This window comes from Propioniciclava sp. MC1683 (assembly GCF_014164675.1).
GTDB lineage: Bacteria > Actinomycetota > Actinomycetes > Propionibacteriales > Propionibacteriaceae > Propioniciclava.
This window is the reverse complement of sequence record NZ_JACJFX010000020.1, coordinates 1-54,541: the sequence shown is the minus strand read 5'-3', so window position 1 is coordinate 54,541 and position 54,541 is coordinate 1. Positions and strand designations below refer to the sequence as shown.

Annotated in this window: 64 protein-coding genes (1 of these 64 cut by a window edge); 27 read left to right on the top strand and 37 right to left on the bottom strand. The window is 72.3% G+C overall.

Going from position 1 to position 54,541, the window contains the following annotated elements; translation table 11 throughout:
- From H5397_RS12100 to H5397_RS12055, 10 genes are all read right to left on the bottom strand, one after another.
- Positions 1–1,269, bottom strand: the 5' portion of a protein-coding gene (locus H5397_RS12100; protein ID WP_220492232.1) for a cytochrome c biogenesis protein ResB. It extends 249 nt beyond the left edge of the window; 1,269 of the gene's 1,518 nt are visible here — the first part of the coding sequence; the start codon lies at positions 1,267–1,269; its stop codon lies off the left edge, out of view.
- The gene (locus H5397_RS12095) at positions 1,269–1,988 is read right to left on the bottom strand and encodes a cytochrome c biogenesis CcdA family protein (protein WP_220492242.1); all 720 of its coding nucleotides are present in this window, start codon (positions 1,986–1,988) and stop codon (positions 1,269–1,271) included. The genes H5397_RS12100 and H5397_RS12095 overlap by 1 nt, the downstream gene beginning before the upstream one ends.
- Before the next feature lie 47 nt (positions 1,989–2,035).
- A complete protein-coding gene (locus H5397_RS12090) occupies positions 2,036–2,602 on the bottom strand; it encodes a TlpA disulfide reductase family protein (protein WP_220492241.1) in 567 nt (188 codons plus the stop codon).
- Between the two features lie 11 nt (positions 2,603–2,613).
- Positions 2,614–3,264 carry a histidine phosphatase family protein gene (locus H5397_RS12085; protein WP_182817715.1) on the bottom strand — a complete coding sequence of 217 codons (651 nt, stop codon included), beginning with the start codon at positions 3,262–3,264 and terminating at the stop codon, positions 2,614–2,616.
- 18 nt (positions 3,265–3,282) lie between these two features.
- Entirely contained in the window at positions 3,283–3,507 is a 225-nt protein-coding gene (locus tag H5397_RS12080; protein WP_309224358.1) for a glutaredoxin family protein, read from the bottom strand.
- 34 nt (positions 3,508–3,541) lie between these two features.
- Positions 3,542–3,643 carry a 30S ribosomal protein bS22 gene (locus H5397_RS12075; protein WP_002550589.1) on the bottom strand — a complete coding sequence of 34 codons (102 nt, stop codon included), beginning with the start codon at positions 3,641–3,643 and terminating at the stop codon, positions 3,542–3,544.
- A gap of 124 nt (positions 3,644–3,767) precedes the next feature.
- A complete protein-coding gene (gene proC, locus H5397_RS12070) occupies positions 3,768–4,571 on the bottom strand; it encodes a pyrroline-5-carboxylate reductase (RefSeq protein ID WP_182817713.1) in 804 nt (267 codons plus the stop codon).
- A complete protein-coding gene (locus H5397_RS12065) occupies positions 4,568–5,602 on the bottom strand; it encodes an aspartate-semialdehyde dehydrogenase (protein ID WP_182817728.1) in 1,035 nt (344 codons plus the stop codon). Before H5397_RS12065 ends, proC begins: the two co-directional genes overlap by 4 nt.
- Before the next feature lie 52 nt (positions 5,603–5,654).
- Positions 5,655–6,416, bottom strand: coding sequence for a CPBP family intramembrane glutamic endopeptidase (locus H5397_RS12060; RefSeq protein WP_309224357.1), 762 nt, complete (start codon positions 6,414–6,416; stop codon positions 5,655–5,657).
- On the bottom strand, positions 6,413–7,246 hold the full coding sequence (locus H5397_RS12055) for a sugar phosphate isomerase/epimerase (RefSeq protein ID WP_309224356.1): 834 nt from the start codon (positions 7,244–7,246) through the stop codon (positions 6,413–6,415). The genes H5397_RS12060 and H5397_RS12055 overlap by 4 nt, the downstream gene beginning before the upstream one ends.
- A 142-nt stretch (positions 7,247–7,388) precedes the next feature.
- Here H5397_RS12055 and H5397_RS12050 point away from each other — a divergent pair, with 142 nt between their 5' ends.
- The 5 genes from H5397_RS12050 to H5397_RS12030 all read left to right on the top strand — a co-directional run bounded on the left by H5397_RS12050 (position 7,389) and on the right by H5397_RS12030 (position 11,832).
- Entirely contained in the window at positions 7,389–8,027 is a 639-nt protein-coding gene (locus H5397_RS12050) for a VOC family protein (protein WP_182817710.1), read from the top strand.
- A 67-nt stretch (positions 8,028–8,094) separates the two neighbouring features.
- A complete protein-coding gene (gene radA, locus H5397_RS12045; protein ID WP_182817709.1) occupies positions 8,095–9,525 on the top strand; it encodes a DNA repair protein RadA in 1,431 nt (476 codons plus the stop codon).
- Between the two features lie 30 nt (positions 9,526–9,555).
- A complete protein-coding gene (disA, locus tag H5397_RS12040; protein ID WP_182817708.1) occupies positions 9,556–10,596 on the top strand; it encodes a DNA integrity scanning diadenylate cyclase DisA in 1,041 nt (346 codons plus the stop codon).
- A gap of 144 nt (positions 10,597–10,740) precedes the next feature.
- Positions 10,741–11,448: an A/G-specific adenine glycosylase gene (locus H5397_RS12035; protein ID WP_309224355.1), complete on the top strand. Its 708-nt coding sequence runs from the start codon at positions 10,741–10,743 to the stop codon at positions 11,446–11,448.
- 15 nt (positions 11,449–11,463) lie between these two features.
- Positions 11,464–11,832 (top strand): DUF4190 domain-containing protein, encoded by a 369-nt coding sequence (locus H5397_RS12030; RefSeq protein ID WP_182817707.1) that lies wholly within the window; start codon positions 11,464–11,466, stop codon positions 11,830–11,832.
- Positions 11,833–11,889: 57 nt separating this feature from the next.
- Here the strand turns inward: H5397_RS12030 and H5397_RS12025 are convergent, their stop codons facing one another.
- Positions 11,890–14,388, bottom strand: a complete 2,499-nt coding sequence (locus H5397_RS12025; RefSeq protein ID WP_182817706.1) for an ATP-dependent Clp protease ATP-binding subunit — start codon at positions 14,386–14,388, stop codon at positions 11,890–11,892.
- 185 nt (positions 14,389–14,573) lie between these two features.
- Positions 14,574–14,918, bottom strand: coding sequence for an Lsr2 family protein (locus H5397_RS12020; RefSeq protein ID WP_182817705.1), 345 nt, complete (start codon positions 14,916–14,918; stop codon positions 14,574–14,576).
- A 114-nt stretch (positions 14,919–15,032) separates the two neighbouring features.
- On the opposite strand from H5397_RS12020, the gene H5397_RS12015 reads away from it, so the two are divergent.
- Entirely contained in the window at positions 15,033–16,172 is a 1,140-nt protein-coding gene (locus H5397_RS12015; RefSeq protein ID WP_182817704.1) for an NADH-quinone oxidoreductase subunit D, read from the top strand.
- Between the two features lie 54 nt (positions 16,173–16,226).
- On the opposite strand, the gene H5397_RS12010 is transcribed toward H5397_RS12015, so the two are convergent.
- From H5397_RS12010 to ftsH, 7 genes are read right to left on the bottom strand one after another with little or no spacing between them, the layout of a single operon-like run.
- Positions 16,227–16,883 (bottom strand): hypothetical protein, encoded by a 657-nt coding sequence (locus H5397_RS12010; protein ID WP_182817703.1) that lies wholly within the window; start codon positions 16,881–16,883, stop codon positions 16,227–16,229.
- A 9-nt stretch (positions 16,884–16,892) separates the two neighbouring features.
- Positions 16,893–17,408, bottom strand: a complete 516-nt coding sequence (locus tag H5397_RS12005) for a DUF3180 family protein (RefSeq protein ID WP_182817702.1) — start codon at positions 17,406–17,408, stop codon at positions 16,893–16,895.
- Positions 17,405–17,959: a 2-amino-4-hydroxy-6-hydroxymethyldihydropteridine diphosphokinase gene (gene folK, locus H5397_RS12000; RefSeq protein WP_309224354.1), complete on the bottom strand. Its 555-nt coding sequence runs from the start codon at positions 17,957–17,959 to the stop codon at positions 17,405–17,407. The genes H5397_RS12005 and folK overlap by 4 nt, the downstream gene beginning before the upstream one ends.
- Positions 17,956–18,315, bottom strand: coding sequence for a dihydroneopterin aldolase (gene folB, locus H5397_RS11995; RefSeq protein ID WP_182817700.1), 360 nt, complete (start codon positions 18,313–18,315; stop codon positions 17,956–17,958). The genes folK and folB overlap by 4 nt, the downstream gene beginning before the upstream one ends.
- Entirely contained in the window at positions 18,312–19,118 is an 807-nt protein-coding gene (gene folP / locus H5397_RS11990) for a dihydropteroate synthase (RefSeq protein WP_220492231.1), read from the bottom strand. The genes folB and folP overlap by 4 nt, the downstream gene beginning before the upstream one ends.
- Positions 19,119–19,129: 11 nt before the next feature.
- On the bottom strand, positions 19,130–19,693 hold the full coding sequence (gene folE, locus H5397_RS11985; RefSeq protein WP_182817699.1) for a GTP cyclohydrolase I FolE: 564 nt from the start codon (positions 19,691–19,693) through the stop codon (positions 19,130–19,132).
- A gap of 1 nt (position 19,694) precedes the next feature.
- Positions 19,695–21,887: an ATP-dependent zinc metalloprotease FtsH gene (ftsH, locus tag H5397_RS11980; protein ID WP_182817698.1), complete on the bottom strand. Its 2,193-nt coding sequence runs from the start codon at positions 21,885–21,887 to the stop codon at positions 19,695–19,697.
- Between the two features lie 163 nt (positions 21,888–22,050).
- On the opposite strand from ftsH, the gene H5397_RS11975 reads away from it, so the two are divergent.
- The 3 genes from H5397_RS11975 to H5397_RS11965 are packed head-to-tail and all read left to right on the top strand — an operon-like array spanning position 22,051 to position 23,005.
- Entirely contained in the window at positions 22,051–22,269 is a 219-nt protein-coding gene (locus H5397_RS11975) for a hypothetical protein (RefSeq protein WP_182817696.1), read from the top strand.
- A complete protein-coding gene (locus H5397_RS11970) occupies positions 22,266–22,697 on the top strand; it encodes a hypothetical protein (RefSeq protein ID WP_182817695.1) in 432 nt (143 codons plus the stop codon). The genes H5397_RS11975 and H5397_RS11970 overlap by 4 nt, the downstream gene beginning before the upstream one ends.
- The gene (locus tag H5397_RS11965; protein WP_182817694.1) at positions 22,694–23,005 is read left to right on the top strand and encodes a transcriptional regulator; all 312 of its coding nucleotides are present in this window, start codon (positions 22,694–22,696) and stop codon (positions 23,003–23,005) included. The genes H5397_RS11970 and H5397_RS11965 overlap by 4 nt, the downstream gene beginning before the upstream one ends.
- Here the strand turns inward: H5397_RS11965 and H5397_RS11960 are convergent.
- Genes H5397_RS11960 through H5397_RS11930 form a run of 7 tightly spaced genes read right to left on the bottom strand, consistent with a single transcriptional unit; the run spans position 23,002 to position 28,659 of the window.
- The gene (locus H5397_RS11960) at positions 23,002–23,646 is read right to left on the bottom strand and encodes a helix-turn-helix domain-containing protein (RefSeq protein WP_182817693.1); all 645 of its coding nucleotides are present in this window, start codon (positions 23,644–23,646) and stop codon (positions 23,002–23,004) included. The genes H5397_RS11965 and H5397_RS11960 overlap by 4 nt on opposite strands.
- Positions 23,643–23,810, bottom strand: coding sequence for a hypothetical protein (locus H5397_RS11955; RefSeq protein ID WP_182817692.1), 168 nt, complete (start codon positions 23,808–23,810; stop codon positions 23,643–23,645). Before H5397_RS11955 ends, H5397_RS11960 begins: the two co-directional genes overlap by 4 nt.
- Complete coding sequence (locus tag H5397_RS11950; RefSeq protein WP_182817691.1) at positions 23,807–24,517, bottom strand: TlpA disulfide reductase family protein; 711 nt, start codon at positions 24,515–24,517, stop codon at positions 23,807–23,809. The genes H5397_RS11955 and H5397_RS11950 overlap by 4 nt, the downstream gene beginning before the upstream one ends.
- Before the next feature lie 46 nt (positions 24,518–24,563).
- Positions 24,564–25,502, bottom strand: a complete 939-nt coding sequence (gene ccsB, locus H5397_RS11945) for a c-type cytochrome biogenesis protein CcsB (RefSeq protein ID WP_182817690.1) — start codon at positions 25,500–25,502, stop codon at positions 24,564–24,566.
- A 19-nt stretch (positions 25,503–25,521) separates the two neighbouring features.
- The gene (locus H5397_RS11940; protein ID WP_182817689.1) at positions 25,522–27,024 is read right to left on the bottom strand and encodes a cytochrome c biogenesis protein ResB; all 1,503 of its coding nucleotides are present in this window, start codon (positions 27,022–27,024) and stop codon (positions 25,522–25,524) included.
- A gap of 11 nt (positions 27,025–27,035) precedes the next feature.
- Entirely contained in the window at positions 27,036–27,767 is a 732-nt protein-coding gene (locus H5397_RS11935; RefSeq protein ID WP_182817688.1) for a cytochrome c biogenesis CcdA family protein, read from the bottom strand.
- A gap of 4 nt (positions 27,768–27,771) precedes the next feature.
- Positions 27,772–28,659 (bottom strand): tetratricopeptide repeat protein, encoded by an 888-nt coding sequence (locus tag H5397_RS11930; RefSeq protein ID WP_182817687.1) that lies wholly within the window; start codon positions 28,657–28,659, stop codon positions 27,772–27,774.
- 557 nt (positions 28,660–29,216) lie between these two features.
- On the opposite strand from H5397_RS11930, the gene H5397_RS18905 reads away from it, so the two are divergent.
- The 3 genes from H5397_RS18905 to H5397_RS11915 all read left to right on the top strand — a co-directional run bounded on the left by H5397_RS18905 (position 29,217) and on the right by H5397_RS11915 (position 32,125).
- On the top strand, positions 29,217–31,025 hold the full coding sequence (locus H5397_RS18905; protein ID WP_182817685.1) for a sensor histidine kinase: 1,809 nt from the start codon (positions 29,217–29,219) through the stop codon (positions 31,023–31,025).
- A 3-nt stretch (positions 31,026–31,028) separates the two neighbouring features.
- Complete coding sequence (locus H5397_RS11920; protein WP_182817684.1) at positions 31,029–31,700, top strand: response regulator transcription factor; 672 nt, start codon at positions 31,029–31,031, stop codon at positions 31,698–31,700.
- A gap of 80 nt (positions 31,701–31,780) precedes the next feature.
- On the top strand, positions 31,781–32,125 hold the full coding sequence (locus H5397_RS11915) for a hypothetical protein (RefSeq protein WP_182817683.1): 345 nt from the start codon (positions 31,781–31,783) through the stop codon (positions 32,123–32,125).
- Between the two features lies 1 nt (position 32,126).
- Here H5397_RS11915 and hpt read toward each other — a convergent pair whose 3' ends face one another.
- The 4 genes from hpt to dacB are packed head-to-tail and all read right to left on the bottom strand — an operon-like array spanning position 32,127 to position 35,995.
- Positions 32,127–32,678: a hypoxanthine phosphoribosyltransferase gene (hpt, locus tag H5397_RS11910; RefSeq protein WP_182817681.1), complete on the bottom strand. Its 552-nt coding sequence runs from the start codon at positions 32,676–32,678 to the stop codon at positions 32,127–32,129.
- Between the two features lie 11 nt (positions 32,679–32,689).
- Positions 32,690–33,625 (bottom strand): tRNA lysidine(34) synthetase TilS, encoded by a 936-nt coding sequence (gene tilS / locus H5397_RS11905; protein ID WP_182817680.1) that lies wholly within the window; start codon positions 33,623–33,625, stop codon positions 32,690–32,692.
- Positions 33,625–34,602, bottom strand: coding sequence for a zinc-dependent metalloprotease (locus tag H5397_RS11900; protein WP_182817679.1), 978 nt, complete (start codon positions 34,600–34,602; stop codon positions 33,625–33,627). Before H5397_RS11900 ends, tilS begins: the two co-directional genes overlap by 1 nt.
- Positions 34,603–34,612: 10 nt before the next feature.
- Complete coding sequence (dacB, locus tag H5397_RS11895) at positions 34,613–35,995, bottom strand: D-alanyl-D-alanine carboxypeptidase/D-alanyl-D-alanine-endopeptidase (protein WP_182817677.1); 1,383 nt, start codon at positions 35,993–35,995, stop codon at positions 34,613–34,615.
- A gap of 74 nt (positions 35,996–36,069) precedes the next feature.
- On the opposite strand from dacB, the gene H5397_RS11890 reads away from it, so the two are divergent.
- Entirely contained in the window at positions 36,070–36,666 is a 597-nt protein-coding gene (locus H5397_RS11890; protein WP_182817675.1) for an inorganic diphosphatase, read from the top strand.
- Between the two features lie 3 nt (positions 36,667–36,669).
- Positions 36,670–37,491, top strand: a complete 822-nt coding sequence (locus tag H5397_RS11885; protein ID WP_182817673.1) for a metallophosphoesterase — start codon at positions 36,670–36,672, stop codon at positions 37,489–37,491.
- 1 nt (position 37,492) lies between these two features.
- Here the strand turns inward: H5397_RS11885 and H5397_RS11880 are convergent, their stop codons facing one another.
- The gene (locus H5397_RS11880; protein WP_182817671.1) at positions 37,493–37,990 is read right to left on the bottom strand and encodes a hypothetical protein; all 498 of its coding nucleotides are present in this window, start codon (positions 37,988–37,990) and stop codon (positions 37,493–37,495) included.
- A gap of 32 nt (positions 37,991–38,022) precedes the next feature.
- Between H5397_RS11880 and H5397_RS11875 the strand changes: the two genes are divergently transcribed.
- The 7 genes from H5397_RS11875 to H5397_RS11850 all read left to right on the top strand — a co-directional run bounded on the left by H5397_RS11875 (position 38,023) and on the right by H5397_RS11850 (position 43,454).
- Positions 38,023–38,715, top strand: a complete 693-nt coding sequence (locus H5397_RS11875) for a type 1 glutamine amidotransferase (protein WP_182817670.1) — start codon at positions 38,023–38,025, stop codon at positions 38,713–38,715.
- A 376-nt stretch (positions 38,716–39,091) separates the two neighbouring features.
- Entirely contained in the window at positions 39,092–39,394 is a 303-nt protein-coding gene (locus tag H5397_RS17700) for a hypothetical protein (RefSeq protein ID WP_208090991.1), read from the top strand.
- On the top strand, positions 39,325–39,906 hold the full coding sequence (locus H5397_RS11870; RefSeq protein ID WP_220492230.1) for a class I adenylate-forming enzyme family protein: 582 nt from the start codon (positions 39,325–39,327) through the stop codon (positions 39,904–39,906). Before H5397_RS17700 ends, H5397_RS11870 begins: the two co-directional genes overlap by 70 nt.
- The gene (locus tag H5397_RS11865; RefSeq protein WP_182817666.1) at positions 39,903–40,514 is read left to right on the top strand and encodes a TetR/AcrR family transcriptional regulator; all 612 of its coding nucleotides are present in this window, start codon (positions 39,903–39,905) and stop codon (positions 40,512–40,514) included. Before H5397_RS11870 ends, H5397_RS11865 begins: the two co-directional genes overlap by 4 nt.
- Positions 40,515–40,517: 3 nt before the next feature.
- On the top strand, positions 40,518–41,462 hold the full coding sequence (locus H5397_RS11860) for an alpha/beta fold hydrolase (RefSeq protein ID WP_182817665.1): 945 nt from the start codon (positions 40,518–40,520) through the stop codon (positions 41,460–41,462).
- A gap of 22 nt (positions 41,463–41,484) precedes the next feature.
- On the top strand, positions 41,485–42,528 hold the full coding sequence (locus tag H5397_RS11855) for an adenosine deaminase (protein ID WP_182817664.1): 1,044 nt from the start codon (positions 41,485–41,487) through the stop codon (positions 42,526–42,528).
- The gene (locus H5397_RS11850) at positions 42,525–43,454 is read left to right on the top strand and encodes a nitroreductase family protein (RefSeq protein ID WP_182817662.1); all 930 of its coding nucleotides are present in this window, start codon (positions 42,525–42,527) and stop codon (positions 43,452–43,454) included. Before H5397_RS11855 ends, H5397_RS11850 begins: the two co-directional genes overlap by 4 nt.
- Positions 43,455–43,476: 22 nt before the next feature.
- On the opposite strand, the gene trxA is transcribed toward H5397_RS11850, so the two are convergent.
- Genes trxA through H5397_RS11835 form a run of 3 tightly spaced genes read right to left on the bottom strand, consistent with a single transcriptional unit; the run spans position 43,477 to position 45,460 of the window.
- On the bottom strand, positions 43,477–43,896 hold the full coding sequence (trxA, locus tag H5397_RS11845) for a thioredoxin (protein ID WP_182817661.1): 420 nt from the start codon (positions 43,894–43,896) through the stop codon (positions 43,477–43,479).
- Between the two features lie 19 nt (positions 43,897–43,915).
- Positions 43,916–44,881 (bottom strand): ERCC4 domain-containing protein, encoded by a 966-nt coding sequence (locus H5397_RS11840; protein WP_182817660.1) that lies wholly within the window; start codon positions 44,879–44,881, stop codon positions 43,916–43,918.
- A gap of 9 nt (positions 44,882–44,890) precedes the next feature.
- Positions 44,891–45,460, bottom strand: coding sequence for a DNA-3-methyladenine glycosylase (locus H5397_RS11835; protein ID WP_182817658.1), 570 nt, complete (start codon positions 45,458–45,460; stop codon positions 44,891–44,893).
- Between the two features lie 139 nt (positions 45,461–45,599).
- Between H5397_RS11835 and H5397_RS11830 the strand changes: the two genes are divergently transcribed.
- From H5397_RS11830 to H5397_RS11820, 3 genes are read left to right on the top strand one after another with little or no spacing between them, the layout of a single operon-like run.
- The gene (locus tag H5397_RS11830) at positions 45,600–46,604 is read left to right on the top strand and encodes a TRAP transporter substrate-binding protein (protein ID WP_182817657.1); all 1,005 of its coding nucleotides are present in this window, start codon (positions 45,600–45,602) and stop codon (positions 46,602–46,604) included.
- On the top strand, positions 46,601–47,191 hold the full coding sequence (locus tag H5397_RS11825; protein WP_182817655.1) for a TRAP transporter small permease: 591 nt from the start codon (positions 46,601–46,603) through the stop codon (positions 47,189–47,191). The genes H5397_RS11830 and H5397_RS11825 overlap by 4 nt, the downstream gene beginning before the upstream one ends.
- A gap of 3 nt (positions 47,192–47,194) precedes the next feature.
- Complete coding sequence (locus H5397_RS11820) at positions 47,195–48,499, top strand: TRAP transporter large permease (RefSeq protein ID WP_182817653.1); 1,305 nt, start codon at positions 47,195–47,197, stop codon at positions 48,497–48,499.
- A 4-nt stretch (positions 48,500–48,503) separates the two neighbouring features.
- Here the strand turns inward: H5397_RS11820 and H5397_RS11815 are convergent, their stop codons facing one another.
- Positions 48,504–48,776, bottom strand: a complete 273-nt coding sequence (locus H5397_RS11815) for a DUF2277 domain-containing protein (protein ID WP_182817651.1) — start codon at positions 48,774–48,776, stop codon at positions 48,504–48,506.
- A gap of 27 nt (positions 48,777–48,803) precedes the next feature.
- Here H5397_RS11815 and H5397_RS18900 point away from each other — a divergent pair, with 27 nt between their 5' ends.
- Positions 48,804–49,661 (top strand): GNAT family N-acetyltransferase, encoded by an 858-nt coding sequence (locus H5397_RS18900; RefSeq protein WP_182817650.1) that lies wholly within the window; start codon positions 48,804–48,806, stop codon positions 49,659–49,661.
- Here the strand turns inward: H5397_RS18900 and H5397_RS11805 are convergent.
- A complete protein-coding gene (locus tag H5397_RS11805; RefSeq protein ID WP_220492229.1) occupies positions 49,640–50,935 on the bottom strand; it encodes a family 1 glycosylhydrolase in 1,296 nt (431 codons plus the stop codon). The genes H5397_RS18900 and H5397_RS11805 overlap by 22 nt on opposite strands.
- Before the next feature lie 4 nt (positions 50,936–50,939).
- On the bottom strand, positions 50,940–52,763 hold the full coding sequence (locus H5397_RS11800; protein ID WP_182817648.1) for a DUF2207 domain-containing protein: 1,824 nt from the start codon (positions 52,761–52,763) through the stop codon (positions 50,940–50,942).
- A gap of 89 nt (positions 52,764–52,852) precedes the next feature.
- Here H5397_RS11800 and H5397_RS11795 point away from each other — a divergent pair, with 89 nt between their 5' ends.
- The gene (locus H5397_RS11795; protein ID WP_182817647.1) at positions 52,853–53,494 is read left to right on the top strand and encodes an NADPH-dependent F420 reductase; all 642 of its coding nucleotides are present in this window, start codon (positions 52,853–52,855) and stop codon (positions 53,492–53,494) included.
- Between the two features lie 9 nt (positions 53,495–53,503).
- Positions 53,504–54,232 carry a PIG-L deacetylase family protein gene (locus tag H5397_RS11790; protein WP_182817646.1) on the top strand — a complete coding sequence of 243 codons (729 nt, stop codon included), beginning with the start codon at positions 53,504–53,506 and terminating at the stop codon, positions 54,230–54,232.
- The last annotated feature ends 309 nt before the right edge of the window (positions 54,233–54,541 follow it).

Below are 54,541 nucleotides of genomic sequence, written 5' to 3'. Positions count from 1 at the left end.
GACCTGGAGCTTCGTCCAGCGCCGCCAGTCGTCGAACGACAGGCTGGACCCGTCGGGCAGGTCGATGACCTGGCCGGGCGCGATCCGGAAGGTCACGACGTTGCCGTCGGGCGTCCGCATCTGCTCCAGGCCGTCCTTGGTGAGGGAGTACACGCTCTCGGGGCGTCCGGTCTCCTCGCGGACCGGGCCGGTCCACACGTTGACGAACAGTTCGGGGGCGAGGGCGTCCGGGAACACCGAGCGCGGCCCCATCTCGTCGACGATGGCGGTGGGCAGGAAGAAGCCCTCGAAGCCCAGGTAGTTGGGCCGGGCGTCGGGGGCCTTGATCACCCCGAGCGAGGTGAAGTTGCCGTCCTGGGGCAGGAACACCACCGGGCCCGAGTAGGCCGTGTTGCCCTGGGCGTCGGTCACGGTGACCACCGGCGCGTAGCCGTGGCCGATCAGGTGCACCTGCGTGCCGTCGACCACGAGCGGGTGGTTGACCTCGATGCGGGCGGTCTCGGTGGAGCCGTCGCCGTGGGCGACCCGAACGTCGGCCTCGAACACCCGCGCGGCGCCGCGCTGGACCTCGCCGGTCTCGAACTTGGCGGTGAAGGAGTCGACCCAGATCGTGAAGGGCTGGAGGTTCGCCGGGCGGAACGCGCCGCCGGCGCTGAAGTCGTCGTACTGGGTGAGGCTGTTGCTGAACGCCTGGCCCTCGACGACGATGACCTCGCCCTTGTAGGCCCACAGGGTGTTCCACGCGACGCCGACGAGCATGAGGGCGAAGCTGAGGTGGAACAGGATGTTGCCGAACTCGCGCAGGTAGCCGCGCTCAGCGGCCACGGAGTCCCCGTCGCGCCGGGTGCGGAACCGCTTGGCCTTCAGGACGCCCTCGGCGGCGGTCAGCGCCTCGTCGGCCGAGAGGGCCGAGGTGCCCGCGACGCTGGCGGGGAGGCGTCCGAGCACCTTGGGCGTGCGGGGCGGCGGCTGGCGCAGGGCCTTGGCGTAGACCTGGATGCGGGGAACGATGCAGCCGATGAGCGACACGGTGAGCAGCAGGTAGACCGCGGCGAACCACGGGGAGCCGTAGACGTCGAACAGGCCCAGGGCCTCGTACAGGTCGGCGACGGCCGGGTTGGCGGTCTTCCAGTCGTTGACGCGGATCGGCGCGACCGGACGCTGCGGGAGCAGCGAGCCGGGGATCGCCACGAGGGCGAGCACGAGCAGCAGGATCAACGCCGTGCGCATCGACGTGAGCTGCGCCCAGAACAACCTCACCAACGCCATCAGATCAACACCCCGTACGCCGAGACCCACTGCCGGACGATGCCCATGAGGTGGTCCCACAGGCCGGTGACGAGCAGGACGCCCACCGCCACCATCACGCCGCCGCCGAGCTTCTGCAGCAGCCCCTGGTGGCGCCTCACCCACTCCATGGTGCCCGCGAACCGGTCGAAGGCCAGCCCCGCGACGAGGAACGGGACGCCCAGGCCCAGCGCGTAGGCCAGCGCGAGCACGGCGCCGCGCAGGGCGGTGCCCTCGTTGAGCGCCAGCGTCAGCACCACCGACAGGGTCGGGCCGATGCAGGGCGTCCAGCCCAGGCCGAACACGATGCCGAGCAGGGGCGCGGCGGCCAGCCCGACCGCCGGGGCGGTGCCGCCGCCGACGCGCCAGGTGCCCTGCCCGAACCGGATCACCCCGGCGAAGACCAGGCCCAGCGCGATGGCGACGATGCCGATCGCGATCGAGATCGCGCGGCTCCACGTGAACAGCAGGCTGCCGAGGCCGCCGAACAGGGCGCCCGTCGAGACGAAGACGAGCGCGAACCCGGCGACGAACAGGCTGGTGCCCAGCAGGATGCGGCCGCGGTGGCCGTCGGCGCGGGCGACGTCGGACGCCGCGAGCCCGGTCGCGTACGACAGGTAGCCCGGCAGCAGGGGCAGCACGCACGGGGAGAAGAAGGAGACGACCCCGGCGACGACCGCGACGGGCAGGGCCAGCAGCATGGAGCCGCCGGCCGCGGCCGCGAACCAGTCACCGAGGTCGAGGGGCGTCACTTCCCGGCCGCCACGTCGTCGACCAGGCCGCGGATCGTGGCCTCGGTGGTCTCGCCCAGGACGCGGGCGGCGACGCGGCCCTCGGCGTCCACCACGATCGTGCTGGGGATCGCGCTCGGCGGCAACTGGGTGCCGAACTTGAGCAACTCGCGGCCGTCGGGGTCGAACACGCTCGGGAACGTCACCCCGAACGCGCGGGTGAAGGCGAGGGCCGGCTCCTGCGACAGGTCGCGGGTGTTGATGCCGACGAACTGCGCCGTGTCTGCGGTGGCTCGCGCGGCCGCCTCGAGGGCGGGGGCCTCCTTGCGGCAGGGCGCGCACCAGGAGCCCCACACGTTGTAGACGATGACCTTGCCCGACAGGTCGGCCGAGTCGAAGGACCCACCGCCGAGCAGCTCGCCGGTGACCTGCGGGGCGGGCTCGCGCTCGGCGACGGGCACGACGGTCAGCGAGCCGTCCCCGCCGACGAAGCCGCCCTCGGCGCTCGGGCCGGACGCGCACCCGGCCAGGAGGACGGACGCCGCAAGCGCGGCCAGCAGCCGCACGGACCGGTGTCGACGCAGGGTCACCCGCCTCACATCCCGGGCCGGAACATCTTCTGGTTGACCGGGTACAGGTCGGCGCACGGCTCGGCGTACTCGACCTTGACCACGCGGCCGTCCAGGTAGTGGAAGCTCGTCACCGAGGCCAGGCGGCACTGGCGGTTGGCCGGGTTGTGCACGAAACTGCGGCCCTCGGCGTCCAGGCGGGCGATGTAGATGGGCAGCTGGTGGGCCACGACGAGCGCCTGCCCGCCCTGGGGCACGGACGCCGCCATGTCGCCCAGCGCGGCGCGCATGCGGGCCGCGATCAGCCGGTAGGGCTCGCCCCAGCTCGGCCGCATGGGGTTGCGGAAGTGCCACCAGTTGGCCGGGTTGAGCAGCTTCTGGTTGTACCGGCCGAAGGTGCGGCCCTCGAAGTGGTTGGCCGCCTCGATGACCCGCGGCTCCTCGGTGATGTCGAGGTCGGGGTGGCGGGCGGCGATCGGCGCCAGGGTCTCCTTGGCGCGCTGCAGCGGCGAGACGTAGAGCCTGTCGAGCGGGGTCTCGGCGAAGTACTCGCCCAGCCGCTCGGCCATCTGCCGGCCCAGGTCGCTCAGCCCGTAGCCGGGGGCGCGGCCGTACAGGATGTGCTCAGGATTCTGCACCTGTCCGTGACGGCAGACGTGGACGATCGTGGGCTGCATGGTGGTAAGGATAGGCGCTCAGGCGAGCGCGGCGGCGAAGCGGTCGGCGTCGAGGAACCACTGGGCGTGCTGCACCCCGTCGACGAAGGTGACCGGCACGTGGTCGGTGTACTGCGCCCGGAGCTCGGGGTCGGAATCGACGTCGACGGCCTGCCAAGGAACATCGCGTTCCCGGCAGACCGTCTCGATGACTGCGATCGCGTCGTCGCAGAGGTGGCACCCCTGACGGGTCAGGACCACCACGCGGGTGCCCGGAAGCGTCATGGGCCGCCGAAGATCACTTGCCAGCGCGGCGGCGCTGGATACGCGTCTTCTTCAGCAGCTTGCGGTGCTTCTTCTTCGCCATCCGCTTGCGACGCTTCTTGATGACCGAACCCACGTGTGTTTCTCCTCTGCACGCCCCCAGACCTTGGAGGCGGGGAACTCTTGATGGTGTGCGCGCCCGCACGGGGCCCGCAAGGACAGCATCCTACTCGCTGTGCCGGTACCGGCCAAACGGTGGCTCAGCCGCGGCCCAGTTCGGCCGAGCGGTCGCGCGCGGCCTCCATGGCGGCCATGAAGGCGGCCTTGACCGAGCGTTCCTCGAGGTGGCGCAGCGCCGCGGCGGTGGTGCCGGCCGGCGAGGTGACCATCTCGCGGAGCAGGTTGGGGTGCTGCTCGGACTCCACCAGCAGCTTGGCCGACCCGAACATCGTCTGGTTGACCAGCTTGGTGGAGATGTCGCGGGGCAGGCCGAGCATGACGCCGGCGTCGATCATTGCCTCCACGACGAAGAACAGGTAGGCCGGGCCGGAGCCGGAGATGGCGGTCACGGCGTCCTGGTACTTCTCGGGGACGACCACCGCCTGCCCGACCGCCTCCATGATGTGGACGGCCTTCTCGAGGTCGACCTCGGCGGCGTGGACGCCCGCGGAGACCGCGGCCATGCCCTCGGAGACCTGGGCGGGCGTGTTCGGCATGACCCGGACGACGGGGGTGCCCTCGGGCAGTCCCACCTCGAGCTGGGCGGTGGTGACGCCGGCGCACAGCGACACGAGCAGCGCGCCCTCGGCCAGGTGCGGGGCGATGGCGGGCAGCAGGTCGGCGACGTCCTGGGGCTTGACGACCAGCAGCACCGTGTCGGCCCCGTCGACGGCGTCGGCGGGCGACTCCACGCACCGGACGCCGTAGCACCCCTCCAGCTCCTGCCGGCGGGACTCGCGGCGGTCGGCCCCCACGATCGAGGTGGGCGCCCACCCGGCGCGCAGCAGCCCGGCGAGCAGGGTCTCCCCCATCACGCCGGTGCCGATGAGGGCGGTGTGGCTCACTTGCGGCCGGCCAGGATCTCGGCGACCTGGATCGCGTTCAGCGCGGCGCCCTTGCGGAGGTTGTCGCCGCTCAGGAAGAGCACGAGGCCGCGCTTGCCGGGGACGCCCTGGTCCTGGCGGATGCGGCCCACGAACACGTCGTCGGCGCCGGCCGCCACCCGCGGCTGGGGCACCTCGGCCAGCTGGACGCCCGGGGCGTTGGCCAGCAGCTCGGTCGCCTGCTCGGGGGTGATGTCGCGCTCGAACTCGGCGTGCACGGCCAGGCTGTGGCCGGAGAAGACCGGGACGCGCACGCAGGTGCCGGACACCAGCAGCTCGGGCAGGTGCAGGATCTTGCGGGACTCGTTGCGGAGCTTCTGCTCCTCGTCGGTCTCGCCGGAGCCGTCGGCGACGATCGAGCCGGCGATGGCGACCACGTTGTAGGCGATCGGCGCCACGTAGGGGGCGGTGTCGCCGGCCTCGACGGCCGAGCCGTCCAGCGCCAGCGGGCGCGGGTCCTCGATGGCGGCGACCTGGTCGGCCAGCGCCTCGACGCCCTTGACGCCCGAGCCGGAGACGGCCTGGTAGGTGGCCACCGTGAGGCGCGTCAGGCCGGCGGCGTCGTGCAGCGGCTTGATGACCGGCATCGCGGCCATCGTGGTGCAGTTCGGGTTGGCGATGATGCCCTTGGGCGGGTTGATCGCGTCCTCGGGGTTGACCTCGCTGACGACCAGCGGCACGTCGTCGTCCTTGCGCCAGGCCGACGAGTTGTCGACGACGGTCGCGCCGAGCGCGGCGACCTTCGGGGCGTACTCGCGCGACATGGTGGCGCCGGCCGACATCAGGGCGATGTCGAGGCCGCTGAGGTCGGCGGTGGCGGTGTCCTCGACGGTCACGTCCTTGCCCTTGAACGGGATGGTCCTGCCGGCCGACTTGGCCGAGCTGAAGAACCGCACCTCGTCGAGGGGGAAGTCGCGCTCCTCCAGGAGGGCACGCATGACCTGACCGACCTGACCGGTCGCACCGAAGACTCCAACACGCATGGGGGCCATCCTACGGCGGGGCCCCCGGGCCGCCGCGAGGCGTCCCACGGTGTTGCCTCGGTCAGAACCAGTCGGTGTACGGCGCGACGAGGGCGTAGCCGATGAAGCTGACCAGGTCAAGGATGACGTGCGCCACCACGAGCGGCATCACGCGGCCCCAGCGCCTGTACATCCAGCCGAAGACCAGGCCCATCACGATGTTGCCCACGAAGCCGCCGAAGCCCTGGTACAGGTGGTACGCCCCGCGGATCACCGCGCTCACGGCGATGGCGACCCACGGGCCCATCCGCATCTGCTCGAACCGCTTCAGGACGAAGCCGAGCATGACGACCTCCTCCAGCAGGCCGTTCATCAGCGAGTAGCCGACCAGGACCGGGATCGTCCACCAGTTCGCGGCCAGGTTGGCCGGGGCCACGTTGGTGTTGAAGCCGAGCTCGCGCGCGGCGAAGTAGAAGGCCAGGCCGGGGATGCCGATGACCGCCGCGGCCAGGAAGCCGCGGCCCAGGTCGAAGCCCGGACGCCGCAGGTCGAAGCCGATCCCCGCCCGGTCACCGGTGAGCTTGAGCAGGTACAGCGAGAGCAGCATCGGCACGAGCGGGAAGGCGATGCCGGCCAGCTGGTAGGCCAGGTCGAGCCAGCTGCGGTCGGGCGTAACCGAGTTGTTCATCGACGTGGTCTGCTGGTTGAGCGGGACGTCGCGGGTCAGCTTCTCGATGATCGACAGCAGCGAGTAGACCGCGCTCTGGCCCAGCGAGACGCCCAGCACCAGCAGCACCTCGGTCAGGGGGCGTGCCGGGGACGCCGCGGGTGCGGCCGAGCTCACCGCACCACCCGGACGGTCAGCGCCTCGCGGCTCCACGCGAGGGCGCGGGCCAGGGCCTCCTCACGGGCCGAGCGGGACCCGATCGAGCGGGTGTTCAGCTCGAGGACGACGTGGCCGGCGAACCCGCGGGCGGCGAGCGTGGCGAGCACCTTGTGCGCGTCCTGGTCACCCTCGCCCGGGAACAGGTGGGAGTCGGCGATCGAGCCGTCACCGTCGGTGAGGTGCACGTGGGTCAGGCGCTCGCCCCAGGCGTCGACCAGGTCGAGCGACTTCTGCTTCGACGTCGACGCGTGCGACAGGTCGAGGGTGAGGTGGTCGTAGTCGCGCTCCGTCGGGTCCCACCCCGGCGAGTAGGCGCGCACCTCGGTGCCGCGGGGGCCGCGCCAGGGGAACATGTTCTCGACCGCGAAGATGATGCCCGTGGTGCGCTCGAGGCGGCGGACCCCCTCGATGAACCCCTGCGCGTAGGAGCGCTGCCAGCGGAACGGCGGGTGCACGACGACCGAGTCGGCCCCGAGCCGGTGGGCGGCGAGAGCCGAGCGCTCGAGCTTCTCCCACGGGTCGTTGCCCCACGTGCCCTGCGTGACCAGCAGGGTCGGGGCGTGGATCGAGAGGACGTCGACGCCGTGGTACTCGCGCAGCTGCACGAGGGCGTCCACGTCGCGGCTCACCGGGTCGATGCCGACCATCACCTCGACGCCGTCGTAGCCCAACCGGCTCGCCAGCTCGAAGCAGCTGGCCGTGGACTCGGGGTAAACCGACGAGGTCGACAGGCCAACCCTGGGCGTGCGACCGGCCTCCGGTCCGGGCCAGGCTGGGTTCCCACTCACCGTCACAGCATAGGCATGCCTTCCCTGACAACGCACCAGCGACCCCCTGTCGGTGAAATTTTCTCGATATCGTGATACCCACTGCGACTGGGGGTTTTGCCCTCGATTGGCGCGTCGGTCGGCGATGGGTTTGAATGCTGTCATGCGCCTGTCGAATCTCTCGTTCGCCGCCGGGCCGGACGGCCTCGCCGCTGCGGTCGGCCGCCTCGAGGAGACCTTGGGCGTGGAGTTCCGCGATGGCGGCTTCCACCCGAGGTTCGGCACCCGCAACAACATCCTCACCATGGCCGACGGCCGCTACATCGAGGTCGTCGAGGTGCTGGAGCACCCGGCCGCCGAGAAGGCGATCTTCGGCCAGGCCGTCCGGGCACGGACCGAGCTGGGTGGTGGCTGGCTGGCGTGGGTGCTGGAGGTCGACGACATGTCGCCGCTGGAGGCCCGCCTCGAGCGCCAGGCCGTCGACGGCACCCGGCAGTTCCCCGACGGGCGCCGCCTCGACTGGCAGCAGATCGGCATCAAGGGCCTCATGGCCGACCCGCAGCTCCCCTTCTTCGTGAAGTGGACCAGCGACCCGGAGCTCCGCCCGTCCGCCCTCCCGCCCGAGCCGGTGGAGCTGCTGGAGATCCGCCTGTCCGGCTCGCCGGAGCGCGTCTCGGAGTGGGTCGGCGAGGACCTCGGCCCCGTGTTCGACGGCGTCGCGCTCAGCTTCAACTCCCCCAACGGCAACCCGGGCATCGAGGCGGTCACGTTCCGCTGCCCCAACGGCATCGTCACCATCTGACGCTCGCCGACGACGACCGGACGCCGCGGCGTCCGGTTTTGTCTGCCCGGGGCCCTAGGTTGGGGGCATGGCCAAGACCACCACGAGCTACCGCTGCACCGAGTGCGGCTGGACGACGGGCCGCTGGGTGGGCCGCTGCGGGCAGTGCCAGGCCTGGGGCAGCCTGTCCGAGGGGCAGACCCAGGGTGCGCGCGCGGTGGCGTCGCAGCGCCCGTCCCAGCCGGCGCTGCGCATCACGGAGGTCGAGGCGTCCGCAGCCCGGGGCGTCCGGACGGGGATCGGCGAGCTCGACCGCGTGCTGGGTGACGGGCTGGTGCCGGGCGCGGTGGTCCTGCTCGGCGGCGAGCCGGGCGTGGGCAAGTCGACGCTGCTGCTCGAGGTCGCGGCCCGGTGGGCCGCGACGGGCCGGCGCACGCTGTACGTGACGGCGGAGGAGTCGGCTGCCCAGGTGCGCCTGCGGGCCGACCGCACCGGCGCCCTGCACGACGAGCTGTTCCTGGCGGCCGAGTCCGACCTCGGGGTGGTTCTGGGCCACATCGAGGAGCACTCCCCGAGCCTGCTGGTGCTCGACTCGGTGCAGACGGTGCAGGCGCAGGGCACCGAGGGCGTCGCCGGCGGGGTCGCGCAGGTCCGCGAGGTGACCAACGCGCTCGTGCGCACGGCGAAGCGCCGCGGCATGGCGGTGCTGATCATCGGCCACGTGACGAAGGACGGCGCGCTCGCCGGCCCGCGGACGCTGGAGCACCTCGTCGACGTCGTGCTCAGCTTCGAGGGCGAGCGGCACGGCGGGTTCCGCATGGTGCGGGCCACCAAGAACCGCTACGGCCCGGCCGACGAGGTGGGCTGCTTCGAGATGACCGAGTCCGGCATCCGCGAGGTGCCCGACCCGTCGGGGCTGTTCACCTCGAGCACGGGGCCCACGGCGGGCACGTGCGTCACGGTGAGCCTCGAGGGGCGGCGCCCCCTGGTCGCCGAGGTGCAGGCCCTCGTCGTGCCGACCAGCCTCCAGCAGCCGCGCCGCATGACCCACGGGCTCGAGAACGCGCGGGTCACCATGACGCTGGCGGTGCTGCAGCGCCGTGCCGGGCACAAGCTGCACACGCGCGACGTGTACGCCTCGACCGTCGGCGGGGTGCGCCTGAGCGACCCGGCCGCCGACCTCGCGCTGGCGATCGCGGTGGCCTCCGCGCTGCGGGACGAGGAACCGGTGGGCCGCCTGCTCGCCATCGGCGAGGTGGGCCTCTCGGGCGAGGTGCGCCGGGTGGCGGCCATCGGACGCCGGCTCGCCGAGGCGGCCCGGCTGGGGTTCGAGCGCGCGATCATCCCCGCCGGCGCGGGGAGGGACGCGCGGGTCGAGGGCATCAAGGTGGTGGAGGTGACCTCGATCGACGAGGCCCTGCGCGCCGCCTTCGGCAACTCCACGGGCAAGGTGGTGCCGCTGGAGAAGCGCGCGCGGGGGCAGGCCACCCCCGGTTCGATCGGGATGGCGCCCCAGTAGACTGGCCGCAGACCCACCGCAGGAGGCAGCGTGAGCATCGGACGGCTCCCCGACGAGATCGCCCAGCTCGCACCGGGCACCCCGCTGCGCGACGGACTGGACCGGATCGTCAGCGGCCACACCGGCGCCCTGGTCGTGCTCGGCACCAACCCCGAGCTCGAGGCCATCTCGACCGGCGGCTTCGCCATCGACGTGCCCTTCAACGCGACCCGGATGCGTGAGCTGGCCAAGATGGACGGCGCCATCGTCCTCAGCACCGACCTGACCCGCATCGTGGCGGCCGCCGTGCACCTGTCGCCGGCCGCCGACATCCCCACCACCGAGACCGGCACCCGGCACCGAACCGCCGAGCGGGTCGCCAAGCAGGTGGGAGTCCCCGTCGTCACCGTGTCGGCGTCGATGGACACCATCTCGCTCTTCGCCGGCGCCGGCCGCCAGATCGTGCCCCGGCCCGACCAGCTGCTCGACCGGGTCGGCCAGGCGCTGTCGGCGATCCAGGGCAACCGCACCCGGCTCAACGCCTCGCTCGAGCGGCTCACCGGCCTCGAGGTGCACGACTCGGTGACCCTGCGCGACCTCGCGCACGTCGCCCAGCGCTTCGAGCTGACCAACCGCCTCGCCGACGAGGCCACGAGCTACATCACCGCCATGGGCGGCGACGGCCGGCTGGCCGCGCTGCAGCTGCGCGACCTCGTCGACGACCTGACCCCGGTCTCCTCGCTGGTGCAGCGCGACTACGTCGCCGAGCAGGAGGCGATGCCGTTCGCCCGGCTGGCCCGCCTCGACGACCAAGAGCTCTTCGACATCGTGCTCGTCGCCCGATCGCTGGGCTTCGCCCCCGAGCTGCACCTCGACTCGCCGATGCGCCCGCGCGGGTACCGGCAGCTCGCCTCGATCCCGCGCCTGCCGGCCCGGGTGCGGGGCGAGCTCGTCGAGCGCTTCGGCGACCTCAACGGGCTGTTCGCCGCGTCCACGGCCGAGCTCACCACCGTCGAGGGCGTCACCGCCGACATCGCCCGCCAGGTCCGCGACGGGCTCACGCACATCTCCGAGAAGGCCCTTGCCGGCTAGGCAACGGGTCGTCGCCGACGTGACGGCCTGGTTCGCCGCGCATGCGCGCCCACTCCCCTGGCGCGAGCCCGACTGCACCCCGTGGGGCGTCATGGTGAGCGAGTACATGCTGCAACAGACCCCGGTGGCGCGGGTCCTCCCGGTGTGGGCCGCCTGGCTGGAGCGCTGGCCCACCCCGGCTGCCCTGGCGGCGGAGGAGCCGGGCGAGGCCGTGCGCGCCTGGGCTACCCGCGCCGGGCCCAACGGCTGCACGCGGCGGCGACCGCGATCCGCGACGAGCACAACGGCGAGGTCCCGACCGACGCCGCGGCGCTCCGCGGGCTGCCCGGGGTCGGCGAGTACACGGCGGCCGCGATCGCGTCGTTCGCCCACGGCCGGCGCCACGTGGTGCTGGACACGAACGTGCGCCGGGTGCTCGCCCGGCTGGAGGGTGGGCAGGCGTTCGCCCCGGCGTCCGTGACCCGCGCGGAGCGCGAGCGCGCCGAGGTCTGGCTGCCCGACGAGCCGGCGGCCGCCGCAGCCTGGGCCGCGGCGTCGATGGAGCTCGGCGCCCTGGTCTGCACCGCCGACAACCCCGACTGCGGCCGGTGCCCGGTCCGCGCGCACTGCGCCTGGCTGGCCGCCGGGCGCCCGGCATGGGACGGCCCGCCGCGAGTGGGCCAGGCCTATGCGGGCACCGACCGCCAGTGCCGCGGCGTGCTGCTGGGGGTGCTCCGGGACGCCGAGGGTGCGGTCCCCCGCGACCGGCTGCTCGCCGCCTGGTCCGCCGACCCGGTGCAGGCCGAGCGGGCGCTGGCGTCTCTGCTGGCCGACGGGCTCGTGCGGTCGGACGCCGACGGCCTCCGGCTCTGACGTTAGGCTGAGGGGGTGACCCAGCCCCCCGCCCCGCAGCGTCCCACCTCGACGAGCAACCCGTACGACGGGACGCCCCCGCCCTCGGCGGCGTGGCCCCACCCGCAGCCGTTCGCGCCCTACGCGGCGGCGATGCCGGAGCACCCGCAGTCGGCCACCGTGCTGGTCCTGGGGCTGATCGGCCTGTTCATCCCCGTCACGGGGCCCATCGCCTGGTGGATGGGCTCCCGCGCCCGCGCCGAGGTGGCCGCCGGCCGCTACGCCCCGGGTGGCACCCTGACGGGCGGCTGGGTGCTCGGCATCATCACCACCCTGTGGCTGGCGGTGGTCGTCCTGCTGTTCGCCCTGGTGATCGTCGGCCTGCTGGCCTTCCGCTCCGCCTGACCCCGGACACGCGAGAGCCCGCGCCCCCTGCCGGGGACGCGGGCTCTCGGCGTCTGGTCAGCCCTCCAGGCCCGCGGGGGCGTGGTCGGGCAGCTCGGCGCGCGGCTGGCCCGTGAAGGTGAACGGCAGCTCGGCCCCCTCGGGGGCCACGTCCACCACCACGATCTGACCCGAGCTCAGCTCACCGAACAGGATCTTCTCGGCCAGGATGTCCTCGATGTCGCGCTGGATCGCGCGGCGCAGCGGCCGGGCACCCAGCACGGGGTCGAAGCCCCGCTTGGCGATCGAGGTCTTGGCCGCGTCGGTGAGCACGATGCCCATGTCGCGGTCGGCGAGACGCGACTCGACGTCGGCGACCATGAGGTCGACGATCCGCTCGATGTCGGTCTTCGTCAGCTGGTGGAACACGATGATCTCGTCGACGCGGTTCAGGAACTCGGGGCGGAAGTGCTGCTTCAGCTCGTCGGTCACCTTCGCCTTCATCTTGTCGTAGCCGCCCACCGGGTCGTCGCTGCGGCTGAAGCCGAGGTTGACCGACTTGGAAATGTCGCGGGTGCCCAAGTTCGTCGTCATCACGATGACGGTGTTCTTGAAGTCGACCACGCGGCCCTGGGCGTCGGTCAGGCGACCTTCGTCCAGGATCTGCAGCAGCGAATTGAAGATGTCGGGGTGCGCCTTCTCGATCTCGTCGAACAGCACCACCGAGAACGGCTTGCGCCGCACCTTCTCGGTGAGCTGGCCGCCCTCCTCGTAACCCACGTAACCGGGGGGCGAACCGAACATCCGGGAGGCGGTGTGCTTCTCGGAGTACTCCGACATGTCGAGGGTGATCAGCGCATTCTCATCGCCGAACAGGAACTCGGTCAGCGCCTTGGTCAGTTCGGTCTTTCCGACACCCGAGGGGCCGGCGAAGATGAACGAGCCCGAGGGGCGCTTCGGGTCCTTGAGGCCGGCGCGGGTACGGCGGATCGAGCGCGACAGCGCCTTCACGGCGTCCTCCTGGCCGATGTAGCGCTTGCCGATCTCCTGCTCCATCTGCAGCAGGCGGCTCGACTCCTCCTCGGTCAGCTTGAACACGGGGATGCCGGTGGCGCCGGAGAGCACCTCCGCGATCTCCTCCTCACCGACCTCGCCGGGGGCGCCCTGGTCGCCGTTCTTCCAGCGGTCCTCCATCTGGTTGCGCTCGGCGATCAGCTTCTTCTCGTCGTCACGCAGGCGGGCCGCACGCTCGAAGTCCTGGCCGTCGATCGCGGCCTCCTTCTCGCCGCGGGTGACGGCGATCCGCTCGTCCAGCTCGCGCAGGTCGGGTGGGGCCGTCATGCGCTTGATGCGGAGGCGGGCGCCGGCCTCGTCGATCAGGTCGATCGCCTTGTCGGGCAGGAAGCGGTCCTGGATGTAGCGGTCGGCCATCTGGGCGGCCGCGGTCAGCGCACCGTCGGTGATGATGATGCGGTGGTGCGCCTCGTAGCGGTCGCGCAGGCCCTTGAGGATCTCGATGGTGAGCGCGATCGACGGCTCGGCCACCTGGATCGGCTGGAAGCGACGCTCGAGCGCCGCGTCCTTCTCAATGTGCTTGCGGTACTCGTCGAGCGTCGTCGCACCGATGGTCTGCAGCTCGCCGCGGGCGAGCATCGGCTTGAGGATCGACGCGGCGTCGATCGCGCCCTCGGCGGCACCCGCACCCACCAGGGTGTGGATCTCGTCGATGAACAGCACGACGTCACCGCGGGTGCGGATCTCCTTCAGCACCTTCTTCAGCCGCTCCTCGAAGTCACCGCGGTAGCGGGAACCGGCGACCAGCGCGCCGAGGTCGAGGGTGTAGATCTGCTTGTCGCGCAGCGTCTCGGGCACGTCGCCGCGCACGATCTGCTGGGCCAGGCCCTCCACGCAGGCGGACTTGCCCACGCCGGGCTCGCCGATCAGCACCGGGTTGTTCTTGGTGCGGCGGCTGAGCACGGTCATGACGCGCTCGATCTCCTTCTCGCGCCCGATGACCGGGTCGAGCTTGTTCTCGCGCGCAGCCTGGGTGAGGTTGCGGCCGAACTGGTCGAGGATCGTCTGGTTGCCCTGCTGCTGGGGCGCCTCGGGGGCACCGGCGGTCGAGGGCTTCTCGCTGCCCTGGAAACCGGACAGCAGCTGCAGCACCTGATTGCGCACGCGGTTGAGGTCGGCGCCCAGCTTGATGAGCACCTGGGCGGCGACGCCCTCCCCCTCGCGGATCAGGCCGAGCAGGATGTGCTCGGTGCCGATGTAGGGGTGGTTGAGCTGCAGCGCCTCGCGCATGGACAGCTCGAGGACCTTCTTGGCCCGCGGGGTGAACGGGATGTGGCCGGTCGGTGCCTGCTGGCCCTGACCGATGATCTCCTCCACCTGGGCGCGCACAGCCTCGAGCGAGATGCCGAGGGACTCCAGCGCCTTCGCGGCCACGCCCTCGCCCTCGTGGATCAGGCCGAGCAGCAGGTGCTCGGTGCCGATGTAGTTGTGGTTGAGCATGCGCGCCTCGTCCTGGGCCAGGACGATCACGCGCCGCGCGCGGTCGGTGAACCGATCGAACATGAGCTCTCCTTGATCTCCGGCCGCTTGGCCGGATTGCCCGCACACGTCACGCGGGCTTCTTCGTCAGTCTAGTCAACGCCCCGGCACCGACAGATTGTTCCGTGTTCGCCCGTGGCAGACGTCACGCCCCGGGTGGGCACCCGGGGCGTGCGGTCGTCAGGACCGGAACGCGGCGGCCGGCCGGCTCAGTGGGCCGCCTCGTAGGCCGCGCGGACCTCGTCGCGGACTCGGCCGCGGTCGGACACCTCAAACCCGTTCTCGCGCGCCCAGGCGCGGATCTCGTTCGCCGAGCCGGCGCCGCTGCGCGTACCGCGCTTGGCGGCGGGACGGCCCGCCTGCCGGCGCTGCCCGGACACCCGGCGGGCCACGCCGACCCAGGCCGCGAAGTCCTCGCGGAGCTTCGCCGCGTTGGCCGTGCTCAGGTCGACCTCGTAGGAGACGCCGTCCAGGGAGAAGGTGACCGTCTCGTCGGCCGTGGTGCCGTCGTTGAGCAGGTCGTCGGTGAGTTCGATGCGGACTCGCTGTGCCATCGCGCATTCCTTTCGAAATGGAATCAGGGGGACGGCACGAGATTTCCTGCCGCTCTCGTGCATGAATGTATCTTCTCGGTGGCACGGGGACAATCGGAGAAATAGGATTGCCCCGTGTTGCCCACCACACATGCGTACCGCATCGGCGGAATCACCGACCCGGAATTCGCGGGTGACACCCTCGACCTCGGACCCACCCATCCCGCATCGGCGGGAATGCTCGACCTCGCCATTTCCGCTTCGGAAGGCCGAATCACTTCCGTCGACCCGTCGCCGGGCGCCCTCCACCGCGGTGCGGAACCGATCCTGACCGCCCGCGACTACCGCCAGGCGCTCAGCCTGGCCAACCGCCACGACTGGCAGGCACCGTTCTTCGGCGAGTGGACCCTGGCCAGGCTCGTCGAGGACGCCCTCGGCGTCGAGGTGCCCGTGCGGGCGCGCTGGGTGCGCGCCGTCCTGGCCGAGCACACCCGCACGGCGTCGCACCTGGCCCACCTGTCGTTCGTCGGCCACCGACTGCGCGATGCGGCACTCGACACCACGGGGGTCCGGGAGGAACTGCGCGAGCGCACGGCCGAGCTGACCGGCAACCGCCTGCACCCGATGGCCGTCCGGCTGGGCGGGGTCGCCTGCGACCCGACCCCCGTCTGGGCGGACGCGGAGCGGGCGACGCTCGCCCGGGCGTCCGAGCTCGCGGCGCGGCTCGGCGCCGCCTTGGGCGGTGGGCTGGGCGCCGGGGTGGCGCCTGTGACCCGCGCCCAGGTGGACGCCCACGGCCTGGCCGGTCCGGTGGCCCGGGCGTCCGGCGTGGCCACCGACCTGCGCCGTCACCCCGACCGCCCCGGCGGGCACGAGGCGCCGTGGGCCGACCTGGCCGACCTGCTGGACCTCGACACGCCCACCACGGGCGACGCGCACGCCCGTTTCAGCCACCTCGCGGCGGAGGTGACGGCCTCCGCGGCCATGGTGGACCGCCTGCTCGACGGGCTGCCGGACGGTCCTCTCCGGGCGCACCTGCCGAAGGTGGTCAAGCTGCCCGAGGGCGACTGGCTCGCCGCGGTCGAGGCACCCCTCGGGCGCGCCGGGATGGTCGTGACGTCACGGGGCGAGAAGACCCCGTGGCGGCTGCGGCTGCGGACCCCCTCGTTCGCCAACGTCTCGGCGTGGCCGGCGGTGCTGCCGGGAACGGCGGTCGCGGACCTGGACATCGCGCTGGCGTCCCTGCCGTGGGTGGCCGGCGACCTCGACAAGTAGGCCCGACGGCGAAACCCCCGGCTCGGCCGGGGGTTTCGCGGTGTTGGGTGCGGGTCAGTTGGCGTGGCGCGCCTGGACCTCAGCGACGAACGGCTGCGCGAGGCGCTGCAGGTCGAGGTCGACGACGGTCGGGGCCTCGAGCGCGTCCCACTCGGTGGAGGTGGCGGTCGCACGGCGACGCGGGAGCGCGAGGACGTCGGCCTCGGCGTCCGTCTCGGTCGCGGCCGCGAGCTTGCGGTGCAGGTCGGTGTTCTCCACGCGCAGGGCCTCGTTGTCGCCGCGCAGGCGGGAGACCAGCTGCTGCGTCTCGCCCAGGGTGACCTTGGTGCCGACCAGCTCCTCCTTCGTGGCGTCGAGCTCGGCGCGGGCCTCGCCCAGCGTGTCGGCGATGGCCTGGATGCGGGCGTCGACCGTGGTGAGGACGCGGCGCTGGGTCTCGTGGAGCTGGTGGGTGCGCGTGCGCTCGGCCGCGCGCGCCTCGGCGGCCTCGGCGGCGGCCTTGCCCCGCCACTCGCGGAACTCCACCAGGGCGGCCCACGTGGCCAGGAAGCCGGCGACCAGCGCGACGACGACCGCGGCCCAGTCGAGGAACGGCACCCAGCTGCTGGCGACCATGAGGGCCAGGGAGGCGACCGTGCCGATCACCAGGGAGGAGACGAGGAGGATGCGGCGGCGGGTACGGGGCGTGGAGTGGGAAGCAGTCGAGGTCACCCCAACAGGCTAGCCGCTGGCCCCGGACGCCCCGGCGTCGCCATGCGGGGTGTCCGGCGAATCGCCGTCGTCGTCGGGGAGCCGGCAGGCGGACTCGAGGGCGCGGCCGGCCAGGACCCACGCGACGGAGGCGACGACGGCGATCCCGGCGTGCACCACGCGCTCGACGGCCAACGGGGCCGGGAGGGCGCCCGCGGCCGCCCAGGCGAGCGCGGCGTAGGCCCCCAGCAGCAGCGCGCCGCCGACCTGGGACGTCTTCCCCAGCAGCAGCCGGGTGACCGCCTGCTCGTTGTCCAGGGCGGTGCGGTCCCGGGCGAGCGTGCGCCGGGTCACCCGGGCCAGCCACGCGATCCCCACGCCGATCAGCGCGACCGACACCCAGGCCGGGTAGCCCGGGATGGGCAGGGAACCGCCCTGCCCCTGCCACCAGGCCAGGCCCAGCCGCACCACGACGAGGGCGGCCAGCCCGGCCCCGAGCACGTGCAACGGCCGGGTCGGCGTGATGGTGGGGCCGGACGGGGTCACGACAGGTGGATCGCCGCGCCCTCGACGCGCTCGACACCGCTCGTGTCGAGGTCGCCCAGCAGGTCGGCCACGGGGCCGACGCCGGTGAGCTCGGCGGCGGGGTCGGCCTCCAGCCACGGCACGAGGACGAAGGCGCGCTCGTGGGCGCGCGGGTGCGGCAGGGTGAGGTGCTCGTCCTCGCGGTGGCGGTCGCCCAGCTGGATGAGGTCGATGTCGATCGTGCGCGGGCCCCAGCGCTCCTCGCGCTCGCGGCCGAGGTAGTTCTCGATGGCCTGCACGCGCTCGAGCAGGATGCCCGAGGACATCATGGTCTCGGCGAGCACGACGATGTTGAGGAAGTCGGCCTGGTCGGTCCTGCCCACCGGCGTCGTCCGGTACACCGACGACACGTCGGTGACGATGACGTCAGGGGTGGAGGCGATGGCGTCCACGGCCTTCTGCAGCGTCTCGAGGACGTCGCCCTCGTTGCCGCCCAGCGAGAACACGACGCGGCGCAGCGGCTTCATGCCGCTGAGGGTGTCGAGGTCGAGGTCGATGGCGGGGTAGTTCACGGATTCCTCCTGGTGCAGGTGACGGTCACGTCCCCGAACGGGACGGTGATCGGTGCGTGCGGCTTGTGGACGGTGACCGTGGCGCGCACCACGAACGGGCGGGCCAGGCAGGTCTCGGCGAGGCGCCCGGCCAAGGTCTCGATCAGGTCGACCGGGTCACGCTCCACGTCCGCCACCAGGGCGGACGCGAGACCACCGTAGTCCACGGTGGTGGCGAGGTCGTCCTCGGTCCCGGGGCGGACGACGTCGAGGACGGCGTCCACGACGAACTCCTGGCCCTGGCGGCGCTCGAAGTCGAAGACGCCGTGGTACCCGGTCGCGCGGATCCCGGTGAGGGCGATCGTGACCTCGTTCATGTACCCATCCTCTCGGCGACGGCGATGGCGTCCGCGCTGGAGCGCACGTCGTGCACGCGCACGCCCCACACGCCCCGGGCGGCGAAGTGGCCGCTGAGCTGGGCGGTGGCGACGTCGCGCCCCACCGGCGGCCGGGGAGCGTCGGGCCCGCCCAGCAGCGAACCCAGGAACCGCTTGCGGCTCACGGCCAGCAGCAGCGGGAAGCCGAGCGCGTCGAGGGCGTCCCAGCCCTGCAGGAGCGCCCAGTTGTGCTCGGCGGTCTTGGCGAAGCCGATGCCCGGGTCCAGCACGAGCCGGCCGGGGTCGATGCCGGCCGCCAGCGCGGCGTCGCGGCAGGCGGCCAGTTCGGCGCACACCTCGGCGACGACGTCGTCGTAGACCGCCTTGGCGGCCATCTCGCGGGCGTGGCCACGCCAGTGCATCGTGATGTAGGACGCCCCGCGTGCGGCCACGGTGCCCAACATCTCGGGGTCGGCCAGGCCGCCGGACACGTCGTTGATCCACGTCGCGCCCGCGTCCAGCGTGGCCGCGGCCACCGAGGCGCGCGTGGTGTCGGCGCTGACGGTGGCACCCGCGTCGGCGAGCGCGGCGACGACCGGGAGGACCCGGGCGAGCTCCTCCTCGGCCCCCACCCGGTCGGAGTCGGGGCGGGTGGACTCACCGCCCACGTCGACGATCGCGGCGCCGTCGGCCACCATCGCCAGCCCGTGCGCGACGGCGGCGTCGGTGTCGACCCAGCGACCCCCGTCGGAGAACGAGTCGGGCGTCACGTTGAGGATGCCCATCACCAGGGTGCGCGCCATGACCGCTCCCCTCAGCCGATGATGAGGCTCATCGCCTCGGCGCGGGTCGCGGTGTTGCGCAGGGCCCCGCGGACGGCCGAGGTGACGGTCTTGCTGCCCGGCTTGCGGACGCCGCGCATGGTCATGCACTGGTGCTCGGCCTCGACGACGACCATGACGCCCTGCGGGTTGAGGTGCTGGACGAGGGCGTCGGCGACCTGCCCGGTGAGCCGCTCCTGCACCTGGGGTCGGCGCGCATAGACGTCGACCAGGCGGGCCAGCTTCGACAGGCCGGTGATCTTGCCGTCGCGGCTGGGGATGTAGGCGACGTGCGCGACCCCGTGGAACGGCAGCAGGTGGTGCTCGCACGTCGACCACAGCTCGATGTCCTTCACGAGGACCATCTCCTCGTGCTCGATGTCGAACGTGACGCCGAGGTGCTCGGCCGGGTCCTGCTCCAGGCCGGCGAACATCTCGGCGTAGGCCCGGGCGACGCGCTCGGGCGTGCCGAGCAGCCCGTCGCGGTCGGGGTCCTCGCCGATGGCGATCAGGATCTCGCGGACGGCCGACGCGATGCGCGGCTGGTCGACGGCCATGTCAGATCCCCCGCGGCGGCTGCGGCTGGGGGCCCTGCCCGGGCGGGTAGGGGCCCTCGCCGGGCCCGGTCGGCGGGTGCGGCGCGTTCGGCGGCGGGTAGGAACCGGGCTGGTTCCACGGCCCGGGGCCCTGCTGCGGCGGCTGGCCGTAGGGGCCGGGGGGCTGCTGGCCCCAGGGCCCGACGGGCGGGCCGGGCTGCCACGGTCCGGGCTGGGCCGGCGGCTGCTGGCCCCACGGGGCGCCGGGCGGCGGGCCCGGGGGCAGGGCGGGCTCGGGCACCTTGCGCTCGGGCGGGTCGATGGGCGGCACCTCGGAGGGCTGGCGGTTGGGCGAGCCCGTCCAGGCCGGACGCCGGGGCCGCTTGCGCAGCGGCTCGAAGATCCGCGCGACCTGCTCCTTGTCGAGGGTCTCGTGCTCGAACAGCTGGCGGACCAGCTCGTCGAGGACGTCGCGGTTCTCGTCGAGGACGTCGAACGCCTCCTGGTGGGCGTTCTTGATCAGCGCGGCGACCTCCTGGTCGATGATCGCCGCCACCTCCTCGGAGTGGTCGCGCTGGCCGCCCATGCCGGCCTGCATGCCGAGGAACGGCTCGGTGTTGCCGGTGCCGAGCTTGACCGCGCCCAGCGACTCGGTCATGCCGTAGTCGGTGACCATGGCCTTGGCGACCTTGGTGGCCTTCTCGATGTCGTTGGCGGCGCCGGTGGTGGGGTCGTGGAAGACGAGCTCCTCCGCGGCGCGCCCGCCCAGCATGTAGGCGAGCTGGTCGAGGAGCTCGCCGCGGGTCTGGCTGTACTTGTCGGCGTCCGGCATCACCATCGTGTAGCCGAGCGCGCGGCCGCGCGGGAGGATCGTGACCTTCTGCACCGGGTCGTTGCCGGGCATGGCCGCCGCGACGAGCGCGTGGCCTCCCTCGTGGTAGGCGGTGATGAGCAGCTCGCGCTCGTTCATGACGCGGGTGCGCTTCTGCGGGCCGGCGATCACGCGGTCGATGGCCTCGTCGAGGTTCTCCTTGGTGATCCACTGCTTGTTCTGGCGCGCGGTCAGCAGCGCGGCCTCGTTGAGGACGTTGGCCAGGTCGGCGCCGGTGAAGCCCGGCGTGCGCTTGGCGACCGAGGCCAGGTCGGCGTCCGGAGCCATCGGCTTGTTGGCGGCGTGGACGCGCAGGATCTGCAGGCGGCCGTTCATGTCGGGCGCCTCGACGGGGATCTGGCGGTCGAAGCGGCCCGGGCGCAGCAGCGCCGGGTCGAGCACATCGGGCCGGTTGGTGGCCGCGATCAGGACGACGCCGCCCTTGACGTCGAAGCCGTCCATCTCGACGAGCAGCTGGTTGAGGGTCTGCTCGCGCTCGTCGTGGCCGCCGCCCATACCGGCGCCGCGGTGGCGGCCGACGGCGTCGATCTCGTCGATGAAGATGATGGCCGGCGCGGCCTCCTTCGCCTGCTCGAACAGGTCGCGGACGCGGCTGGCGCCCACACCGACGAACATCTCGACGAAGTCGGAGCCGGAGATCGAGAAGAACGGGACGCCGGCCTCGCCGGCCACCGCGCGCGCCAGCAGCGTCTTGCCGGTGCCGGGAGGACCGTAGAGCAGGACGCCCTTGGGGATCTTCGCGCCGACGGCCTGGAACTTGCCGGGCTCGGCGAGGAACTCGCGGATCTCCTGGAGCTCCTCGATCGCCTCCTCACAACCGGCGACGTCGGAGAAGGTGGTGCGCGGGGTGTCCTTGCTGGCGACCTTGGCCTTGCTCTTGCCGAAGCCGAGGACGCGGTTGCCGCCCTGGGCGGAGTTCAGCATCCAGAAGAACAACAAGCCGATGAGGATGAACGGGAAGATCCCCATCAGGAACAGCGACATGAAGCCGCGGTCGGGCACTTCGCCGCGCCACTGGTCGAGCGTGCCGGCCGCGGTGCGCTCGTTGAGCCGCTCCACGATGTCCTGGCTCTGCTGGCCGACCCAGTTGGCGCGCATGCGTGCGCCGCCATCCTCCTTGTACTCCAGGCGGATCTCCTGGTCGCCGTCGACCATGACGACCTCGCGCAGCGGGTCGTTGCCCTCGATCACCGAGATGATCTTCGACGTCGGCACCTGCTGGTAGCGACTGGACGCCGAGAACAGGTTCATGCCCAGCATGATCAGCAGGAACCCGGCGAGGATCCACAGGAACGGACTGCGCAGCAGCCTCGGTGACTTCATTCGACTCCCTGTCACAGGCGAGATGGGTGCGTCGTTGAGCGTACCGGACCGGCACAACGGACCACCTCCGGAAGATCTTTGATGAAAGTGCTTGCGGGTTTGGAAAGTACTTGTTAGTGTTCTGTCATCGGAACAACCCGAACCCCACACCCCGGAGGACACCATGAACACCACCGCCCGCACCCCGGCCCGCCAGACCATCGCCCGCCGCGTCGCGCTCATCGGCTTCGCCATCGCCTTCGCCTCGATGATCACCCTCTTCATCGCCGGCGCCGTCACCGGCACCGCGCCGATGATGGTCGTCGCCAGCACCACCGCCGCCGCCCTCGGCGGATCGGCCGCCGGCACCTTCGCCCAGCTCCGCAAGCAGGCCCGGGCATGAGCGACCTCGACCCCCAGCAGGCCCGCGACCTGCTCGACCAGGCCGGACGCCTCGGCTCCGCCGCCCGCTCCGGCGCCAGCTGGCCCCAGATCGCCTGCCTCCTCGGCATCGGCGGCGTCTCGGCGATGTTCGCCGTGGCCCTGTACTTCGTGGGCCACACCGACGGGCGCCTCGTGGCGCTGCCCCTGGTCGTGGCCGGCGTCTGGTTCGCGATCCTGATCACCGTGATGGTCCGGTTCGCCCGTGCCACCAAGGCCGGCTTCGGCAAGCGGTGGGGCCAGGCGATGGCCGCGTGGACGGTGGCCTGGGTCTTCACCGTCGTCGGCTCGACGGTGTGGTGGGTGGGCGAGCTGTGGTTCGCCATCGCCTCCGCCGCGCTGCTCACGCTGGTGACCACCCTCGGCGCCTGGCGGGAGGCCCGGCAGTGACCGCCCCCGAGACCGAGCACCCGCGCCACCAGCTCAACGACCAGCTCACCCACCCGGTCCGGTTCTCGCTCGCGGCGGCGCTCGCGGCCACCGACGAGATCGACTTCGCGTCGGTGCGCGACCACCTGCAGGTCAGCGACTCGGTGCTCAGCCGGCAGGCCTCCCAGCTCGAGGAACTCGGGCTGGTGCACATCAAGAAGGGCTACGTGGGCAAGCGTCCGCGCACGTGGCTCTCCCTCACCGGTCAGGGCCGGGCCGCGTGGGCGTCCCACCTCGACGCCCTGCGCGCGATCGCCGGCCAGGCCTAGTCGGCGCGCTCCTCCCAGGCGGCCACGAAGGCGGCCAGAGCCCGGTCCACCGCCGCGCCACCACGGTTGACCAAGGACGTCGCCTCGCCCGAGGTCAGGCCGTGCCGGACGGCGGCGTCCGCGAGTTCTTCGACGAACAGGCCGCGGAACCGGACGAACACCCCCACCACCTCGGTGAGCAGCGCTCCGGCCCGCAGCGCCACGCGGGCGTGCTCGGCCGCCATGGCCTCCGCCTCGGCGATGGCGCGGGCGGAACGGGCCGGGGTCTCGGCGTCCAGGTGCGCGAGCAGCAAGGTGGTCAGATCTCGGCCCAGGGACGCCGTCTCCGCCCGGAAGCCGTCGTCCAGCACCGACTCGGGCAGCGCGTTGGACGCCGCCCGCGCATGGCGGCGCATCACCTTCACGACCCGGTCGGCGGACTCCCCCAGGCTGCCTGGCCGGGACACGTCGCCGGTGCCCTGCTGCAGCAACGCCTTCAGGGTGCTCAGTGAGAACCGGCGGTGGCCGCCGGGCGTGGTGAACGCCTCGACCTCGCCGTTGGCGCTCCACCGGCGCAGGGTGGCGGGCGAGACGCCGAGCATCGCGCTCGCCTCCTGGACCGACAGCCAGGTCTCCTGGTTGCGTGCGGTGGCCGTGGTCATCGCCCCACCTCCGGGGTCGAGCCGTTGAGCAGCTCGACGGCCTTCTTCTTCAGGAACGGCAGGCTCGCGTCCAGCTTGCCGAGCGCGCCTTCGGGGTCGGGCGAACCGGTGGGGGTGACAGCTGGGTCGGGGACGGGTTCCCGGGGTTCGGGGTCGTCGGTCATGGTGCCAGCTCCTCGAGGATGGAGTCCATGGTGTCGCGGGCCAGGCCACCCACACGGATGTCCTTGACCACGCCGGCACTGTCGATGAAGTAGTGCGCCGGGATCGCCCCGACCGCGTAGGCCTCGGCGATCTCGTTGTTCGGGTCCACCCCGATGGGGAGGGTCAGGCCGGTCCGCTCCGCGTAGGCCTTGACGGCCTCCTGCCCCTCCTGGATGTTGATGCCGAGCACGACGACGTCGCGGTCGGCGAACGCCTTGTGCGCCGCCTCGACGTCGGGCATCTCCGCCTGGCAGTTGGTGCACCAGGTGGCCCCGAAGGTGATCCACACGCCCTTGCCCTTGAGCTCGGACAGCGTGATCTCCTGCCCGTCCCAGGTCGTGTAGGTGAAGTCCGTCGCGGGCTCGCCCAGGGTGGGCGGCGGTACCCGCGACGTGCCGTCGAGGCGCACCACGGTGGCCCCGCCGGTCTTGGACTCCTCCGACCGCTCCGCCTGCAGCCGGACGATCTGCCACCCGGCGAACACCACGGCGGCGGTCACCAGGAGCACGACGAGCTGCCCCAGGCGGCTGGAACGGATCCGCTCCCGCGGGTCACGGGGTGCGACCGTGGACGCCGCGGGCGAGAGCACGTCGACGCCCGGCCTTGGGGCGTCCGGTGCCCCGGTGCCCTCGATGAGCTCGTCGTCGTCGCCGACGTGGTCCCTCATGGTGTGTCCCTTTCCGTTCCGTGCCGCCCGGGTCCGTCGCTGTCCGTCAGACGACGCCGTAGGAGTGCAGGCCGCCGAAGATCGCGTTGCCGAAGAAGGTGAAGATCACCGACAGGAACGCGACGACGAGCAGCCAGGCGGCGCCGCGGCCGACCCAACCGCGCGCCACGCGGGCGTGCAGGTAACCGCCGTAGATGAGCCACGTGACCAGGGAGGCGGTCTCCTTGGGGTCCCAGCTCCAGTAGCGGCCCCAGGCGATCTCGGCCCAGACGGCGCCGAGGACGATGACCATGGTCATGAGCGGGTAGCCGATCACGGTGGCGCGGTAGCCGAGGCGGTCGAGCACGTCGGGCTTGGGCAGCAGGTGGCTCACCTTGCCGGGGAAGTAGGAGTCGATGAGGTACAGCACGGCGGCGGCGAACGACACCAGGAAGGCGCCGTAGGCGAAGATCGCGACCAGGATGTGCAGGGTCAGCAGGAAGCTGTTCTGCAGGGCCGGGACCAGCGGGTTGGCCGTGGAGTCCCACGACAGGGCATAGAGCTGGATGACGACGGTCATCGGCAGCGCGACCAGCGCCAGCGTGCGCGCCCGGTACTTCCACTCGAAGAACAGGTACATGACCAGGAAGCCCCACGCCATCGAGACGGCGAACTCGTGCTGGGTCACGAAGGGCCCACGGCCCGTCTCGACGGTGCGCAGCACCAGGGCGAGGGTGAGCATGCCGAGGGCGCCCCACGCGAGCCAGGAGGCGTACTTGGCGATGGTGGCGGGCAGCGGCCCGCTGACGCGGCGGGTCGGGGCGGGGGCGGCGTCCAGCGCCTCGAGGTCGTCGACCAGGTCCCCACCGACCAGCACCCGGGCCTTCTTCTGGGCGCCCTTGGTGACCAGCTGGTGGCCCTGGACGGCGGCCCAGATGTAGCCGATGGACGCGAGCACCGTGGCCCCGAGGGCCACCATGATGGCGTACTGCGCATAGAGCAACATGGCGATATCTCCTTGTTCGTCAGCGTTCGCGCTGAGCGTCGTCGTCCTGGATGTGGTGGAGCAGTTCGGCGAACACCGGCTCCATGCCGGGGTCGCGCTTGTTCGGGGCGCCGAGCATGACGCGGGTGGTGCCGTCGGCGTTGGGGCGCACGCGGCCCCACACGCGGCGGTGCGGGAGGAAGAAGACCAGGCAGCTGCCGATGACCAGCAGGGCGCTGCCGACCCAGACGATGTTGGAGCCCGGGTCACGCTTGATCGTGATGCCGGTGTACTGGCGGTTGCGCTCGAAGGTCCACGTCAGGCCCTCGAGCTCGGCCGACTGCCCCTGCGTGAGCACCTGGACGCCGAGCGGCTCGCTCTCGCCCACCCGGTAGACCTCGACGGCCAGGGAACCGGCCGGCAGCTCGGGCAGGACCTGGCCGGAGGCCGCCTGCACGATGTAGGCGCTGAGGTTCTTGCTGGGGATCGTCAGCTGGCCGATGGTGCGGGTGCCGTCGTTGGAGCGCCACGCCATCGAGACGGTCTCCTTGAACACCTCCTGGTCGCCCTCGGTGACCAGCAGGTCGGCACCGATGCCGAAGAAGGACTGGTGGAACCAGACGTCGCCGATGATGAGGGGCTCGTTCACGCGGATCTGCTGGCGCGCCACCGACTGCCCGTCGACGAACACCTCGAGGTCGGACACGTAGTCCTTGGGCTGGCCGTTCTCGTAGTAGTCGTCGTGGAAGGAGTGCGCGACGACCGACATGCCGGTGTCGTGGCCGACCTCGACCTGCACCCCGACCGGTGCCACGAACTGCTCGTCGCGGAAGCCCATGGAGGCCGACACCACGAAGCCGAGCAGGATGATGATGAAGCTGATGTGCGCGATCACGGTGCCGAACGGAGCCCAGCGGAACTTGTCCCCGTACAGGTCCGCGCCGGCCTCGGCGGGCTCGCCGACCCCGCGGAAGTGCGCCTTGTGCAGCCCCTCGCGGACACGCTCGGCCGCGGCCTCGGCGTCCATGGGCAGGTCGAAGGCCGCGCGGAGCGGGGCGTGGGTGAAGAACGCCTCGCGCATCGCGATGCGGGGCTGCGTGGCGGTGCGCCACAGGCGGGGGGCGCGGTTGATCGAGCAGGCCAGGATGCTGATCGCCAGGATCGCGAACAGGGCCCGGAAGTACCACGTGCCGAACACGTTGTAGAGCCCCAGCGCGGACAGGATCGGCGCCCAGCCGCCGTACTTCTGCTGCGGGCCGTTCTCGTACCACGCCTGGTAGACCTCGGGGTCGGCCATCGCGTCCGGCGTCGCTTGGACGATCATCGTGCCGGCCAGCGTGAGCAGGCCCAGGATGAGGATCAGCCACAGGCCGGTGCGCATGGAGATGAGGAAGTTCCACACCGCCTCGAGCGGGTTGGTCCGGCGGCCGCGGTGGCGGCGCTCGGGCTCGGGGTGGACGTCGTCGAGCACGTCGACGCCGCTGTCGAACACGTCGACCTGCTCCTTGCGGGAGCGGGTGCGTTCCTTCGCGTGCGAGCTCATCGGCTTCTCTTTCAGACGGGGAACTGCGGTGTGAACTGGGCCAGGCGGGCGAACAGGTTCGTGAGCATCAGGAACCCGACGACCATGAGCAGGGCGCCGGTCACGACGGAGACGATCACCTGGTGGTTGGTCAGCCAGGCGAGGCGCTGCCGGACGGCGTCGGCGCCCAGCGCGACCAGCACGAACGGCAGGCCGAGACCGAGCGCGAACACGACGAGCAGGAGGGTCCCCTGCCCGAAGGTGTCGTTGAGGGAGGCCATGCCGATGATGGCCCCGAGCGTCGGGCCGACGCAGGGCGTCCACCCCGCGGCGAACACGACGCCGAACAGGGCCGAGCGCAGCACGCTCGGCCGGGTGGCGACGACCGCACCCGAGGCGTCCCGGCGGACGAGCCGGCCGCCGAGCGAGACCTGGTTGCGGAGGAAGGGGATGGTGATCAGGCCGGCCACGTGCAGGCCCATGACGATCAGCAGGACGCCCGCCACCTGGCGGATGACGTCCACGTAGCCGCGCAGCAGGTAGCCGACGAGGCCGATGGACGCCCACAGGCCGACGAAGACGACCGCGAAGCCGACCACGAACGCGAGCGACTGCTGCAGGGCGACGAGGCGGTTGGTGCGCTGGCCGGCCGGGGTGCCGCCGACGATGTAGCCGATCCAGACCGGCACCATGGGCAGGCAGCACGGCGACGCGAACGTCGCCACCCCGGCGACGAACGCGACTGCCAGCCCGACCTCGACCATGGCGTTACCCGTTGGTCCCTGCGGTGGCCGCGGGAGTGGGCTGCGCGGAGGCCTCGCCCATCGCCTCGGGCATCACGTCGCCGACGTGGCTCTGCACGGTCTTGGCGAACTCGGAGTCGGGCGCGATCTGGACGACCTTGTCCCAGGCGACCTTCATCTCGTCCATGCGCTGAGTGGTCATGTAGAGGAAGCCCAGGTCGTAGAAGACCTCGGGGTTGTTCGGGTACAGCTCGGCGGCCCGGTTCCAGACCTCCTCGGCCTTGGCGAGGTCGCCGAGGTTGAACTTGGTGGCGCCGAGGGCGACGAGGCCCTTCTCGTCGTCGGCGTTGACGTCGAGCACCTTCTGGTACCACTCGGAGGCCTGCTGGTACTGGTCGGCCTGGTAGTAGGCGTTGCCGAGGTCGAACAGGACCGCGACGTCCTGCGGGTTCTCCTTCAGCTTGCCCATCAGCTCGGCGACCTTGGCCTCGTCGAGGCCCGTCGAGGTGGGGGCGGCGCTGGCGCCCTCGGCGGCGGTCATCGCGGGCAGGTCGGACGGCGGCTTGCCGATCTGGTAGACCCCGAAGACGATGCCGGCCACGAGCGCGATGCCGAGCAGCCACTTCGCCCACGTCGGGAAGCCCTTGGGGGCCGGGGCCTGGGCCGCCTTGCGGGTGGCGACGAGCTCGGCGAGCTCGGCCTCGGGCCCGGTCAGCAGGCCGTAGATCCGGTCCGCCTCGGCCTGGCGCTTGCCCGCCCAGCCCTTCAGGTCGGCCGGCGCCGTCTCGAGGAACTCGGCGATCTGGCGGTGCAGGTCGTCCAGGTCGTCGCCCGCTGCCCCCGCCGGCAGGCCGAGCCGGCCGAGCAGTTGGGTGCGCGCCTGGCTGGCACTGGCGGTCTGTGCGCGAGACATGGGTCGTGTCGCTCCTCGGTGCTGGCGTGCGGGCGCACGCGTGCTGCTACTACCCAGTGTCGTTTTGAGCGATTTGTATAACTATCCGCCCAAGGATTCATATTGGATAGAGAAGGGGCATCTACCCTCTCTCCACCCTGCTCAGCCGTTGCTGTACCGGCCCCCTTGGTGGTCCTTGCCGTGGCAGGTGAGGGTGCAACTGCCGCCCGTGGCGGTCTTGGTGAACCGCACGCCGCTCGGGCGCAGCCACGGGGCTCTCCACGTCCGGTTCGAGATCCGTCTTCGTCATCTCTTCCACCACCTGTCGGCGCGTGCCCGCGAGCACGCAAGGATGCACGGCTGCACCTCACCCCAAGCCTCGCGCCGCACCCAGGGTCCGCTCCCATCCGCCGGGGGGTAGAGGCTCGATAGACACCTCCGGCCGAACACGCCAAATCGCCCGAACGTGACGCCGGGGAGCGGAGGCCGCGCGTTCCCGAGCACGGGTGAAGCGGTTACAGTGGCGCCGAACCGGTGCCGAGGACACCACCGGGGGGTATGCGAGGAGGCGCCCGCAGGTGAGCGCTGTGCGAGATGACCCGGAGCAGGCGACGACACCGGCAGCCGGCACCGCGGCGCGCCCGGTACGCGCCCCCCGCGACGAGGACGCCTCCCCCCGCCTGGTCGGCCGCCGTCTCCGCTGGATCGCGCTCGCCGCCCCCATGGCCTTCTTCCTGCTGCTCGAGGCCGTCCATTACCACCTGGAGCACTCGCCCTGGTGGAGCCCCGAGTTCGCCCAGGCCTGGCACCTGGCCGTCGCGATCGCGGTGTGCGTCGGCATCGGCATCTTCTCCTGGCTCATGCTGCGCCACATCGACCGCGCCGAGGGCGCCATCGTCATGCAGAACCGCGACCTGCTGCTGGCCGACACCGTGACCGCCGCCACGCACGGGCAGCCGGACGCCCAGGGCGTGGCCGACGCGGCCGCCCGCGTCCTCGCCGACGTCCCCGGGATCGGGTGCGTGCGCCTGCGCCTCAACCCGCGCGAGGGCGATCCCGCGCTGGAGGCCGTCGCCGGCCGCTCCCCCGATCTGGCCGGCACCACCATCCCGGCGCTCGACCGGCCGCTGGCCGAGGGCGACCGCGCGGTGGGCCGCATCGAGGTGTGGGCGTCCGACCACGACCTGCCCGGCGAGCACATCGGCCCCGCCACCGAGTCCGCCCTGTCCCTGCAGGTCGCCGGCGCGGCGCGCCTGAAGGCCGACTTCGCCGACCTGTACCGCCGTCGCGACGAGGGGCACGCCTTCTACGCGATCCTGCTCGCCATCTCGCGGCAGTCGGGGACGCTGCCCACGCTGACCGACCTCGCGACCCACGCGCGCGACCTGCTGGACGCCGACGCCGCCGCGGTCGTGGTCACGGTGGCGGCGGCCAACACGGTCCGGTTCGACTCCACGGCCGAGGTGCCGCAGGCGTGCAGTGACGGCAGCACGCTGCTCGGGGTCGGCCTGCCCGACCACATCGACGAGGTCACCGGCCAGCGCGTGAACCCCATCGGGTGCCTGCACTGGGGCGCCTACGCCGAGCACGGGGTCACCAGCCCGAGGGGGAACGTCGGCACCCTGTGGGTCGGCCGCCGCGACGAGCGCCCCTTCACCGAGCGCGACCGCTCGTTCCTGGCCACCATGGCCGGCCTGGCCAGCATCGCGCTGACCAGCGCCAAGGTGCGCGAGCAGGAGCGCCAGCGCGAGGTCCTCAACGAGCGCACCCGGATCGCCCGCGAGATGCACGACTCGATGGCCCAGGTGCTCGGCGCGATGCACCTGCGCCTGCGCATGCTCGAGACCTTCCCCTCGGTGACCGGGGACGCCGACACCGCCGAACAGGTGTCCGCGCTCGCCGAGACCGCCGACGAGGCCTACCGCGACGTTCGCGAGGTCATCCTCGGCCTGCGCGACTCCGACAAGGCCGACCTGACGCTCGAGGAGAACCTCGAGGCCTACACCGCCAAGTTCGCCGCCCAGTCCGGGATCGTCACGGAGTTCCGCAACGAGACCGGCGGCCCGGTGCAGCTCAGCCCGCGCACCGAGGTGCACCTGATCCGGGTCGTCCAGGAGGCGTTGACCAACGTGCGCAAGCACGCGCGCGCGACGCGGGCCACCGTGACGATCACCGGCACCGATGCGACGACCGTCACCATCGCCGACGACGGGCAGGGCTTCCACGCCCCCACCGACGTCCCGACCACCGACGGCTACGGGCTGTTCACGATGAGCGACCGGCTCTCGCTGCTGCACGGCACGCTGCGGCTGGAGTCGTACCCCGGCATCGGGACCAAGGTCATCGCGTCCGTGCCCGAGCCCCCGTCCCGGACCCCGAGGAGCTGAGCCATGAGCACGACCAGGGTGCTGCTGGTGGACGACCAGCCGCTGTTCCGCGGGGCGGTCGCCGCCCTGCTGGCCCGTCAACCCGGCATCGAGGTGGTCGGCGAGGCCGAGAACGGCCTGCAGGCCGTCGAGCGCGCCAACGAGCTCAAGCCCGACCTCGTGATCATGGACGTGGAGATGCCCGTCTTGGACGGCGTCGAGGCCGTGCGCCTGATCCGCGAGCAGGTGCTGGACGTCAAGGTGATCATGCTCACGGTGTCGGAGACCGACGACCACGTGGTGCGCGCGATGATGCACGGCGCGCACGGCTACCTGCTGAAGAACCTCCGCCCCGACCAGCTGTTCGACATGATCGTCTCGGTCATGCGGGGCGAGACCCCGATCTCGCCGGCCGTCGCCGGGCGCCTGCTGCAGCACCTGAAGGAGACAGGCGGCTCGGCCAAGGGGGCGGTCGTCCCCGAGGAGCCGGGCCAGAAGCTGACCCGCCGCGAGCTCGAGATCCTGCGCCTGGTCGCCGGCGGCAGGTCGAACAAGGAGATCGGCAAGGAGCTGTCGATCACCGAGGGCACCGTGAAGAGCCACGTGCACAACGCCCTGGAGAAGCTGCACATGACCAACCGGATCCAGGCCGCGGCCTACATCGTCCGACAGGGGCTGGGGCTGCCCGACGCCTGAACCTGTGCCGTGGGATGGATGGGATCCGGCCCACGCACGCGGGAGAATGGGGGCAGACCTGCTGCCCCCGGAGGTGACCGATGACCGCCCCTGACCCAGCGCCCTGCCTGAGGGCGCTGGTCGTCCAGTCCTACACCCTGCTCGGCGAGGGGATCGCCGACCTGCTGCGGCAGCGCGGCGTCCTGGTCGAGGTCGCCCCCGCCGACGACGCCGACGCGGTCGAGGCGGCGCTGGAATCGGAACCCTGCCTGGTCGTGCTCGACCGGGCAGCCCCCGCCATCACGGCGCTCGTGGTGCAGCGCGTGCCGACGGCGCAGGTCGTGGACGTGTCCTGCGTGATCGGTCGCGGCTACCCGGCGGCCGCCGACCTCATGCGGTTCGAGGCGATCCTCGACGCGCTGGGCGTGGCCGCGGCGCGGGCGTGACTCAGCTGTAGACGTGCGGCGCGAGCGTGCCGACGTCGGTCAGGTTGCGGTAGCGGCCCGCGTAGTCGAGGCCGTAGCCGACCACGAACTCGTTCGGCAGGTCGAAGCCCACGTACTTGACCTCGACGGGGCTCTTCAGGGCCTCGGGCTTGCGGAACATCGTCATGATCTCGAGGCTGGCCGGCTTGCGCGACTGCAGGTTCTGCATCAGGTAGGCCAGCGTCAGGCCGGTGTCGATGATGTCCTCCACCACCAGCACGTGGCGGCCCTCGATGTCGGTGTTGAGGTCCTTGAGGATCCGCACCACGCCGGAGCTCTGGGTGCCCGAGCCGTAGGAGGAGATGGCCATCCAGTCCATGTGCACGTGGCTGGCCAGGTGGCGGGACAGGTCGGCCATGACCATCACCGCCCCGTTCAGGACGCCGACCAGCAGGAGGTCGGAGTCGGCGTACTCGGCGTCGATGTCGGCGGCGATCTCGGCGAGCCGCGCCTGCACCTGGTCGTTGGTGTAGAGAACCTCGGTCAACTCACTGCTGATGTGCGATGCGTCCACGTCACCGCACCCTACCGTTGCTCGAACACCAAGCGCCCGTCCCGGCGGGAAACCCGTCCGCCCGGGACGTCCACGCCCTTCTGTCCCCGCCAGTGGGTGACGAGCCGCTCGGTGGCGTCGACGTGCACGGCCGCGACGTCGGCCGCCCCCGCGGCGCGCAGCCAGTCGGCCACCAGCCGGCGGCGCAGGCCGGGCGCGAGGCCGAGCAGGTGGAGGCAGTCGGTGGCCAGCGCCGGGTCGGTCTCCTCCGCCAGTTCCGCGACGAGTTCGGACGCCTCGCGGCTCAGGGTCGCCGTGCGGGCCAGTGCCTCTCGGATCCCCGGGCCCAGCTCGCGCTCCAGGACGGGGAGCACGACCTCGCGCACCCGCACCCGCGCGTAGCGGTGGTCGGCGTTCATCGGGTCGGCCCAGGGCTCGAGGCCCAGCTCGGCGCATGCGGCCACCGTGACCTCGCGGCCCAGGCCGAGCAGCGGCCGGCTGAACGGCCCGCGCTCGGGCGGGATCCCCGCCAGCGACGTCACCCCCGCCCCCCGGGCCAGGCGCAGCAGCACGGTCTCGGCCTGGTCATCGAGCGTGTGGCCGAGCAGGATCCGCTCGTCGGGCCGGCGCGCCGCCTCCAGCGCCGCGTACCGCGCGTCGCGGGCGGACGCCTCGGGCCCGGCCCCGGCGTCGACCACGTCGACCCGGACGACCTCCGCACCCAACCCGAGGCCGGACAGCACCTCGACGACCCGGGCCGCCACGGCGTCCGAGTTCGGCTGGAGGCCGTGGTCGACGACGAGCGCGCGCACGGGCGTCCCGCGGCGGGTGGCGACATGGTGGGCGGCCCACGCGAGCGCGAGGGAGTCCGCGCCGCCGGAGCAGGCGACCAGCCACGGGGCCGGGGCGAGGGCGTCCACGGCCTGGGTGACGGCCAGCGTGGCCGGGCCGAGCGCGCGCCGGGCCATCAGCCGTGGACGCGCCGCAGCCAGGTCGCCGGGTGGGCGATCTCGGCGGGTGAGGGCAGGTTGGCCGGCTCGTCATAGACGACGTTGAGCCCGTCGACGCCCACGCGGTCGATGACCGCCCGGCAGAAGCGGGCACCGTCGCGGTACTGGGCGAGCTTGAGGTCCATGCCGAGGGCGGAGTTGACCGCCTTCGTCCAGCCCCCGCGGTTGCGGCGGGCGTCGAACCGGGCGCGGATGGAGGCGACGGTGGGCACGACGTCGGGGCCGACGCGGTCCATCATGTCGTCGGCGTAGCCCTCGAGCAGGGCCATGGCGGCGCTGACCCGCTCGAACACGACCTTCTGGGCGGGGGTGGTGACGACGTCGACGAGGTTGCGGGGACGACCCTTCGGCGGGCCGCCGGGCTCGTCGGCCAGCAGCTGGCCCACCTCGGCGATCAGGTGGCCGCGCAGCCAGGGCGCGCGGGCGAACTGCTGGCGGTGGGTCTGCTCGTGCAGGCACACCCAGAGGCGGAAGTCCGCGTGGTCGACGCCCATCGCGCGCTCGATCTTGGCGACGTTCGGGGCGACCAGCACGAGGTGCGGCTCGGCGAGGAACGGCAGGTACTGGCCCAGGATCCGCGACCCGAGCAGCGCCAGCGCGCCGCCGAGCTGGGCGCCGTTCGCGCGGCCGGCCACCTTGTCGCGCAGCCGTTCGGGGCGCGGCATCGGCTCCCCCGAGGCCTCGGCGAGCATGGTGAGCGCCATGTCGACGTTGGCGCGGATCCACGTCGGGCGGTCGATGACGAGCATCTCCCCGGTCGCGGGCGCACCGAGGCCGGTCACCTCGGCCACCGTGGCGACGGACGCCTCGGCCGCCTCCCTCAGCCCCGCGACGACCTCGGCGACCTCGGCCGCGGACAGGGCGGGGCCGGGCGGGACGAGGCGCGCCCCGACGGTCGACGCGACGCCGGCGTCGATGAAGGGCAGCACGCTCATGCGCCCAACCTTAGGAGCACCCGCAGGAGGCCAGCGCGGCCGTGGCCCGGTCGAGCCACGCGCGCGCCGAGGTCTGGCCGGCGCCGCCGGAGGTCATCAGGGCGAAGGCGAGCGGCTGGCCGTCGGCGGTCACCACGTAGCCGGTGAGGGTGTTCACCCCGCGGATGGTGCCCGTCTTGGCCCGGACCATGCCGCGCCCCCGGAGGGAGTCGTCGGCGCCGAACCGCTCGCGGAGGGTGCCGGTGACGCCCGCCACGGGGAGTCCCTCGGTGATCGTGCGCAGGGCGGGGTCGGCCAGGGCCATGCGGACGGCCCCGACCAGGGCGTCGGGGGTGACGAGGTTCTCGCTGGCGATGCCGTTGCCGTCGAGGACGGCCATGCCGTCGTCCCAGAGGCCGAGGCGCTGCAGCTCGGTCGTGAGCACGGCCGCCCCGTCGGCCGGGGTGGCCGGCCGGCCGCGCTCGAGGGCGACCTGCCACAGCAGCGTCTCGGCGGCGTCGTTGTCGGACTGGGCGAGGACCACCTCGGCGATCGCCGAGACAGGGAGGGAGTCGACGTGGGCCAGCTCGGTGGCGTCGGCGGGGGTCGGGACGGGGTTGGTCGCGGACACCGTGATGCCGCGGGCCGCCAGGAAGCCCGCGAACTGGTCGGCGGCGAAGCGGGCCGGGTCCTCGGCGCGCTGGAGGGCGTTGGGGGCGAGGCTGGGCCGTGCGTGGTCGGCGGTGAGCGCGGTGATGGGGGCGACCGAGCGGGCGAAGATGTCGGGCCACGCCGGGTTCCAGCCCGGGCCGGCGAAGAGGGTGGCGTCGTAGCCCAGGGCGACGGTGGTGGTGCCCTTGGCGGTGAGCTGCTCGGCGGTCTGCTCGGCGAGGTCCTCGAGGGAAGCGGGCCGCGGGTGCGCGTCCGCGCGGGTGGCCCCGGTGAGCAGGGGGTCGCCACCGCCGCGCAGCACGACGGTGCCGCCGTCGGGGGTGAGCAGGCTGGTGGTGGCGAAGGTGCGGTCGGGGCCGAGCACGTCGATCGCCACGAGCGCGCTCAACACCTTCAGGCTGGACGCCGGCGTGCGGGCCCCGCTGCCGGCGCGGTAGAGCTCCTGCCCGGTGCGGGCGTCGACCACGAGGGCGACCACGTCGCCGAGGCCCTCGCGCGGGAGGGCGTCCAGCCTCGCGGCCAGGGCGCCGGGGGCGACGGTCGCCGTCGGGGCGCCCAGGTCGGGCAGCACCGCGGGGGGCGGGTCGGCGACGGCCGGGTGGTCGAGGCGTCCGGTGCCGACCAGCGGGTCGTCGGCCAACTGGGGTCGCACGACGAACTGCAGCCCCGCGGTCGCGAGCGCGACGGTGAGCGCGAGGATCCAGGTCACGGCGGGGCAGACCCAGCGTCGGCGTCCGGCCACGTTCCGCTCCTCACCGCCGCGGGAAGGCCCCGACGGCGTGCCCATTGTCCCCCACGCGCGCTAGCCTTCAGCCCATGCGCGCATCCTTCGAACGCCCCAAGGTCAAGCCCCCGTTGCACTTCGACGTGACGGTCGAGATCCCCAAGGGGACGAAGAACAAGTTCGAGATGGACCACCACAACGGTCGCATCCGCCTGGACCGGACGCTGTTCACCGCGACGGCCTACCCGAACGACTACGGCTTCATCGAGGGCACCCTCGGCGAGGACGGCGACCCGCTCGACGCGATGGTGCTCCTGCCCGAGGCCACGTTCCCCGGCTGCCTCATCGAGTGCCGCGCGATCGGCATGTTCCGGATGCAGGACGAGATGGGCGGTGACGACAAGGTGCTGTGCGTGCCGGTCGCCGACCTGCGCCAGGACAACATCCGCAACCTCACCGACATCCCCGACCTGACGCTGCTCGAGATCGAGCACTTCTTCAGCGTCTACAAGGACCTCGAGCCCGGCAAGTCGGTCGAGGGCGCCGTGTGGACCGGCCGGGCCGAGGCCGAGGCCGAGATCCGCAATTCGTGGGAGCGGGCCCGCGGCACGGAGCACGCGAACGAGTTCACCCCGCCGCCCGGGGGCGACGCGAAGGACACCATCGGCGGCCTGCACGACGACGACTGATCGATGCGCCGGCACCCCACTCACCGGCTCGCCCACCTCAGTGACCTGCACGTCACGGGCGACGGTTCCCCGGTGGGCGGGGTGGTGGACGCCCGCGCGCAACTGCTGCGCGCGCTGGAGGTCCTGACCTCCTGGAACCTGCGCTGCGACGCGTGGGTGCTCTCCGGCGACCTGTCCGACGACGGGTCGCCGGCTTCGTATGCGTGGCTGTGCTCCACGGTGCTGGACGCCGCGGCCTCCGTCGGCGCCGACGTCGTCTGGGCGACCGGGAACCACGACGAGGCCGCCGCGTTCCGGTCGGTGTTCGGGCCCGGGGTCGCCGGGGTGTCGGGGCCGGTGAACGCCGAGCACGACGTGGCCGGGCTGCGGGTGCTCGTGGTCGACTCCTCCGTGCCGGGGAGGCCCGCCGGGACCGTCGCGCCGGAGTCGCTGGCGTGGCTGGGTGGGCGGCTGGCCGAGCCCGCGGCGTCCGGGAGCCTGCTGGTCGTGCACCACCCACCGCTGCCGCCGCTGCAGGACGCCGCGTGGCGCTGGCCGCTGACCAACCCCGACGACCTCGCCCGCGTGATCCGCGGCAGCGACGTCCGGGCCGTGTTGTCGGGGCACTTCCACCACAGCGCGTCGGGGGCGTGGGCCGGGGTGGGCGTGAGCATCGCCCCGTCGCTGGTCTACACCCAGGACCTCACCGTGGGCGGCGACCTGCGTGGGCAGTTCGCCAACACCGGCTTCGCGGTCGTCGAGGTGTACGACGACGTGGTCACGCACACGATCGTCCCGCTCGACCGCGGGCCAGGGGTGGGTGGGGAGATCCCGGCGGAGCGGTGACTCAGATGTCGCCCTCGAGCAGGTAGACCACGCCTTGCGCTCCCCCGCTGGGCTCCACCTGGAAGACGACCTCGTGCCGGCCGGCGGTGAACGAGGCGTCCTCGACCGTGAACGCGGGCGTGGTGCAGTCGTTGGAGAAGCTGATCCGCTCGACGCCGTCGACCATGAGGGCCACGTCCACCGAACCCTCGTGGCTGGCGCACAGCAGGTGCACGCTGACGACCTGCCCCATGAACTGGTGGGTGGCCACCTCGTTGCCCACGGCGTCCGACTCGAAGGTGGTGCGGATGATCTCGTTGGGCAGCTTGGGCGGGATCGTCGGCAACGGGTCCGGCGTGCCGGCGGGGGTGGCCCTCGGGCTCGCGGCCTCCGCCGTGGCGGGTCCGGCGGTGACGGCCGGGCCCGACGCGGCGCTCGGGGCCGGCGACAGCTGGGCCGGGCTGGTGCACGCCGCCAGGGCGACCAGCGGGGCGACGAGGAGCGGCGCGCGTCGGTTCATGGTCGCCATTGTGCCGTCACTAGGCTGCGGCCATGGCCAGGCTCCCCCGTGTGACGATCCTCCAACTCGACCCCCGCTGCCCGGCGGGCCCGATCGAGGGGTGGTTGAAGGACGCCGGCGTGCGGCTCTCGCAGGTGTCCCTGTGGGACCGTGACGTCCCGCCGATCGCGTCGATCGGCGAGGGGCTGGTGATCCTGGGCGGGACGATGTCGGCCCTCTCGGCGTCCGAGCACCCGTGGCTGGTCGACCTGGCCGACCTGGTCGCCGACGCCCACGACATCGACATCCCGATCCTCGGCGTGTGCCTGGGCCACCAGGTGCTCGCAAACGCGCTGGGTGGCCAGGTGGTCGTCGGGCACCCCGACGGGACCGAGGAGGGCGCGGTCGCGCTGGAACTGCTGCCCGCGGCGTCCGAGGACCCGGTGCTGGGCGCGCTGTCGGGTGAGGTCGTGGTGGCGCAGTCGCACCACGACGTCGTCGTGCGGCTGCCCGAGGGGGCGGTCGAGCTGGCCCGGACCGCGCGGTACGGCAACCAGGCGTTCCGGCTGGGGTCGAGCTGGGGCGTCCAGTTCCACCCCGAGGCGACGCCCGAGCTGATCGAGGACTGGTCCCGGCGCTCCCCCCGCCGCGCCGAGGTGGTCGCCGAGGTGACCGCGGCGATGGACGCCATCACCGCCTCCGGCCGCGCCGTCACCCAGGCGTTCGCGCAGGTCGTGCGCGGCTGACCCAGCGCCGAGGGCTTGGGTTTGACACCAACCGAGAAGTGACCTCAAGCGAGCGACTTCGCCACGGGTTCACCGTGGAACTCACCCCGAAGAGTCCCGGTTGAGTTCAGTTCTCGGTGGCCCGGCGTCGCCACGCGTTCCTCGTGACTCACTGGCTGTCGGAGCACGGGAATCCCAAGCCCTCGGCATGCAACACCCAAGCCCTCGGCGTCGGAAACCCAAGCCCTGGCCGTGCCTCCCGCTGCGCCGCGGCGCAGAGGCGCCCGAAGGTCACGAGTTCGTCACAGGGGTTGACCCGGGTGCGCCGACCCAGCACGATACGGATACCTGAATCATCATTCATGTTTGTGATTCGCCCCGTCGCGAAGGGATCCCCATGCGGACACAGAAGTTCCTCGTCGCCGGCGCGGCCGCGCTGGCACTGACGCTCAGCGCGTGCGCACCGAACGCGGCAGCGCCCGCCCCGGCCCCCGGTACCGCCGGCTCCACGGACGGCGCCGCCGCACCCGCGGACACCACCCCGGTCAAGGTCGACATCATCTACTCCAAGACCGGCCCCCTGGCCGCCTACGGCGAGACCTTCTACGAGGGCCCGAGGCCGGCCCGAACGTGCTCTGCCTGCCCGCCGAGCTGGCCTTCGAGCGGGCCGGGTCCGCAGGCGTCCCCTACCCGCACGTGACCTGCGCCATCGCCGACCCCGTCACCGGCGAGGTGCTCGACGGCGAGGCGACCGGCGAGCTGCTCGTGCGCGGCCCCTCGGTCTTCGCGGGCTACCTCGGCAACCCCGACGCGACCGCCCAGAGCCTGCGCGGCGGGTGGCTGCACACGGGCGACCTGGTCCGGCGCGATGCGGAGGGCTACCACTGGGTGCTCGACCGCATCGACGACCTGTACATCACCTCGGGCGAGAACGTGTCCCCGGTCGAGGTCGAGCAGGCGCTGCTCGCCCACCCCGGCGTGGCGCGCGTGGCCGTGGTCGGCGTCCCCGACGAGCGCCGGGGCGAGGTCGGGCTGGCGCTGGTGGTGCGGCGTCCGGGGGTCGCCGTCGACGAGGTGGCGCTGCTCGAGCACTGCCGCGAGCGGCTGGCGCGCTTCAAGGTGCCCGCCGAGGTACGGTTCGTGGCCGAGTTGCCACACGGTTCGCTGGACAAGGTGCGCCGGGCCACGCTGCGCGAGAGGGTGGGCTCATGAGTGCCGCACCTCGCACGGCCCGCGGCCGGGCCACCCGCGAACGCATCCTGGAGTCGGCGCTGAAGGAGTTCGGCAAGGTCGGCTACCACGACGCGTCGATCGTGCGCATCACCGAGGGCGCCGGCGTCGCGATGGGCACCTTATACCTCTACTTCGAAGGCAAGCTCGCCGTGTTCAACGAGCTGGTCGAGGACCTCAACCGCCGCCTGCGCCACCGCATGACCCAGGCCATCGCCGACGCGCCCGACCGGCTGGCGGCCGAGCGGGCCGGGTTCCGGGCGTTCTTCGAGTTCACCACCGAGTACCCCCAGCTCTACCGGATCATCCGGCAGGCCGAGTTCGTCTCCCCCGAGGCCATGCACCTGCACTACGGCCGCATCGTCGAGGGCTACACGCGAGCGCTGGCCGCTGCGTCGGACGCCGGCGAGATCGCCCCGCTCGACCCCGAGGTCGCCGCCTGGGCGCTGATGGGCATCGGCGAGATCGTCGGCATGCGCTGGATCCTGTGGCAGGAGAAGGGCGAGGACGGCGCCCCACCCATCCCCGAGGACGTGTTCGAACACACCCTCGAGTTCATCACCCGCGCGCTGCGCCCCGACAAGGAGTGAGTCATGTTCCGTGAGTTCGACGCGGCCAACGGGCTGCACGTCGGGGTGTGGGAGCCCGAGCCTGACCGGATCCCTGAGCCTGACCGGATCCCTGAGCCTGTCGAAGGGGCTTCGACAAGCTCAGCCGACGACAGCACCCCGACCATCCTGGCCATCCACGGCATCACCTCGTCGCACCGCGCGTGGGCCCCGCTGGCCCGGCAGCTGCCCGACGTGCGCATCGTCGCCCCCGACCTGCGCGGACGCGGCGGCTCGCGGTCCCTGCCCGGTCCGTACGGCATGGCCCGGCACGCCGACGACGTCGCCGCCGTGCTGGACGGGCTCGGCGTCGGCCGGTGCGTGGTCTCCGGCCACTCGATGGGCGGGTACGTGGCCCTGACCCTGGCCCACCGCCACCCGCAGCTCGTGTCTAGCCTCGTGCTCGTCGACGGCGGCCTGCCGCTGCAGGTCGACCCGACCCTCGACCCCGAGGAGTCGCTGCGCCGCACCCTCGGCCCAGCGGCCGAACGCCTCTCGCGCACCTTCGCCTCCCCCGAGGAGTACCGCGCCTTCTGGCGGGCACACCCCGCCTTCGCCGAGTGGACGCCCGACATCGAGTCCTACGTCGACTACGACCTCGTCGCCGACGACGGACGCCTGCACCCGGCGACCGCCTACGCAGCGATGGCCGCCGACTCCCGCGACCTGGTCACGCCGGGCAACGACGCGGCGGTCGCGCTGCGCGAGCTGGCCGTCGACGCGACCTTCCTGCGCGCCGAGCGCGGCATGGTCGACGACCCGGGCGGACTGTTCCCCGCCGACTGGGCGGCCGCGCAGGTGGCCCGCCAGCCGCGCGTCGACCTCGTCGAGGTGCCGGGCGTGAACCACTACACGATCACGCTGGGCGACGCCGGGGCGTCCGTCGTCGCCCGGGCCGTGCGCGAGACGTTGGCCAAGACCCACGTGTAGGGTCGGGCCATGGTGGTTCCCGGTGGCTGAGCCCGTCGAAGCTCGCGCGCTGGCCGCCCTGCCGAAGGCCCACCTGCACCTGCACTTCACCGGGTCGCTGAGCGTGCCCACGCTGGTCGACCTGGCCGACGCCCGCGGCATCGAGCTGCCCGAGCAGCTGGTCGACTCGATCGCCCTCGACGTTCCCGCTGACAAGCGGGGTTGGTACCGGTTCCAGCGGTTCTACGACATCGCGCGCGCCGCCGTCCAGGGTGAGGACGCCCTCCGCACCGTCGTCCGCTCCGCCGCGGCCGAGGACGCCGCCGAGGGCTCGCGGCGCCTGGAGCTGCAGGTCGACCCGACGTCGTACGCGCACTCGGTCGGCGGGCTGCAACCCGCCCTGGAGATCATCTGCGACGAAGCCGTCATCGCCTCGCGGGAGACCGGGGTGCAGGTGGGGATCGTGGTCGCGGCGTCCCGGATCCGCCACCCGTTCGACGCGCGCACGCTGGCCCGGCTGGCCGCCCGGCACGCCGGGCAGGGGGCCGGCGAGGTGTGCGCGTTCGGGCTGAACAACAACGAGTGGGAGGGCGACACCCAGGAGTGGGACGGCGCCTTCCGCATCGCCCGCCGGGCCGGCCTGCCCGGCGTGCCGCACGGCGGCGAGTTGCGTGGCCCCGAGCATCTGGCCGAGGTCGTCGAGCACCTGGAACCCACGCGGATCGGGCACGGGGTGCGGGCCGTCGAGGACCCCGAGTTGCTCGCGCGGCTCATCGACCGCGGCGTCGCCTTCGAGGTGTGCCCCGCCTCGAACGTGTCGCTGGGCGTGTACCCCACGCTCGCCGACGTGCCCCTGACCACCTTGTTGGACGCCGGCGCCCAGGTCGCGCTCGGGGCCGACGACCCCCTGCTGTTCCTGTCGCGGCTGGTGGACCAGTACGAGGCGGCCCGCGACATCCACGGCCTGACCGACCGCGAGCTCGCGGGGATGGCCAAGGCCTCGATCGAGGCGTCCTTCGCCTCGGACACCGACAAATCGCGGTGGCTGCGCGAAGTCGACGACTGGCTCGTACGCTCAGCACCATGAGTGGAAGTGCGGCCATGATCGGCCGGCGCCTCCGCGTGGTGCGGGAGGCGGTGCTGAACGGCCGGGAGTTCCTGGCCGACTGGGTGCGGTACGTCCGGCACTCGACGCCGACCGAGGGCAGCGTGCGGGCCGACGACGCCGCCTGCCACCTCGAGACGCAGATCGCCAAGGACTCCCACCGCGTCGAGAAGGCCCTGGCCATGCGCGAACCGCGCGGCGGGTTCGGCGCCGGGCCGGCCGACCGGTTGACCGCCCTGCTGCCCGAAGAGGGCCCCGACGAGCCGGCCTGGGTCGTCCACGGGCGCGAGGCGCTGGCGGCCCGGGAGGGGTTCAACACCACGGGCGAGCGCGACCCGGTGCTGACCGTGCCGCTGGAACCCTGGCCCGGGCTCGACCCGGCCGTGCTCGACGGTTTCTTCGCCAGCCGCTACTCGCTGCGCCACTTCGACGCCGAGAAGGCGGTGACGCGGGCCGACATCGAGCGGGCGACCGCGTTGGCCCAACGCACGCCGTCGGTGTGCAACCGGCAGGCGGCGCGCGTGCACGCGTTCCTGGGGCGGGCGGACGTCGACCGCATCCTCGCGCTGCACCAGGGCTCGGCGGGCTTCGGACACGACATCCCGGCCGTCGTCGTGCTCACCGTCGACACCCGGCTGATGGCCGGTGCCGGCGAGCGCAACCAGCAGTGGATCGACGGCGGCCTGTTCGCCATGTCGTTCTCGTGGGCGCTGCACGGCCTGGGTATCGGCAACATCATGCTCAACTGGAGCCGCACCAACGCCGCCACGCGTGCGCTGCGGACGGCCGCCGACATCCCCGAGCACGAGGACGTCCTCATGCTCGTCGGCCTGGGCCACCCCGCCCCGGGCGCCCGTCGGACGCGCTCACCCCGCCGCGCGCCCGCGGAGGTGCTGCGGTTCCACTGAGGACGGCGTCCGGGGCCGTCGGTCAGGCCAGCGCGGCGTCGATCTTCTGCCGGTAGGCCTGCGGCGACTGGGCGCCCATCAGGGTGTCGACGGTCTGGCCACCCTTGAGCAGCAGCACCAGCGGGATGCTCTGCACCTTGAACTGGTACGACACGTCGGGGTTGTCGTCGACGTTAACCTTGACGACCTTGACGCGGCCGGCATAGTCGACGGCGATCTTGTCCAGGATCGGCGCGATCATCCGGCACGGGCCGCACCAGGGCGCCCACAGGTCGAGCACGACCAGCAGCGGCGTGTCGACGACGGCGTCGAAGGTGCGGTCACCGGCCTCGACCAGCCAGGGCAGGTCCTGCTTGCACGAGGCGCACCGGGGATGCCCCGTCGACGCCGCCGGAACCCGATTCTTCGTGCCGCACGCGGGGCACGCCACCACCTTCGCCATGGGCCCAGCCTACGGTCGGTCAGGGGTGCGCGCGCTCCCAGGCGTCCCGGACCTCGGCGGGCAGCCGCCCGCCCCGCGCCGACACGGCCAGTCCCTCGCCCAGCGCCCACGCCCGGATCTCGGCGGTCGTCGGCTCCCGCCGCGGCAGGGCCGGCCCCGTGGCCAACTCGGCGACGCGCACCTCACCGACCTCGGCGTCCCGCAGTTCGGCCAGGCAGGCGCCGAGGAAGCGGTAGGTCCACTGCTGGGCGAGCGCGCGCGTCTCGGCGAAGATGATCGGCACACCGGGGAAGCGCACGGCCATCTCGGCGATGCCGTCGGCGACCACGGCCGGACGCACGCGCTCAAGGGCGAAGATGGCCGAATAGCGGTCCTCGACGACGACCGCGGCGCGCGGGAGGGCGGCCAGGTCGGCCAGCACGTAGCGCAGCTTGCCCGAGGTCAGGGTCGCCACCAGGTCGGCCAGCGACTTGCGCTCGACCGCCGCCAGCACGCGCCCGTCCCGCTCGACGGCGTAGTCGCCGGCGGTGAGCGGACGCTTGACCGTCGTCACCTGCTCGCCGCTGAACTTCCACGCATAGCGCTCGTGCACGTCAACCAGCACCTCGAAGCTGGCCAGCCCGGACGCCCTCGCCGTCGGCGTCCGCACCCCCGGCCGCGCCTGCTTGGTGGTGCGCGCGCTCTGCCAGAAGATCATCTGCCGCCCGCGCGCGTTGGTCATCACGAACTGCGAACGGTTCTCGCGGCCGCGGTCGAGCACGAGGTCGATGGCCGCGCCGCGCTGCACGCACGACCGCACCGGGACCCGTTCGACGACCTCGGCGTCGTCGGGCCACTCGGCGCGGTGGCAGTAGACCTTCGCGGTGCGCGGCCAGGTGTCCTTGGCCTTGAGCACCACCGGACGCCCCGGCAGCGGGATCCGCAGCAGGTACGGCAGCGTCGACCCCGGCTCGGGGTTACGCGCGATGAGGAAGTCCTCGACCACGCCCCCACCCTAACGAGCGTTCGGGTGCGCCTTGTGGGCCGACACGGACGCCGACCCGGAGTCCCAGAACCGCCACGGCAGGTCCCAGGCCCGGGAGACGTTGACACGCGGGCCGGTGCGCACGGCGACCGGGGGGCTGCCGGGCAGGAGCTCCAGGCCGTGGGTGCCGAAGCGGGTGCCGTCCTGCTCGCGGGTGATGCCGAGCGCGCGGCACAGGTTGCCGGGACCGCGGGCGAGCCACTCCTCGCGCACGCCCGGACGCCGCTGCTTGGCCCTGTCGAGGCCCTCGACCACCTCGCCGGCCCGGACCAGCACCGCGGAGGCGGTGCCCTGCGGCCCGCAGACGATGTTCATGCAGGCGTGCCCGTGCATCGTGTAGACGTAGATCCCGCCGCCGGGCTCGAACATGGTGGCGTTGCGCCGGGTCTGCCCGCGCCACGCGTGCGAGGCCGGGTCGTCGGCCCCCTCGTACGCCTCCACCTCGACCAGCCGCACCGCGGTGTCACCGAAGCGCAGCACGCAGCCCAGCAGCCCGGGCGCCACCTCCAGCGAGCGGCGGGTGAGGTCGGGGATGCTCATGCGGCCCACCCTGCCATTCCTGAGAATGGACTGCCAGTTTGATGCAATACTCGCGGTGCGATCCCACGGGGCTTAGGGTGACCGGCATCCTGCCCCTGAACCATGACCCCTACCCCGAAGAAACATGGAAAGGATGAGCATGCACCGTCGCACCCTGCTCACAGCGGGTCTGGCCGCTGCCCTGGCGGGCAGCCTCGCCGGCTGTGCGGGCGGGCCCGGAACCGGATCGAAACGGATCCTCCGCCTCGCCCTGAACCAGACAGAGACGCACCCCTCCTTCCTCGCCCTCGACGCGTTCAGCAAGTCGTTCGAGGCCGCCACCGACGGCGAGTTCCTCATCGACATCTTCGCCAACGAGGTGCTGGGCGCCCAGCAGGAGATCCTCAACCTGCAGCGCAACAACATCGTCGACCTGGCCATCATCTCCTCCACCCAGCTCGAGAACATCAACCAGGACTTCCGGGTGTTCAACGTGCCGCGCGTGTTCGACGACGTCGACCACCAGATGCGCGTGGTCCGCGACGAGTCCATCAGCGGCGACCTGTTCCGGTCGCTGCAGCAGTCCAACAACCTGCTCGTCATCGGGGCCTTCACCCAGGGCGAGCGCAACATCTACGCCAAGCGCGCCGTGACGTCCCCCGACGACATGCGGGGGCTGAAGGTCCGCGTCCAGGAGAGCCCCGTCATGCTGCGCATGATCGAGGCCATGGGCGGCAGCCCGACGCCGATGGCGTTCGGCGAGGTGTACACCGCCCTGCAGGCCGGCGTGCTCGACGGCGCCGAGAACAACGAGGTCTCGTACTGGACGCAGAAGCACTACGAGGTGGCGCCGGTGTACTCCTACACCAAGCACCTGGTCGGCATCGACTACATGGTGGCCAGCGCGTCCATGCTCGATGACCTGCCCGCCGAGGTGCGCCCGATCTTCGACGCCGAGTGGGCCCGCTGCATGGAGCACTTCACCGAGCTGTGGGGCCAGTCGACGCAGGAGGCGATCGACGGCTGCACGGCCGGCGGTGCCACCTTCGAGGAGATCGACACGGCCGCCTTCGACGAGCGGCTCACGCCGCTGGCCGAGTCGCTGCTGACCAGCGACGTGCAGAAGTCCATCTACGAACGGACCCGGGAGGTGTCGACCTCATGAGAACCCTCACCCGTGCGCTGATGACGGCGCTGAAGTGGATCTGCGTGGTGCTGTTCGCCGCGCTGGTCATCGTGGTCGTCTGGCAGGTGTTCGCCCGGCTGGTCCTCGGCCGGCCCCAGGCGTGGACCGACGAGGCGTCCCGCATGATCTTCGTGTGGCTGGGCCTGTTCGCCGCGGCCTTCCTGTTCGGCGAGCGCGGCCACATCGCGGTCGACTTCATCGCCACCCGCCTGGGCGGCGCGACCAAGGCGGTCAGCCTGTTCGTGCAGGTGGCGATCATCTTCTTCGCGGCCACGCTCATGGTCTACGGCGGCATCCGCGCCAGCGGCGGCGCCAGCAACCAGCGGCTGTCCGCGCTCGACTTCCTCACCCTGGGCCAGATGTACTACGTGCTCCCCGTCGCGGGCGTGATCATCATCATCTTCGCGATCGAGCACATCATCAACATCGCCTCGGGTGCCGAGCCACCCTTCCCCGCCAGCGAGGAGGAGCAACTCCTCGACGAGATGGCCGCCGAGGGTGCCCTGCCCGTCGGCCCTGACAGCCCGGACGCCCCGGGCTCGACCCGCGCCCCCAAGGAGGCATGAGACATGGATCCCATCCTGCTCGCCGGCCTCGTGCTGGTCCTCGGCATCGCTGTTTCCATCATCCTGGGCATCCCGATCGCGGTCGGCATCGGGCTGTCCAGCTTCGGCGCCCTCATGGTGCTGCTCGACTACGACCGCGCGGCGCTGGTCTCGGCGCAACGCATGTTCACCGGCATCAACAGCTTCACCCTGCTGGCGATCCCGTTCTTCGTGCTCGCCGGGGTGTTGATGAACCAGGGCGGCATCGCCGGCCGGCTCATCGACGCCGCCAAGGTGCTCGTCGGCCGGATGCCGAACTCGCTGGCCCACACCAACGTGCTGGCCAACGCCCTGTTCGGCGCCGTGTCGGGTGCCGCCGTCGCCGCGGCCGCCGCCATCGGCACAGTCATGACCCCCCGCATGCGCGAGGACAAGTACGACCGCAACTTCGCCGCGGCCGTCAACGTCGCCTCCGCGCCGGCGGGCATGCTCCTCCCGCCATCGAACACGTTCATCGTGTACTCGTTGGTGTCGTCGACCTCGGTGGCGGCCCTGTTCCTGGCAGGGGTCGGCCCCGGCCTGGTCTGGGTGGTGGCCTGCATGGTCGTGGTCGGCTTCCTGGGCATGCGCTACGGCGGCAGCCGCAGCACCGAGCGCCCCACGGTGGGGCTGGCACTGCTGACCATCTGGCGGGCCGTCCCGTCGCTGCTCATGATCGTGATCGTGGTCGGCGGCATCCTGGCCGGCTTCTTCACCGCGACCGAGTCGTCGGCCGTCGCCGTCGTCTACTGCCTGCTGCTCGGCTTCATCTACCGGCAGGTGAAGATCAAGGACCTCCCCGGAATCTTCATGGAGGCCGCCCGCACGACCGCGATCGTCATGCTGCTGGTCGCGGTGTCGACGGTGCTGTCGTTCGTCATGTCGCTGGGGCACATCCCCCGCATCGTGTCGGACGGACTGCTCGGCCTGTCGCAGAACCCGAACGTGATCCTCATGATCATGATGGTGATCCTGCTGATCGTCGGCACGTTCATGGACCCGACCCCGGCGATCCTGATCTTCACGCCGATCTTCCTGCCGATCGTCCTGACCTTCGGGATCGACCCGGTGCACTTCGGCACGATGATCGTCTACAGCCTGTCGGTCGGCGTGATCACCCCACCGGTCGGGAACGTCCTGTTCGTCGGTGCCCGCGTCGCCGGGCTCAAGATCGAACCGGTCGTGGCCAAACTCGCCTGGTTCCTGGTGGCCCTGTTCTTCGGCCTGCTCATCGTCGTCTTCGTGCCGCAGATCTCGCTGTGGCTGCCGACGGTGATGGGTCTGCTCTGACGGGTCAGGCGGTACCGAAGCGGGCGGCGCTGCGGGCCCTGGCCCTCTCGCGCTCGACGTCGCGGTCCTTCGGGGTGGCCGACGTGGTCAACGAGTCGACCAGCCGCTGGGTGGCGGCCTCGACCTCGGCCACGGCCGCCTCGAAGGCGGCGGTGTTGGCGAGCGACGGCTTGGTCATGCCGCTGATCTTGCGGACATACTGCAGCGCCGCCTCGTGCACCTCGTCGGGGTACGCGGGCGGTTCGAAGTTGAACAGCGGGCGGATGTTGCGGCACATGGGGCCCACCCTGCCACGATGGGGGGCGTGACAGAACCCATCGCGACCACCGACCGCGGCGAGCTGCTCGCCTTCATCGTCGCCCAGCAGGCCTCCCCGGCCTCGGCCACCGCGTACCTCGGCGACGAGGCGGCCGGGATCGAGGCCGAGCTCGAGGGCCTCGACCAGCCGTGGCTCGACACCGCACGCGTCATCCGGCGCGACGGCACGCTGACGGCGGCCGCGCTGGCCGAGTGGGACACCGAGGTCGGCCGCGCCTGGGTCCACGGCCCGTGGGCCGCCGAAGGAACGTTCGTCGAGGTGGGCGAGGCCCTGGTGCGTGCGGTGGCCGCCCAGTGCCCGGCCGGCATCACCGAGTTCGAGTTCAGCGGCGACATCGCGAACACCGGCATGGCCGACCTCGGCGAGCACCTGGGCTGGCGCGCGACCAAGGTCAACCACGCCTACGCGGTGGCCGCCGACGCGATCACCCACTGGCCGTCGACCGAGGGCGTCCGGCTCGCGACGCAGGACGACCTGCCCGCGCTGGCGGCACTGCACGGGTCCGAGTTCCCCAACACCTATGCCACGACCGCGCAGCTGCTCACCCGACACACGACCCTGGTGGTCGACCGCGGTGGGGCCGTGGTGGGGTACGCCTCGGGCCAACTCCAGGACGACGGCCACGCCTACATCGACTTCATGGCCGTGGACGCCGGGTATCGCGGGCTCGGCCTGGCCCGCGGCCTGCTCGGTGGGCTCGCCCGGCTGCTGGCGGCGTCCGGCAACCCGGGCAAGGTGCACCTCACGGTCGAGGACGACCGCGCCCCCGCGATCACCCTCTACGAGTCACTCGGCATGCGCCGGGTGCTCTCGCTCCGGGGTTACCGCGGGCCGCTGGGGTAGGTCTGCCCGGCGACGAATTCCTCGTACGTGGCGCGGGACACCCCGCCGTCGCGGATCACGGCCGCCAGGAACCGCCCCGAGTCACGCACGGTGCGCTCCTGGGTCTCGTAGTCCAGGGCGACGATGCCGAAGCGGGGGTCCTCGCCCTCGCGCCACTCCCAGTTGTCGACGAAGCACCAGTGGTAGTAGCGCGCGAACGGCAACCCGCTGGACGCCATCGCCGCCAGGTGCTCGTACACGTAGCGGCTCCGGAAGGCGTCGGCGGCATCCGCCGTCCCGTTCTCGGTCACCCAGATGGGCGCCGGGAACCGCTCGTGCAGGTCGCGGGCCACCTCGACCAGGCCGGCCGGGTAGACCTCCCAGCCCAGGTCGTTGACCGGCGCGCCGGGGAACGTCCCGTCGGCCAGCCCCTTCACCGCGCTGCGGGCGTAGTAGTTGAGGCCCAGGTAGTCGTAGTAGCGGCCGGGTGCGATGTCGGCGGGTTGGCGTCCGAGCAGGCGGGTGAAGCGGCCGCCGAGCATGGCGTCGGCCAGGAGGTCCTGGAACAGGGCCCGGTCCAGCGCCGAGACCGCCCGGTGGAACGGGTTGCGTGGGTCCAGCGGCGCGAAGACCCGCGCGTGGTGGGCGAAGCCGACGCGGGCGTCCGGTTGGGCGTCGTGGATGCGGTGGTAGGCCCGGCAGTGCGCGATCGCCATGTGGCGCAGGGTCGCGCGCGCCGCGCCCCAGTCGCGGTGGGCGGGCGGGCCCTCGCCGAACAGGTGCGACTGCACCGCGTACACGTTCGGCTCGTTGATCGTGACCCAGTCGGTGACGAGGTCACCGAGGGCGTCCACGACGACGTCGACGAGGTGCAGGAACCGGTCGACCGCGTGCGGGGCCGTCCAGCCGCCCAGCCCGGCGAACCAGGACGGGTGGCTGAAGTGGTGCAGCGTGACGAGCGGCACGATCCCGGCGGCGCGGACGGCCGCGACCTCCTCGCGGTACCGGTCGAGGACCCCGCGATCCACCTCGCCGGGGCGCGGCTCGATGCGCGACCACTCCACCGACATGCGGTAGGTCTGCAGGCCGAGCGACGCCATCAGGTCGGTGTCCTCGCGCCACCGGTTCCAGTGGTCGGTGGCCCGCAGCGGGGTCGACCCGTCGGCGATCGTGCCGGGGAGTTGCGCCCAGTCGTACCAGTTGTTGTTGCGGTCCCCGCCCTCGATCTGCAGGGACGCCGTGGCCACCCCGACCAGCAGGTCACGGGTGGTGAAGAGCATCTCGGACGCCGTCACGGGTTCACCAGCCCCCGCCGCCACCGCCACCGAAGCCGCCGCCGCCGGAGAAGCCGGACCCGCCGGAGGACCCGGCCGTCGCCGCGGTCTGGGCCGAGACGGCCTGCTGCATCGACTCGCTCAGGGTGTGGGAGAGGTCGTTCATCGCCGAGGAGAAGTAGGCCCCTTGGTAGAGGCTGTGCCCCACGTACCAGTCGTCGTGCGGCGTGTAGCGACCCTCGGCGGCGAGCTGCTCGAAGATCTTCGCCCAGCGGTCGGCCACCCCGAAGATCGTGGCCCACGGCAGGTAGCGGGAGAACACGTCGACGCCCTCCTCGAACTTGATCTGGTCGGCCTCGGCGGTGCGGAGGTACAGCTCGAAGCCCTTCGACTGGGCCAGCACGGCCGAGCCCTCGGCGGTGCGGCGTCCGGCCTTGAACGCCAGCGGCGCGAGCACGAGGCCGGCGATGACCGGGGCCAGGCCGACGAGGCCGAGGCCGAACGCGAAGCCGAGCACGGCACCGACGGCGATGCCCGACAGCACGAGCAGGATCGCCCCGGCCAGCGCGAGGCCCTGCGCCGCCTGGGGGCTGCCCTTGAACCAGTGCAGGTCCTTGACCACGCGGTCGCTCAGCTTCTCGCGCGCCCCGGGCAGGAGCTTGTGGTAGCGCTTGTCGCGCAGGTCCTTCGTGGTGACCGAGCTCCCCCGCTTGAACAGGGTGTCGACGATGTGCTTCTCGGCGCGGGTCAGCTCGTCGGCGCTCTGCCGCTTCACGAACCGCCAGTGCTTGCCCTCCTCGACGATCTGGTAGTGCCCGCGGGCCGCCAGGTCGAGGATGGTCGCGGTCACGTCGACGTTGTCGGCCCGGGTGTCGAGCAGGACGCCGACCTCGCCCACGCGGGCGCCCTGCGGCGGGGTGAACTGCACGGCCACGGGGGCCTGCTTGGCGGACAGGCCCACGCGGGCCTGCTCGCCCGGCGCCGGCCGGACGCCCGGGGTCAGGCCCAGGTACACCTCGTCGCGCGACCAGCGCCGCGCCTTGAGCAGGACCGCGCCGATGCCCAGCACCGTCATGGCGGCGGTCAGGCCGACCGACAGGGGGGTCACGGGCATGACGTTGCCGACGTGGTAGCGCTTGGTGATCCGCGGCTCGGCGCCGACGAACGTGCCCGCCGGGAAGCCGGCCACGACCTGGACGCCCTGGCCCGGCTCGAGGCCGGAGGCGTGGAAGCTGGCCGTCGAGGCGTCCGAGGTCGCCTCACAGGGCTGGTCGAAGCGCCGCCCCTCGAAGCACGCCACGCGCGTGATCCCGACCGGGCCGGTGACGGTCGTGGTGACATCGTCGATGGGCACCTGCCAACCGGTGCCGATGACGTTCCAGTTGAACTCGTCCACGCCGCTGGTCGCGTGCCGCGGCGCCAGCAGGCCGCGCGCGGTGTAGTTGATGACGTAGGTCTGGGTGCCGTCGACGCGAGTGCCCTCGCGACCGATCCGGATCACCCGGTTGCCCTCCTCGGTGGTCACGTACGTCTCGGCGGGCGCGCCGCTGGGGCTGGTCACCTCGCCGAGCGTGATGTCGACCATCCGCCACTGGTCGGGGTTGCCCTCGACGCGCTGCTGGGTCGGCAGCGTGACGAACGGGCCGTGCCCGGCGCTGCGGCCGAAGTGGAAGTCGAACTCGATCCGGACGGTGCTCAGGCCGTCGGCCGCGACGTCGACGCGGGCGTCGTAGCGGGTGATCCGCCACTCGCGGGGGGTGTCGTCGTCGGCCTGGGCGCGTGGCGCCACACCGAGCACGAAGGCGAGCGTGAGGAACAGTGCGAGGGTGAGTCGGGTGAACCGACGCATGGAGGCTCCTTGACGTTCGGGGTCACCTCCACGGTAGCCGGTTGCCCGCGGCCGGGAATGCCCCGACGGGTGGAGGCGTTGGGGCCCACGTGGACAAGCGACTCGGGATCATCGGCGCCGGCAAGGTCGGCACGACGCTCGGACGCCTCGCGCTGGCGTCCGGCTGGGACGTGCTCATCTCCGCGAGCCCGACCCGACCGATGCAGTCCCTCATCGTCGAGACCATGCTGCCCGGCGCCCGCCTGGTGCCCGAGGCGGAAGTCGTCGCCGGCGCCGACATCGTCGTGCTCGCCGTCCCGATCTCGAAGGCCACCACCGTCGACCTGCCCGCCCTGTCCGGCAAGGTCGTCATCGACGCGATGAACCACTGGTACCCGGTCGACGGCAGCCACGACGAGGTCGAGGACGCCCCCTCCAGCAGCCACTGGGTCCAGTCCCTCAACCCGGCGATGCGCCTGGTGAAGTCCCTGAACCACCTCGGCTACCACGACATGGAGACCGACGCCCGCCCCGCCGGCCACGCCGAGCGCCGGGCCGTGGCCGCGGCGTCCGACGACGTCGAGGCGCGGGCGGCCGTCGCCGCCCTGCTCGACGACCTCGGCTTCGACCCCGTCGAACTCCCCTTCGCGGCCGCTCGCCAGCTCGAGGGGGGCGGTCCCGTCTTCGGTCGCTGGGTGGACGCCGCGGGGCTGAGGTCTGCCCTCTCCCGCAGCGGGGCCAGGTGCACCTAGGCTGCGCGCATGACAGCGCCCGCCATCGAACGCCTGCCCGAGGACTTCACCCGCGTCCTCTGCGTGGTCGCGCACCCCGACGACATGGAGTACGGCGCCTCGGCGGCCGTCCACCACTGGACCTCCCGCGGCGTCGAGGTCGCCTACCTGCTGCTCACCTCCGGCGAGGCCGGCATGCAGTCACCGCCCGAGGTCGTCGGGCCGCTGCGCGCCCGCGAGCAGAAGGACGCCTGCGCCGCGGTCGGCGTCGACCAGCTGACCATCCTCGACCACCCCGACGGGATGCTGGAACCCACGCTCGGGCTGCGCCGCGACATCGCCCGGGTGATCCGGCAGTTCCGGCCCGACGTGGTGGTCACCGGCAGCTGGGACGTCGAGGCACCCTGGGGCCTCAACCAGGCCGACCACCGCGCCGCCGGGCTGGCGACGCTGGACGCCTGCCGCGACGCCGACAACACGTGGGTGTTCCCCGAGCTGGCCACCGACGAGGGGCTGCCGAAGTGGGGGCCCACCTGGCTGCTGGTCCACGGCTCCGACCGCCCCACGCACGGCGTCGGGCTGGCGGAGGCCGACGTGGCCGCCGCCGTGGGGTCCCTGGGTGCCCACCGGGCCTACCTCGCGGACCTGCCCGAACACCCGAAGCCGGTCGAGTTCATCCCCGAGATGCTGCGGGGCCAGGGTCGCGCGCTCGGCACCGCGCACGCCGTGCTGTTCCGCGGGTACCGGCTGCGCGGCTGACCCCTAGGAGCCTGCTGAACAAGGCGTCTATCTGACGGCGGGTTGGACGTGGGTGGCGGGTGGGACGCCGCCGCGGCTGTCGAGCCGCGAGTGTGAGTCAGCGCAGTTGAGTGCGACAGCGGGGTCGTCGCGCTTGTCTGAGGGTCGTGGTGGACCCGTGTGGTTGGTGTTCAAGCTCGTTCCGGGGCTGGTCAGGCGATCGCCCAGCCGGTGTTGCCGAAGCTGAGGCCGAGGTTCAGGAGGCGGCGGAGGTTGATCGCCGCGACTCGTTGGTGGAGCCAGTTGTCGTTCTTCGTGACGCCTCGGTAG

Bases quoted from the DNA above. Each gene is read 5' to 3' on its own strand.
- H5397_RS11960 (WP_182817693.1), bottom strand. From the start codon at position 23,646: ATGACCACGGCCACCGCACGCAACCAGGAGACCTGGCTGTCGGTCCAG.
- H5397_RS11825 (WP_182817655.1), top strand. From the start codon at position 46,601: ATGAGAACCCTCACCCGTGCGCTGATGACGGCGCTGAAGTGGATCTGC.
- H5397_RS11860 (WP_182817665.1), top strand. From the start codon at position 40,518: ATGTTCCGTGAGTTCGACGCGGCCAACGGGCTGCACGTCGGGGTGTGG.
- H5397_RS11865 (WP_182817666.1), top strand. From the start codon at position 39,903: ATGAGTGCCGCACCTCGCACGGCCCGCGGCCGGGCCACCCGCGAACGC.
- radA (WP_182817709.1), top strand. From the start codon at position 8,095: ATGGCCAAGACCACCACGAGCTACCGCTGCACCGAGTGCGGCTGGACG.
- H5397_RS12025 (WP_182817706.1), bottom strand. From the start codon at position 14,388: ATGTTCGATCGGTTCACCGACCGCGCGCGGCGCGTGATCGTCCTGGCC.
- tilS (WP_182817680.1), bottom strand. From the start codon at position 33,625: ATGGCCCGGCGCGCGCTCGGCCCGGCCACGCTGGCCGTCACCCAGGCC.
- H5397_RS11955 (WP_182817692.1), bottom strand. From the start codon at position 23,810: ATGACCGACGACCCCGAACCCCGGGAACCCGTCCCCGACCCAGCTGTC.
- H5397_RS11890 (WP_182817675.1), top strand. From the start codon at position 36,070: ATGCGCGCATCCTTCGAACGCCCCAAGGTCAAGCCCCCGTTGCACTTC.
- folE (WP_182817699.1), bottom strand. From the start codon at position 19,693: ATGGCCGTCGACCAGCCGCGCATCGCGTCGGCCGTCCGCGAGATCCTG.
- H5397_RS12085 (WP_182817715.1), bottom strand. From the start codon at position 3,264: ATGCAGCCCACGATCGTCCACGTCTGCCGTCACGGACAGGTGCAGAAT.
- H5397_RS11975 (WP_182817696.1), top strand. From the start codon at position 22,051: ATGAACACCACCGCCCGCACCCCGGCCCGCCAGACCATCGCCCGCCGC.
- H5397_RS11885 (WP_182817673.1), top strand. From the start codon at position 36,670: ATGCGCCGGCACCCCACTCACCGGCTCGCCCACCTCAGTGACCTGCAC.
- H5397_RS11875 (WP_182817670.1), top strand. From the start codon at position 38,023: ATGGCCAGGCTCCCCCGTGTGACGATCCTCCAACTCGACCCCCGCTGC.
- H5397_RS17700 (WP_208090991.1), top strand. From the start codon at position 39,092: ATGCGGACACAGAAGTTCCTCGTCGCCGGCGCGGCCGCGCTGGCACTG.
- H5397_RS11915 (WP_182817683.1), top strand. From the start codon at position 31,781: ATGACCGCCCCTGACCCAGCGCCCTGCCTGAGGGCGCTGGTCGTCCAG.
- H5397_RS11880 (WP_182817671.1), bottom strand. From the start codon at position 37,990: ATGAACCGACGCGCGCCGCTCCTCGTCGCCCCGCTGGTCGCCCTGGCG.
- H5397_RS12050 (WP_182817710.1), top strand. From the start codon at position 7,389: ATGCGCCTGTCGAATCTCTCGTTCGCCGCCGGGCCGGACGGCCTCGCC.
- folB (WP_182817700.1), bottom strand. From the start codon at position 18,315: ATGAACGAGGTCACGATCGCCCTCACCGGGATCCGCGCGACCGGGTAC.
- folP (WP_220492231.1), bottom strand. From the start codon at position 19,118: ATGGCGCGCACCCTGGTGATGGGCATCCTCAACGTGACGCCCGACTCG.
- H5397_RS11920 (WP_182817684.1), top strand. From the start codon at position 31,029: ATGAGCACGACCAGGGTGCTGCTGGTGGACGACCAGCCGCTGTTCCGC.
- H5397_RS11950 (WP_182817691.1), bottom strand. From the start codon at position 24,517: ATGAGGGACCACGTCGGCGACGACGACGAGCTCATCGAGGGCACCGGG.
- H5397_RS11850 (WP_182817662.1), top strand. From the start codon at position 42,525: ATGAGTGGAAGTGCGGCCATGATCGGCCGGCGCCTCCGCGTGGTGCGG.
- H5397_RS12020 (WP_182817705.1), bottom strand. From the start codon at position 14,918: ATGGCACAGCGAGTCCGCATCGAACTCACCGACGACCTGCTCAACGAC.
- H5397_RS11935 (WP_182817688.1), bottom strand. From the start codon at position 27,767: ATGGTCGAGGTCGGGCTGGCAGTCGCGTTCGTCGCCGGGGTGGCGACG.
- H5397_RS11970 (WP_182817695.1), top strand. From the start codon at position 22,266: ATGAGCGACCTCGACCCCCAGCAGGCCCGCGACCTGCTCGACCAGGCC.
- H5397_RS11900 (WP_182817679.1), bottom strand. From the start codon at position 34,602: ATGAGCGTGCTGCCCTTCATCGACGCCGGCGTCGCGTCGACCGTCGGG.
- H5397_RS11830 (WP_182817657.1), top strand. From the start codon at position 45,600: ATGCACCGTCGCACCCTGCTCACAGCGGGTCTGGCCGCTGCCCTGGCG.
- trxA (WP_182817661.1), bottom strand. From the start codon at position 43,896: ATGGCGAAGGTGGTGGCGTGCCCCGCGTGCGGCACGAAGAATCGGGTT.
- H5397_RS11815 (WP_182817651.1), bottom strand. From the start codon at position 48,776: ATGTGCCGCAACATCCGCCCGCTGTTCAACTTCGAACCGCCCGCGTAC.
- H5397_RS11940 (WP_182817689.1), bottom strand. From the start codon at position 27,024: ATGAGCTCGCACGCGAAGGAACGCACCCGCTCCCGCAAGGAGCAGGTC.
- ftsH (WP_182817698.1), bottom strand. From the start codon at position 21,887: ATGAAGTCACCGAGGCTGCTGCGCAGTCCGTTCCTGTGGATCCTCGCC.
- H5397_RS12095 (WP_220492242.1), bottom strand. From the start codon at position 1,988: ATGCTGCTGGCCCTGCCCGTCGCGGTCGTCGCCGGGGTCGTCTCCTTC.
- ccsB (WP_182817690.1), bottom strand. From the start codon at position 25,502: ATGTTGCTCTATGCGCAGTACGCCATCATGGTGGCCCTCGGGGCCACG.
- H5397_RS11790 (WP_182817646.1), top strand. From the start codon at position 53,504: ATGACAGCGCCCGCCATCGAACGCCTGCCCGAGGACTTCACCCGCGTC.
- H5397_RS11930 (WP_182817687.1), bottom strand. From the start codon at position 28,659: ATGTCTCGCGCACAGACCGCCAGTGCCAGCCAGGCGCGCACCCAACTG.
- H5397_RS11835 (WP_182817658.1), bottom strand. From the start codon at position 45,460: ATGAGCATCCCCGACCTCACCCGCCGCTCGCTGGAGGTGGCGCCCGGG.
- H5397_RS12065 (WP_182817728.1), bottom strand. From the start codon at position 5,602: ATGGCCCCCATGCGTGTTGGAGTCTTCGGTGCGACCGGTCAGGTCGGT.
- H5397_RS11820 (WP_182817653.1), top strand. From the start codon at position 47,195: ATGGATCCCATCCTGCTCGCCGGCCTCGTGCTGGTCCTCGGCATCGCT.
- H5397_RS11800 (WP_182817648.1), bottom strand. From the start codon at position 52,763: ATGCGTCGGTTCACCCGACTCACCCTCGCACTGTTCCTCACGCTCGCC.